The following is a 46,423-nucleotide window of genomic DNA, read 5'->3' as shown; positions in this document are numbered from 1 at the left end:
CGCCGATGCTCCGCATGGACTCCCTCCTCCGCCTTGCGATGCACGGCACCAGACGCCGCTCCCTGATCCGGCCTGATCGACAAGACACCCCCTAGGCTCGGGGCATGTCAGCGATCCGACTCCTCGTCCTCGGCGCGGTCAAGCAGCACGGCCGCGCCCATGGCTACCAGGTACGCAACGACCTGGAGTACTGGGGCGCGCACGAGTGGTCCCACGCCAAGCCCGGCTCGATCTACCACGCGCTCAAGCAGATGGCGAAGCAGGGACTGCTGCGCGCCTTCGAGAGCGCGCCGAGCACGGCCGGCGGGCCGCCGCGCGTCGAGTACGAGATCACGGACGCCGGCCGCGAGGAGTACCTGCGGCTGCTGCGCGTGGCCCTGTCCTCGTACGAGCAGGGTCTGGACGTGCGCGCGGCCGGCATCGGCTTCATGGTCGACCTGCCGCGTGCGGAGGTCGTGGAGCTGCTGCGGGCCCGGGTGCGTGCCCTGGACGAGTGGCAGGCGCGGGTCACCGGGTACTACACCCCGGAGGGCGGGCTCGACCAGCTCGGCCACATCGGCGAGCTCATGCGCCTCTGGGGGTTCTCGGCGGACGCGGGCCGGGCCTGGGCGACCGGGCTGATCTCACGCCTTGAGGCGGGGGCGTACGTGTTCGCGGGGGAGGGCGGCGAGCCGTTCGTCGGCGTCCTCGCGGACGGCCAGGAGAACCCGTACGCCTGACGCGTGCCCTCGTCAGTGGTGGAAGGAGGTCGCGGCCGCCTTGTCGCGGGTGAACGGGTGCGGCTGGCTCCGCAGTTCGGGCAGGAGCTGGGTCAGGTCCTCGACGAGGAGGCTCGCCAGGTCCTCGGAGAAGCCGTTGCGGCAGACCACGCGCAGCACCGACAGGTCCTCCCGGTTCTCCGGGAAGGTGTACGCGGGGACGAGCCAGCCGCGCTCGCGCAGCCGGCGCGAGACGTCGAACACGTCGAAGGCGGTGACGTCGGGGGCGGTGGTGAAGGCGAAGACGGGCAGCTGGTCGCCCCGGGTGAGGAGGCGGAAGTCGCCCATCGCCTCGATCTGTCCGGCCAGGCCGGTGGCGACGTCCCGGCTGGTCTGCTGGACCGTGCGGTAGCCCTCCCGGCCGAGCCGGAGGAACGTGTAGTACTGGGCGACGACCTGGGCGCCGGGGCGGGAGAAGTTGAGGGCGAAGGTGGGCATGTCGCCGCCCAGGTAGTTGACCCGGAAGACCAGCTCCTCGGGCAGTTCCTCGGGCGAGCGCCAGAGCGCCCAGCCGACGCCCGGGTAGACCAGGCCGTACTTGTGGCCGGAGGTGTTGATGGAGGAGACGCGGGGGAGCCGGAAGTCCCACGTCACGTCCTCGTCGAGGAACGGGGCGATCATGCCGCCGGAGGCGCCGTCGACGTGGACGGGGACGTCGAGGCCGGTGCGTTCCTGGAGGTCGTCGAGGGCGGCGCAGATGTCCGCGACGGGTTCGTAGGAGCCGTCGAACGTGGAGCCGAGGACGGCGACGACGCCGATGGTGTTCTCGTCGCAGAGCGCGGCGGCGGAGGCGGCGTCCATGTGGAAGCGGTCGCCGTCCATGGGGACGAGGCGGGGCTCGACCTCCCAGAAGTTGCAGAACTTCTCCCAGCAGACCTGGACGTTGACGCCCGTCACCAGGTTGGGGCGGGCGCCGGGGTAGCGGTCGGCGTTGCGCCTGGCCCAGCGGCGCTTGAGGGCCATGCCGGCGAGCATGCAGGCCTCGCTGGAGCCGGTGGTGGAGCAGCCGACGGCGGTCGCCGGGTCGGGTGCGTTCCACAGGTCGGCGAGCATGGCGACGCAGCGGCGTTCGAGCTCGGCGGTGCGCGGGTACTCGTCCTTGTCGATCATGTTCTTGTCACGGCACTCGGCCATCAGGACCCCGGCCTGCGGCTCCATCCAGGTGGTGACGAAGGTGGCCAGGTTGAGGCGCGAGTTGCCGTCGAGCATCAGCTCGTCGTGGACGATCTGGTAGGCGCTCATCGGCGGCAGCGGGCCGTCCGGCAGGCGGTGGCGCGGTGGGGCCTCGGTCATGCCGCCGACCGGGTTGGCGTCGCCGTAGAAGGGGTTGAAGGCGATACGGCGGCGGCGTTCGGTCTTCGGTTCCTCGGGACCCTTGTGCAGTGCCACGGGGGACTCCTTTCGGGCGGCGAAGGACTCGCCGGTCTCAGTGCAGGGCGTTGCCGTGCTGGTCGAGTTCGAACTCGGGGCGGCCGGTGACGACCAGCCAGGCGGGCAGGGAGGCGAGGACGAGCAGCGCGATCATCGGAGCCGAGGAGGCGAGCACCGAGGCGACGAAGAGGCTCACCCAGCCCTGGCGGGTGTGGGAGAGCAGGAGGCCGAGGACGGCCGAGGTGACGGCGACCGTGGGGTGGATCTCGGGGACGAGCGCCTGGGCGAGGAGTCCGAAGGCGGTTCCGATGAAGACGGCGGGGAAGACCCGGCCGCCGACGAAGCCGCACGAGGCGGCGACGAGCAGGGCCGCCGACTTCACCAGGGCCAGCTTGGCCAGTTCGCCCGAGTCGTAGGAGCCGATCGACTGGATGAGATCCCTGGTCTCCGTCAGCCCCTTGAAGAGGGTCAGCTGTCCGCCGAGCGCGCCGAGCAGGCCGAGCAGGAGACCGCCGAGCGGCAGCATCAGCATGGGGTGCCGCAGGCGCTGGAAGGCCCGGTGGACGTGCGGGAAGACGTAGCCGGACAGCAGCCCGAAGGCGGCGGCGAGGGTGGCGATGACGAGGGCGGCGAGGAGGTCCTCGTAGCCGGGGTCGTCCAGCGGGGGCAGCCCCATGTTGAAACTGGGGTGGTCGGCCAGCTGGGTGGTCATGGAGCCGGCCCCGGCGGCGACCAGCGCGGCGAACAGGCGGTCCCACAGCGCGCCGCCGCCCGGTTGGGGCGGTTGGGGCGGCTGTGCCGGCCGGGCGGCCAGCGCCTCGGAGAGGACGAGCGCCGCGGCCACCGGGGTGCCGAACAGGGCGCCGAAGGTGCCGGCGGTGGCCAGGGAGACCCAGAAGATGCCCGGCACGGCAGGCCGCAGCGTCTTGCCCGCCCAGAAGGTGAGGGCGATGGCGGCGGCGATGGTCGGGTACTCCGGGCCGAGGCTGACGCCGCCGGCGAGGCCGAGAGTGGCGGCGGCCAGCAGGCCGGGGACCACGCCCGGCGGGACCGGCGGCCCGCCGAGCCCGCCCTCGGCCGGGTCGGGGCCCGCGTGCCCGTACACCTTCCAGACGACGAGGCCGACCGCGATGCCGGTCGCGGTGAGCATGACGATGATCCAGAGCGAGGAGTACCGGCCGATGCCGAGCGCGTCCGGAAGGGTGTTCCAGAGCACGTGCTCCAGCTGGTCGGCGATCCCGCTGATCGCGAGGAACAGCAGGGCCGAGGCCACCCCGATCACGAGCGCGGGCAGGATCTGGGGCAACAGGACCTGCATCGGCGACTTGGGGGCGGAGGTCTCGGTGGTCACGAGCCTCACCATAAGTGGGCAAATGCCGCATTACATCCCGAGATTCGAGAGGTCTGAAGGGCCGGGCCCGGGCCGGAGTTGCACCTCACGTCGCGTCAGGACCCAGGCTGGAGCGCGACCGACGAAGGAAGAGGGGGAGCCGGATGGGCTACGCCGTGGGACGGGTCGCCGGGTTCGCCGGGGTCACGGTGCGCACCCTGCACCACTACGACGCGATCGGGCTGCTCTCGCCGAGCGGCCGCAACGCGGCGGGCCACCGCCGCTACGACGACGCCGACCTCGACCGACTCCAGCAGATCCTGTTCTACCGGGAGCTGGGCTTCCCCCTCGAAGAGGTCGCCGTCCTCCTCGACGACCCGGCCGCCGACCCGCAGGAGCACCTGCGGCGCCGGCACCGGCTGCTCACGGCGCGGATCGGGGAACTGCGGCGGATGGCGGCGGCCGTCGAACACGCCATGGAGGCGAGACGCATGGGCATCAACCTCACGCCCGAGGAGAAGTTCGAGGTGTTCGGCGACAAGAACCCCGAGCGGTACGCGGAGGAGTCCGAGCGCCGCTGGGGCGGCACCCACACCCACGCGGCCACCCAGGCCCGCGTCGCCGCCTACACGAAGGAGGACTGGCAGCGGATGAAGGACGAGATCGACGCCTGGGGCGCCGCCTACGGCGCCCTCATGGAGACCGGCGCCGCCCCGGACTCCACGGCCGCCATGGACCTCGCCGAGGCCCACCGCGCCCACATCACCCACTGGTTCTTCGACTGCCACCCGAAGATCCACCAGGGCCTCGCCGAGAGCTACGTCTCCGACGAGAACTACCGCGCCTTCTACGACTCGCTCCACGAGGGCCTGGCCGAGCACCTGCGCGCGGCCATCCACGCGAACGCCCGCCGCCTGTCGGCGACGTCGTAAAGCTGTCAGGCGCGCGGCGCGATGACCACGGCAGTGCCGTACGCGCACACCTCCGTGCCCACGTCGGCGGCCTCCGTGACGTCGAACCTGAACATCAGGACCGCGTTCGCGCCGCGCGCCCGCGCCTGCTCCACCAGCCGCTCCATCGCCTGGTTCCGGGTCTCCACCAGGGTCTTCGTCAGACCCTTCAGCTCCCCGCCCACCAGCGACTTCAGCCCGGCGCCGATCTGGCTGCCGATGTGCCGCGAGCGGACGGTCAGGCCGAAGACCTCGCCGATCACCTGCTTCACCTCGAAACCCGGCACGTCGTTGGTCGTGACCACCAGCACATCCGACTGGCCCGACTGGCCGCCGCCGTAATCCTCGATGCCCATGCGCATCCACCTCCTGATTCCTGATGATCAGCCTGGCGCGGGCGGCGGCGGCGCGCATCCGGGACGGACCCGGACGGGCCCCCGAGAAGTCCGGGCCCCGACCCGTAGGGGCTCCCGGTGGGGGAGCGTGGAACCCGGGGCGTTCACTCCACGTTGATAGCTTGGGGCGGCCGTCCCGTACGACAATCCCCTTGCACGCCCCCCGCCCCCACCGACCGCAGGAGCCCGGAACCCCGTGAACACGCTTGCCCTCGGACCGAGCTGGCTGGATCCGGACTACCTGATCCAGACCTTCGGCCTGATCGGTGTCCTCGTCATCGTCTTCGCCGAGTCCGGCCTGCTCATCGGCTTCTTCCTGCCCGGTGACTCGCTGCTCTTCACCACCGGCCTCCTGGTCACCACCAACAAGCTGGACTACCCGCTGTGGGCGGTGTGCGGGCTCGTGGTCCTGGCGGCCGTGCTCGGCGACCAGGTGGGCTACCTCTTCGGCCGCAAGGTCGGCCCGTCCCTCTTCAAGCGCCCCGACTCCAAGCTCTTCAAGCAGGAGAACGTGGAGAAGGCGCACGCCTTCTTCGAGAAGCACGGCCCCAAGTCGCTGATCCTGGCCCGCTTCGTGCCGATCGTCCGCACCTTCACGCCGATCATCGCCGGCGTCAGCCGGATGAACTACCGCTCCTTCATCACCTTCAACGTCATCGGCGGCCTCCTGTGGGGCGCCGGCGTGACGCTGCTCGGCTCCGCGCTCGGCAAGATCGAGTTCGTCCACAAGCACATCGAGCTGATCCTCGTCGCGATCGTGCTCATCTCCGTGATCCCGGTCGCCATCGAGCTGCTGCGCGCCCGCGCCCAGTCCAAGAAGAACCCGGACCAGAACGCCCACGGCGACCACGACGCCCCCGGCACCCCGGCCCGCGGCCGCCACGCCAAGCGGTAGGACGCCGGGCCCCGCCAGACGCCGTACGCGGTGCCTGCGGCCGGGGGCTCCGCCAGACGCCGTACGCGGTGCCTGCGCCCGGGGGCTCCGCCAGACGCCGCGCGCGGCCCCTGCGCCCCGTGGCTCCGCCAGAAGCCGCGCGCGGCTCCTGTGGCCCGTGGCCCCGCCAGACGCCGCACACGGCCTCTGCGGCCTCTGCGACCCCCACGGCCCCGCTAGAAGCCGCGCGTGCGCTTGGCGGCCCGCCGGGCCGCCGCCGCGCGCGGCGCCTGCATGAAGAGGCGGGCGAGCTCGCCACCGAGGTTCACGCCGATCGCGATCGCCAGCGCCAGCGCCGCCGCCTTCGCCAGCGAGGCGAAGCCCTGGTCCAGGTTGTGCTGGGCGATCGCGAGCACACCGAAGTACGTCGCCGAACCGGGCAGCAGCGGACCGATCGCCGCCGTCACGTACGGCAGCGACGACGTGTGGTGATAGCGCGCCGCCAACTGCCCGAAGAGGCCCACCAGACCGGCCGCCACCGCCGTCGCCATCACCGCCGACCCGCCCGCCGTCACCGCGATCGACGCGTACACCACCCACGCCACGCCGCCGTTCAGCGTCGCGAACAGCACCGTCGCCCGCGACTGCTGCAACAGGACCGCGAAGGTCGCGCACAGCACCATCGACGCGGCGATCTGCACCACCGGCCGCTCCACCGGCCGCAGCGCCCCCTCCGGGTTCAGCTGCGCCCCGAACTGCACCGCCAGGTACAGCACCGACAGCACGCCCACCACGATCGCCACGAAGAAGTAGCCGACCTCGAGCAGCCGGGCCGAGGCCGTGATGTAGAAGCCGGTCAGCCCGTCCTGCACCGCCGCCACCAGCGCCCGCCCCGGAATCAGCGCGAACAGGCCACCGGTGATCACCGCCGACGGCCGCAGCTCGGTGTGCGCGACCGTCAGCGCCACACCCACCGCCGCCGGCGGCATCGCCGCCACCAGGAACTGGTAGAACTCCGGCAGCCCGCGCCCCGCGAACAGCCACGCCAGCCGGTCGCCCAGCATCGCGCCCAGCGCCGCCACGAAGAACACCGTCGGCCCGCCACCGAGCAGCACCGAGGCCGCGCCCGCGAGCACGCCCGCCGCCAGCGTCAGCGCCCAGCCCGGATACGGATGCCGGTTGCGGCGGATCTCCGCGAGCCGCCGGTACGCCTCCTCCGGCGCCACCTCGTGGTCCGGGTCGTTGATGTCCGCGACCAGCTGGTACACCGCGGCCAGCCGCGTGTAGTCGGTGCCCCGCCGCCGCACCGTACGGTTCGCCGTCACCGGGTCGTCCACCAGCGACGGCTGGTACGTGACCGACAACAGCGTGAAGGTCACCGTCGGCTCGCAGCGGTCGAGCCCGTACGACCGGCAGATCGCGAACATCGCCGCCTCGACGTCCTCCGCGCCCTCCCCGCCCGCGAGCAGCAGCTCGCCGATACGCAGCGTCAGGTCGAGCACGCGCGGTACCGGCGGCCCGGAATCGTCCGCCCTGCGCCGCGCCTCCGGCACCGGCCGCTCGGCCAGCGGCAGCCGCAGCATGGTCCGCATCCGGTCCTGCCAGGGCGCGTCGTCCGGCAGCATGACCTGCGGTATCCCGTACGCCGGGGTGAAGGCCGGCGGCGAGCTCTTCGCCGAGTACGTCGACGGCGGCGCGAAGGCGGAACCTTCCTGCTCCGGTGCCGGCTCGGTCGCCAGGCCGTCCGGCAGCGCGAACTCCGAGGTCGGGTGCTCCTCCTCCGGCGGCTCGGGCGGCGCCACCCCGGCCGGCGGGACGAACGCGCTGCGCGCCTCGTCCGACTGCGGCTTCCGGTCCTCCGGGGCCTCCTCGGGCCCGTTCGGCTGCGCCACCACTGTTCTCGCCCCTCGTCCTCGCTCGTCCCGACCCGAACAATCAAGCCAAGTATGAATGCGCGAAGGGCGGTGCACCTCGGTAGGTGCACCGCCCTTCACAGGCTCGTCAGAGCGGGGACTCAGTGAGCGCCCTGCTCCTTGAAGCGCTGGTACGACTTCTCGATCTCGGCCTCGGCCTCGGCGCGGCCGACCCAGTCGGCGCCCTCGACCGACTTGCCCGGCTCCAGGTCCTTGTAGACCTCGAAGAAGTGCTGGATCTCCAGGCGGTCGAACTCGGCCACGTGGTGGATGTCGCGCAGGTGCTCCATGCGCGGGTCCGTCGCCGGGACGCACAGCAGCTTGTCGTCGCCGCCGGCCTCGTCCGTCATGCGGAACATGCCGATGGCGCGGCACTTGATGAGGCAGCCCGGGAAGGTCGGCTCGTCAAGGATGACCAGCGCGTCCAGCGGGTCGCCGTCCTCGCCGAGGGTGTTCTCGACGTAGCCGTAGTCCGTCGGGTAGGCGGTCGACGTGAAGAGACGGCGGTCCAGGCGGATCCGACCGGTCTCGTGGTCGACCTCGTACTTGTTCCGCGACCCCTTGGGGATCTCGATGAGAACGTCGAACTCCACGGGTGGATCTCCTCCTGAATCAACACATGTCAATGCTCGCGACGAGGCGCGGTGGTTAAGTGTCTCTCACGCACGCTCTTGATCGCGAAAGGGGCTGGTCATCACATGCCGGAGCCGAGAACCTGGCAGGTCGTGGCGGGCTCCGCCGTGCTCGGTCTGGCCCTGGCCGCCGGAGCGGTGGCCGTGGCCGGCCCGTGGGACTCCGGTCAGCGTAAGGCCGAGCGGGCCCGCGCGGTCACCGCCGACGCCCGAGGTGGCGCACATCACGCGGGCGCCCCCGGCGACGCCGCCCCGCACCGCCCGGCCCCCGCCCCCAGCGCCCCCGGCGTCCTGCGCGCCCTCAGCCCCGCGGAAGCGGCGAGGACGACCACCCGCACGGGCGACGACCTCGCCGCCGTCCTCGTACCCCTGCTCGCCGACCCCGGCCTCGGCCCGCTGCGCACCGCCTCCGTCGTCGACACCGAGACCGGCCGCCAGCTCTACGGGGAGGGCGCCGGCACCCCCATGACGCCCGCCTCCGTCGTCAAGATCGCCACGACCGCCGCCGCGCTCTCCGCCCTCGGCCCCGACCACCGCATCGCGACCCGCACGGTCGCCGCGCCGGACGGCCGTACCGTCACCCTCGTCGGCGGCGGCGACCCCACCCTCGACGAGGCCCGCCTGAAGGCCCTCGCCGACGCCACCGCCCGCGCCCTCAAGGCCCGCGGCACCGGCACCGCCGGCACACCCGTACGGCTGGTCTACGACACCAGCCTCTACCAGGGCCCCGCCGTGCACCCCATCGGCCCCAACGAGAACATCGCCCCGCTCAGCGCCCTCATGACCGAAGAGGGCCGCCTCGACCACAGCCACAGCGGCCCCGCACCGCGCACCGCCGACCCGGCCGGCGACACCGCGGCCGCCTTCGCCCGCCTCCTGAAGAAGGCCGGCGTCACCCTCCAGGGCGCCCCCGGGCCCGGCAAGGCCCCCGGCGGCCCCCAGGCCGCGCCCCTCGCCCGTACCGACTCCGCGCCCCTCGCCGACCTCGTCGAACGCACCCTCACCCACAGCGACAACGACCTCGCCGAGGCCCTCGCCCACCAGACCGCCCTCGCCCACAAGCAGCCCGCCAGCCTCGCCGGCGGAGACAAGGCCGTCCACGACGAACTCGCCCGGCTCGGCCTCCCGCTGACCGGCACCCGGTTCGCCGACGGCAGCGGCCTCGACCGGCGCGACCGCGTCACCGCCGCCCTGCTCACCGGCATCCTCACCCGCGCGGCCGACCCCGCCCACCCCGAACTGCGGCCCGTCCTCACCGGACTGCCCGTCGGCGGCTTCAGCGGCACCCTCGCAGGCCGCTTCGACGACGGCCCCGCCGCCGTCGGCGCCGGCATCGTCCGCGCCAAGACCGGCACCCTCACCGGCGTCAACACCCTCGCCGGCACCGTCGTCACCACCGACGGCCGCCTCCTCGCCTTCGCCTTCCTCGCCGGCCGTACGAGCTCCCCGGACGCCGCCCAGGCCGCCCTCGACCGGCTCGGCGCCGCCCTGGCCCCGCCCCGCTGAGCCCCTCCCGCCCCCCTCGCCATCCCCACCCGACCCACCCCGAACCCACCCCGAACCCACCCCGAACCCACCCCGAACCCGCCCCGAAACCCGTCCCTGACCCGGGCGAATACTCGCCCGAACCCTCACCGAACGGGCGCCGAGAACGTACGGTTGACGCATGACGAGCATCGGTGGTGCAGGGACATCGGGGATGGTCGACTGGAATCTCGCCGTCGCGACGGCGACCCGGCTGGTCCGCCCGGGCCCGGAGGTGAGCCAGGAGGAGGCACGCGACGTCGTCGCCGAGCTCCGCAGACACGCCAGGGCCGCCGAGGACCACGTACGGGCCTACACCCGGATGATCCCCGAAGGCCACGACGCCGACGACACGCCCGTCCTCGTCGTCGACCGCGCCGGCTGGATCAAGGCCAACGTCGCCGGCTTCCGCGAACTCCTCACCCCGCTCCTCGACAAGATGAAGGAACGCCGCTCCGGCACCACCGGCAGCTCCGTGCTCAACGTCGTCGGCGGCAAGGTCACCGGCGTCGAACTCGGCATCCTGCTGTCCTTCCTGGCCTCCCGCATCCTCGGCCAGTACGAGACCTTCGCCCCCGCCGGCCGCGACCTCCCCGCCGGCACCGCCGGCGGCGGCCGCCTCCTGCTCGTCGCCCCCAACATCGTCCACGTCGAACGCGAACTGGAGGTCGCCCCGCACGACTTCCGGCTCTGGGTCTGCCTCCACGAGGAGACCCACCGCACCCAGTTCACCGGCGTCCCCTGGCTCCGCGACCACCTCCAGGGCGAGATCCAGTCCTTCCTCGCCGCCACCGACATCGACCCCTCCACCGTCGTCGAACGGCTCCGCGAAGCCGCCCAGGCCCTCGCCGGCGGCAACCGCCCCGAAGGCGAACAGGGCGAACCCGGACCGAGCATCGTCGAACTCGTCCAGACCCCCGAACAGCGCGAGATCCTCGGCCGCCTCACCGCCGTCATGTCCCTCCTCGAAGGCCACGCCGACTACGTCATGGACGGCGTCGGACCCGACGTCGTGCCCTCCGTCGCCGAGATCCGCGAGAAGTTCCAGCAGCGCCGCGCCCGCGGCGCCTCCCGCCTCGACCTCGCCCTGCGCCGGCTCCTCGGCCTCGACGCCAAGCTCCGCCAGTACCGCGACGGCGAACGCTTCGTCCGCGCCGTCGTCGACCAGGTCGGCATGGACGGCTTCAACCGCGTCTGGACCTCCCCCAACACCCTCCCCACCAAGGCCGAGATCGCCAAGCCGGCCGACTGGGTGGCGAGGGTGCACCGTAAGGCAGACTCATGAGACGGATGTGTCGGACGACGGAAGAACACCCCACCAATCACCCGTCCGAGGGACCGTAGACGGCGGGTGGGGCGTGCAATGCTCGGGTAACGGCCAGGTTCTGTCACCATCGACGCACTCTGAGTGACCGAACCCCCACTTCCGACCGTTAAGACTCCGACCGAGGCACCCCACTCTCTCCACGAAGGGCACCGGACATGGGTCCCCATCCTGCGGTCGCGGCGATACGCCTGGCGGTCCGCCGCGTACTCCACGACGTCCTCACCGAACACTCCCCCCAGCACCCCGCCGAGAACCCCGACGAGCGCTCCCCCCAGCGCCCCGGCACACCCGCCGCCACCCAGCCCCTGGTGCTCGTCGCCTGCTCCGGCGGCGCCGACTCCATGGCACTCGCCTCCGCGCTCGCCTTCGAAGCCCGCAAGCTCCCCCTGCGCGCCGGCGGCATCACCGTCGACCACGGCCTCCAGCACGGCTCCGACCAGCGCGCCCGCGAAGTCGCCGACCGCATGACCGCCCTCGGCCTCGACCCCGTCGAAGCCGTCGCCGTCACCGTCGGACGCGACGGCGGACCCGAAGCCGCCGCCCGCGACGCCCGCTACGCCGCCCTCGACGCCGCCGTCGAACGCCACGGCGCCACCGCCGTCCTGCTCGGCCACACCCGCGACGACCAGGCCGAAACCGTCCTCCTCGGCCTCGCCCGCGGCTCCGGCATCCGCAGCCTCTCCGGCATGGCCGCCGTCTCCGGCACCGCCGGCCGCTACCGCCGCCCCTTCCTGGAGCTCGACCGCCAGACCGTACGCAAGGCCTGCATCGCCCAGGAACTCGCCGTCTGGGACGACCCCCACAACGCCGACCCCGCCTACACCCGCAGCCGGCTCCGCCACGAGGGCCTCCCCGCCCTGGAGAAAGCCCTCGGCAAGGGCGTCGTCGAAGCCCTCGCCCGAACGGCCCAGCTCTCCCGCGACGACGCCGACGCCCTCGACGCCTGGGCCGCCGACGCCGAGACCGCCGTACGCGACGAAGCCGGCCGCCTCGAATGCGCCAAGCTCTTCGGCCTGCCCCCCGCCGTACGCCGCCGCGTCCTGCGCCGCGCCGTCATCGCCGAGGGCGCCCCGGCCGGCTCCCTCTTCGCCCGGCACATCGAAGAAGTCGACCGGCTCGTCACCGGCTGGCGCGGCCAGGGAGCCATCAACCTGCCCGGACGCGTCGAGGCACTGCGGCAGGGTGGCAGACTGGTCATTCGGCAAGGCTGACCGCAAAGTCGCAAGCTGCAACGAAAGTGACCCGGGTGAACGAGAAGGACATGGGCACCGACCTCCAGTCGGTGCTCATCACCAAGGAAGAGATCGACGCGAAGCTCGCCGAGCTCGCCGCGAAGATCGACGCTGAGTACGCGGGCAAGGACCTGCTCATCGTGGGCGTCCTCAAGGGCGCCGTGATGGTGATGGCGGACCTGGCACGCGCCCTGTCCAACCCCGTCACCATGGACTGGATGGCCGTCTCCTCCTACGGCGCCGGCACCCAGTCCTCCGGCGTGGTCCGCATCCTCAAGGACCTCGACACCGACATCAAGGGCCGCCACGTCCTGATCGTCGAGGACATCATCGACTCGGGCCTGACCCTGTCCTGGCTCCTGTCCAACCTCGGCTCCCGTGAGCCGGCCTCCCTCGAGGTCGTCACCCTCCTGCGCAAGCCGGAGGCCGCCAAGGTCGCCATCGACGTCAAGTGGATCGGCTTCGACATCCCCAACGAGTTCGTCGTGGGATACGGCCTGGACTACGCCGAGAAGTACCGCAATCTCCCCTTCGTCGGCACCCTCGCCCCGCACGTCTACGGCGGCTGAGGACCCCCTTTCCCGCAGGGGAACCCGCGCCGCCCTCCCTCCGTTGAACCAAGCAGAAGCGAGGGAGGACGGCCGCGGGCGCCCATGCTGGGGTACCGTCCGAAGAACAGCTTTTTCACACCGCAGCTACTCACAGCAGCACTCACCTACGGGCAGGAGGGACGGGGCGGCAAGTGCGCCCCGTATGGATGGACGTGAAGCGATACTTCCGTGGGCCGGTCATGTGGATCGTGCTGGCCGTCCTCGCCGTGGTCGTGCTGATGCAGGTCGTCGGCTCGTCCGAGGGCTACAAGACGGTGGACACCGGCAAGGTCGTCCAGGCGATCGACAAGAACCAGGTCAAATCCGCACAGCTCACCACCGGTGACGAGCAGGTCGTCAAGATCACGCTTGTCGACGGCCAGAAGATCGACAAGAGCGGCAAGGTCCAGGCCAGCTACATCGGCACCCAGGGCGCCGACCTGGCCGACAAGCTGCAGGAGAAGTTCGAGGCGGGACAGATCGAGGGCGGCTACACCGTCTCCCCGACCAAGCAGTCCCCGTTCATCTCGGTCCTGCTCTCCCTGCTGCCCTTCGTCCTCATCGTGGTCGTCTTCCTCTTCCTGATGAACCAGATGCAGGGCGGCGGCTCCCGCGTCATGAACTTCGGGAAGTCCAAGGCCAAGCTCATCACCAAGGACACCCCCAAGACGACCTTCGCCGACGTCGCGGGCTCGGACGAGGCCGTCGAGGAACTCCACGAGATCAAGGAGTTCCTCCAGGAGCCGGCCAAGTTCCAGGCCGTCGGCGCCAAGATCCCCAAGGGCGTGCTGCTCTACGGCCCGCCCGGAACCGGCAAGACCCTCCTCGCCCGCGCCGTCGCCGGCGAGGCAGGAGTGCCGTTCTACTCGATCTCCGGCTCCGACTTCGTCGAGATGTTCGTCGGCGTCGGCGCCAGCCGCGTCCGCGACCTCTTCGAGCAGGCCAAGGCCAACGCCCCGGCCATCGTCTTCGTCGACGAGATCGACGCCGTCGGCCGCCACCGCGGCGCCGGCCTCGGCGGTGGACACGACGAGCGCGAGCAGACCCTCAACCAGCTGCTCGTCGAGATGGACGGCTTCGACGTGAAGGGCGGCGTCATCCTGATCGCCGCCACCAACCGGCCCGACATCCTCGACCCGGCCCTCCTGCGCCCCGGCCGCTTCGACCGGCAGATCGCCGTCGACCGCCCGGACATGCAGGGCCGCCTGGAGATCCTCAAGGTCCACCAGAAGGGCAAGCCGGTCGCCCCGGACGTCGACCTCGGCGCCGTCGCCCGCCGCACCCCCGGCTTCACCGGTGCCGACCTCTCCAACGTCCTCAACGAGGCGGCGCTCCTCACCGCCCGCTCGGACAAGAAGCTGATCGACAACAAGGCGCTCGACGAGGCCATCGACCGCGTCGTCGCCGGTCCGCAGAAGCGGACCCGGATCATGTCGGACAAGGAAAAGAAGATCACCGCGTACCACGAGGGCGGCCACGCCCTGGTCGCGGCGGCCTCGCCGAACTCCGACCCGGTCCACAAGATCACCATCCTGTCCCGCGGCCGGGCCCTGGGCTACACCATGGTCCTGCCCGACGAGGACAAGTACTCGACCACCCGCAACGAGATGCTCGACCAGCTCGCCTACATGCTGGGCGGGCGCGCCGCCGAGGAACTGGTCTTCCACGACCCGACCACCGGCGCCGCCAACGACATCGAGAAGGCCACCGCCACGGCCCGCGCGATGGTCACCCAGTACGGCATGACCGAGCGGCTCGGCGCCATCAAGTTCGGCGGCGACAACACCGAGCCCTTCCTCGGCCGTGAGATGGCGCACCAGCGCGACTACTCGGAAGAGGTCGCCGCGCTGGTCGACGAAGAGGTCAAGAAGCTCATCGAGACCGCGCACAACGAGGCGTGGGAGATCCTCGTCGAGAACCGCGACGTCCTCGACAACCTCGTCCTGGCGCTCCTGGAGAAGGAGACCCTGGGCAAGGAGGAGATCGCCGAGATCTTCGCCCCCATCGTCAAGCGCCCGGCCCGCCCGGCCTGGACCGGCTCGGCCCGCCGCACCCCGTCCACCCGCCCGCCGGTCCTCTCCCCGAAGGAGCTGGCCCTGACCAACAGCGCCAACGGCTCCTCGGCGGCCACGACCCCGGTCGACACCACCAAGTCGCTGGAGATCGCCCCGGAGGACACCCCGGAGCCGTAAGCTCCGCCCGGCCCGGACGGTCCCGGACGGATCCCGGAATGGAAGCCGCGCCCCCGCAGGTTCTAGCCTGTGGGGGCGCGGCTCTTTTCGCGCCAAGTCAGACAGACGGAACGAGGCACAGATGACCGACCCGGTGACGCTGGACGGCGAGGGCACGATCGGCGTTTTCGACGAGAAGCGCGCCGAGAACGCCGTACGGGAGCTCCTCATCGCGGTCGGTGAGGACCCGGACCGCGAGGGGCTGAGGGAGACGCCGGCGCGGGTGGCGCGGGCGTACAAGGAGCTTTTCGCGGGGCTGTGGCAGAAGCCGGAGGACGTGCTGACGACGACGTTCGACCTGGGTCACGACGAGATGGTCCTGGTGAAGGACATCGAACTAGTGTCGCAATGCGAACATCATTTGCTCCCGTTCCATGGCGTAGCTCACATTGGCTACATTCCGGCCGAATCGGGCAAGATTACCGGCCTGTCGAAGCTGGCCCGCCTTGTCGATGTCTTCGCCCGCCGCCCGCAGGTGCAGGAGCGCCTGACGACGCAGATCGCCGACTCGCTGATGAGGATCCTCGACGCGCGTGGCGCGATCGTCGTGATCGAGGCCGAGCACATGTGCATGGCGCTGCGCGGTGTCCGCAAGCCGGGCGCGAGGACGACGACCTCGGCGGTGCGCGGTCAGCTCCGTGACGCCACCACGCGCGCCGAGGCGATGTCTCTGATACTGGCCCGCTAGCGGCGAGCCCCCGCCCCGCTCTCCTTACGACGACGGCCCCCCGATCCGGTGATCGGGGGGCCGTCGGCATACGCGACTCCGGAAGCGGCCTAGGAGACCGGGGCGTGGCCCGTGCCGTTGTGGTGGTCGGTGTCTTCGGGGAGTTTGCAGACGCGCTCGAGGAAGAGGGCTGCGGCGATGACGGCGATGCCCGCGAGGACCGCGAAGCCGGCGTAGATGGCCTGGTCGCGGCGGGCGGGGATGTCGAGGGAGCCGAGGAGGAAGACGCCGGTGCCGCCGTACATGCCGGCGACGAGGGCGGCGACGAGGGCGCTGGCCTGGCCGAAGACGACGGCGCGGGCGGCCATGAGGGGTTCGACGCCCTTGGCGCCGGGGCGGCGCTCGCGCTGGGCCTTGAGCCGGGCGCGCAGCGAGAGGGCCGTGGCGGCGAGGACGGCGGCGATGACCGCGAGCACGATGGGGGCGGCGAGCGGCACGCTGGGGAGCGTGCCGAGCGCGTCCCAGAGGCGGGCGGCGCCCCAGGAGAGGACGCCCGCGGCGAGGAACAGTCCGGCGAGCACCTTGAGCCGCAGTTGTTTCACCGGGTGTCCTTCGTCGTGTGTGGGTGGGCGGTCTCCGACGAGACTAACGACTACTCGGGCAGCCGGAGTTCCAGGTCGGCGCGTGCCGTGAGGCCGTCGTGGCCGAGGGCGGCGAGCAGGTCGGTGACGGCGCCGTGGCCGGGGAGGGCGGCTTCGGGGTCGATGTCGTGCCAGGGGGCGAGGACGAAGGCGCGCTGGTGGGCGCGGGGGTGGGGGAGGGTGAGGACGGGGTCGTCGGAGACGACGTCGGCGTACGTGATGATGTCGACGTCGATGGTGCGGGCGCCCCAGCGCTCCTCGCGGACGCGGAGGAAGGCCTCTTCGACGGCGTGGGCCCGCTCCAGGAGGGAGGAGGGCGGCAGCGTGGTCTTCACGAGGACGACGGCGTTGAGGTACGAGGGCTGGCTGCCGGGGTCGACGCCCCAGGGCTCGGTCTCGTAGACGGGCGAGACGGCCTTGACGCGGAGGCCGGGGGTGTCGCCGAGGGCGTCGACGGCGCCCTGGAGGTTCTCCAGGCGGTTGCCGAGGTTGGCGCCGAGGGCGAGGACGGCCCATTTGGGGTTGGAGAGGGTGACGTCGGCGGCGTCGACGGCCGCGGTGACCGCGGCGGGGACGGGCTGCACGGTGGGATCGCTGTGCTGGGGCTTCATGCGCGGCTCCGGGTGATGGTGATGGTCACGTCGTCGAAGGGGACGGTGATGGGCGCGTCCGGCTTGTGGACGACGACTTCGACCTCCTGGACGCCGGCGTGCTTGAGGCACTGCTGGGCGATGCGCTCGGCGAGCGTTTCGATGAGGTCGACGGGCTCGCCCTGGACGACGTCGACGACCTCTTCGGCGACGACGCCGTAGTGGACGGTCTTCGTCAGGTCGTCGGAGGCGGCGGCGGCGCGGGTGTCGAGGCCGAGGGTGAGGTCGACGATGAAGGTCTGGCCTTCCTCGCGTTCCTTGGGGAAGACGCCGTGGTGCCCTCGGGCCTTGAGGCCGCGCAGCGCGACACGATCCACGCGAATCACTCCTGCTGTCGTAGTTCGGGTGGCCACGCAGCCGGATGCGGACGGCCGGGTGTCCGTCATCGAATCTACCTGCGGGGTCCGACAGCCGGGTCGGCGCCCGGGGGTGTGCCGGGGGCGGGTGGCTCAGTCGGTGCTGTCGGTGTCGTCGCCGCCGTCGTTCTCGGGGATGACGGGGGAGCCGTGGTGGGACCACACCTTCCACCCCTCCGACGTGCGGCGGAACACGTTGGTGGCGACGACGAGCTGGCCGACGAGGGGGCCGAGCTCGGCGCCGTCCTCGGCGGGTCCGCCGCTGAGGATGTTCTCGGTGCACGTGACGACCGCCACGTCGTCGGCGAGCGAGATCTCGACGTCGGTGAGGAAGAACTGGATGTAGTCGGTGTTCGCCATGATCAGGGCGTACGAGCGGAGGACGTCGCCGCGGCCGCTGAGGACGGGCCAGCCGGGGTGGACGCAGGAGACGGGGGTGGCGCCGTCGTCGAGCCATAGTTCGGTGATGGTGTCGAAGTCGCCCTGTTCCATCGCTTCGTAGAAGGCGGTGTTGGCGGCTTCGACGGCGGCCCGGTCGGTGTCGCGGGAGTGGGGGCCGGGGCGGGAGGGGGTCACCTGGCTCCTTCGACGGCTCTGGCGACTCGTACGGCGTCGGCGGTGGCGCGGACCTCGTGGACGCGGACGGCCCAGGCGCCTTCGTGGGCGGCGAGGGCGGAGACGGCGGCGGTGGCGGCGTCGCGTTCGCGGGCGGGGGGCGGGGTGGCGCCGGGTTCGCGGGTGAGGACGTGGCCGAGGAAGCGTTTGCGGGAGGCGGCGACGAGGAGTGGCCGGCCGAGGGCGCGGAGCTCGGGGAGGTGGGCGACGAGCGCGAGGTCGTGGGGGGCGAGTTTGGCGAAGCCCAGGCCGGGGTCGACGACGAGGCGTTCGGGGGCGATGCCGCCGTCGATGACGGCTTCCATGCGGGTGCGGAGTTCGCGGACGACTTCGCCGACGACGTCGTCGTACACGGCGAGGCTGTTCATGTTGTCGCTGAAGCCGCGCCAGTGCATGACGACGAAGGGGACTTCGGCGGCGGCGACGGCGGGGACCATCTGGGGGTCGGCGAGGCCGCCGCTGACGTCGTTGACGAGGTGGGCGCCGGCGGCGACGGCCTGGGCGGCGACGGTGGCGCGCATGGTGTCGACGGAGACGGTGACGCCTTCGGCGGCGAGGCCGCGGACGACGGGGATGACGCGGCGGAGTTCCTCGTCCTCGTCGACGCGGCTGGCGCCGGGGCGGGTGGACTCGCCGCCGACGTCGACGAGGTCGGCGCCCTGGGCGACGAGGTCGAGGCCGTGTTTGACGGCGGCCGTGGTGTCGAACCAGCGGCCGCCGTCGGAGAAGGAGTCGGGGGTCACGTTGACCACGCCCATGACCGCGCAGCGGTCCCACTCCGGCAGGCCGAGCGCCGTGCCCCGGTCGATCGTCGTACTCATGTCTCCAGCGTAGGGCCCGGCCGCCCCGCCGGGCCCTGCGGGCTCGGCGGGGGTCAGGCGGCGTGGGCCTCGTGCTCCGCCTGGGCGGGGACGATGTGGCCGCAGGGGTGGGGTTCGGCGGTGCGCCGGCGGCGGCTGAAGGGCCGGGGCAGGGAGAGGTTGACGAAGCCCTCGGCCTGCATGGCGGCGAAGCCGATGCGGGGCAGGTCGCCGCTCTTGCGGTAGACGACGAAGCGGGGTTCCCAGCGGGGCTGGAACTTGGCGTTGAACTTGTAGAGCGACTCGATCTGGAACCAGCGGGAGAGGAAGACGAGCAGTCCGCGCCACATCCGCAGGACGGGTCCTGCGCCGATCTTCTCGCCGCGGGCGAGGGCGGCGCGGAACATGGCGAAGTTGAGGGAGATCCGTTCGATGCCGAGGCGGGGGGCGTTCTGCAGGGCGGCGACGATGAGGAGCTCGTTCATGCCGGGGTCGGCGCTGCGGTCGCGGCGCATGAGCTCCAGGGACATGCCGTCCTTGCCCCACGGGACGAAGTGGATGATCGCCTTCAGGTCGCCGTAGGGGGAGTGGGTGCCGGTGGGATCGCCGGGATCCTCTTTGTGGGCGGTCGCTATCACCGCTTCGCCGTCGCCGGGGCCGCCGATGCGGCCGAGGGCCATGGAGAAGCCGCGCTCGGTGTCGGTGCCGCGCCAGTCCGCGGCGGCGCGGCGGACCCGCTCCAGTTCGCCGTCGCTGAGGTCGCTGACGCGGCGGACCTTGGTGGTGTAGCCGTTGCGTTCGATGCGCTTGACCATCTGGCGGACGTTGCGCATGGCGCGGCCGGAGAGGGAGAAGTCGGCGACGTCGACGATGGCCTCGTCGCCGAGTTCGAGGGCGTCGAGTCCGGTCTCGCGGGTCCAGACCTGGCCGCCGGTCTCGGAGCAGCCCATGACGGCGGGGGTCCAGGAGTGGGCCTTGGCCTCGTCCATGAAGCGTTCGATGGCGCCGGGCCAGGCCTCGACGTCGCCGATGGGGTCGCCGCTGGCGAGCATGACGCCGGAGACGACGCGGTAGCAGACGGCGGCCTTGCCGCTGGGGGAGAAGACGACGCCCTTGTCGCGGCGGAGCGCGAAGTGGCCGAGGGAGTCGCGGGCGCCGTGCTTGGCGAGCAGGTCGCGCAGTCGGGCTTCGTCGTCCTCGGTGAGCCGGGCGGCCGGGTGTTCGGGCCGGAAGGCGAGGTAGATGGTGGTGAGGGCGGTCAGCATGCCGAGGGCGCCGAGCTGGTAGCCGACGGTCCAGCCGGTGTTGCCCGCGTAGTCGACGGGGCCTTCGGCGCCGAACAGGCCGTAGAGGACGTGTTCGAGGCGGTCGGTGAGGCTGGGGCTGCCGATGACGCGGCGCGGGTGGGCGCTGACGATGACGAGGCCGAGGGCGATGGAGCCGGCGCCCATGAGGACGAAGTTGGCGAGGGCGCGCCAGCGGCTGCGCGGGTCGGGCAGGGCGGCGAACTGGTCGCGGTGCACGCCGAGCAGGGTGAGCAGCACGAGGGAGAGCACGGCGCCGGTGACGGAGTGGCGCCAGGTGAGCTGGGCGGCGGCGCCGAGCGGCAGCAGGACGACGGCGGCGCGCCAGGCGCGGCGCTTGTTGCGCTTGAGGCCGTGGGCGAGCAGCAGCAGGAGGACGCCGGCGCTGAGGGAGAGGGCCGCGGAGAGCGGTCCGAGGGTGCCGGGGAGGACCTCGGCGGCGGCGTGCATCTTGCTGGCGCGGAACCGCGGGAGGACTCCTGCGGCGACGTCGACCAGGCCGATCACCGTGCAGGCCGTGCCGACGAGGGCCGGGACCCTCTCGGGTCGGGGTCCGCGCAGAATCCGGCGTACACGATCCGGAACCGATCCGGACTTGTCCCCATCTACCGTGACAGACATCGCTTCCCGTGCTTCCCGTGGTTCCGCGAGAGATCGTTGATCCGGAGGGCCGCGCGGCTGGTATCGGGCCGTTCCGGGGGTTTGCGCCTTCTAGGACGGAGCAGCGATGGGGCGGGTTCACTGCCCGCAGGAGAAATCTCAGGGAAATATCAGGGAAGAAAGCTCGGGCGTCTCATGGGTCTCACCAGCAACTCTGTTCTCGCGGTGGCGGTCGTCGCGGCCGTGGCGCTGTTCGGCGCCACGGTCTGGCTGTGGCCGCGGCTGGCGCGCGGCGGCTGGCGTTCCGTCCTGGGGCGGATCGGTGCGCTGCTCGCCACCCAGTTGGCCCTGTTCGCCTCGGTCGGCCTGCTGGTGAACAGCACCTTCCAGTTCTACGGCTCGTGGGCCGACCTGTTCGGCCAGGAGCAGGACATGGGTGTGGTGCTCGACCACTCGGGCGGCGGCTCCAAGGACCTGAAGGTGGTCGGAACCCAGGCGGTCGACGGTGTGCCGGGCGGCGGTCGGCCCGCGATCGGCGGGCAGATACAGAAGGTGGTCATAGCCGGCGCGAAGTCGAAGATCGACTCGCCGGCGTACGTCTACCTGCCGCCCGAGTACTTCCAGCCCGGGTACGCCAAGACGACCTTCCCGGCGGCCGTGGTGCTCACCGGCTACCCGGGTACGGCGGAGAACCTGCTGAAGGGCCTGCGCTACCCGAAGACGGCGTACCAGCAGGCGAAGGCGGGCAAGATGCAGCCGATGATCCTGGTGCTGCTGCGTCCGACGGTGGCGCCGCCGCGGGACACCGAGTGCGTGGACATCCCGGGCGGCCCGCAGACCGAGACGTTCTTCGCCGAGGACCTGCCGAAGGCGATCTCGTCCGCCTACCGGGTGGGCACGAAGGCCCGGAACTGGGGCTTCATGGGCAACTCGACGGGCGGCTACTGCGCGCTGAAGATCGTGATGCACCACCCGGACCGCTTCTCGGCGGCCGCGGGCTTCTCCGCCTACTACAAGGCGGCGGACGACGTGACGACCGGCGACCTGTTCCAGGGCGACCAGGCGGCGAGGAACCGGGCGAACCTGCTGTGGAGCCTGGACCACCTGCCGCAGGGCGACGCGTCGTTCCTGGTGACGACGTCGAAGCACGGCGAGGGGAACCTGAAGGGGACGATGGCCTTCATCAAGAAGGTGAAGAACCGGGACCTGGTCTCTTCGATCATCCTGGACAGCGGCGGCCACAACTTCAACACCTGGAACCGGGAGATCCCGCCGGGCCTGGTGTGGATGAGCGGGAAGCTCAGCGCGAACTGAGGTCCGCTGCACCGGGTTCCGCCGGGCCGGGTTCCGCCGCACCGGGTTCCGCCGGGCCGAGTTCCCTCGACGCCCGGCGCAGGGCCCGGTGGACGCCGTCGACGGTGAGCGAGCCGAGCAGCCGGGCCGGGTCACCGGGTGCGTGCACCGCGATCCGGCCGGCGTCGTCCTGGAGGAGGGCGGCGAGCGCTTCCTGGAGGGACGAGTCCAGAGGGAGCGCCATCGGCGGTACGGGCTCCGGTACGGGGTCGAGGTCGGCCTCGGCGGGCGCGGTGACCGCGAGGCGGCGCAGCGCGCGGTCCGCGCCGACGAAGTCGGCCACGTACGGGGTGGCGGGGGCGCCGAGCACGCGGGCGGGGGTGTCGAACTGCTCGATGCGGCCCTGCCCGTAGACGGCGATGCGGTCGCCGAGCCGGACCGCCTCGGCCAGGTCGTGGGTGACGAGCAGCACCGTCTTGCGGACGGTGGCCTGGAGGTTCAGGAACTCGCTCTGGAGCCGTTCGCGCACCACGGGGTCGACGGCGCCGAAGGGCTCGTCCATCAGGAGGACGGGCGGGTCGGCGGCGAGCGCGCGGGCCACGCCCACGCGCTGGCGCTGGCCGCCGGAGAGCTGCTCGGGGTAGCGGTGCCCGTGGACTGCGGGGTCGAGGCCGACCAGGTCGAGGAGTTCGGCGGCGCGCTCGCGGGCCTTCGCCTTCTTCCAGCCGAGCAGGGCGGGCACGGTGGCCGTGTTGTCGAGGACGGTGCGGTGCGGGAAGAGGCCGACCTGCTGGATGACGTAGCCGATGGTGCGGCGCAGCCGGACCGGGTCGACGGCGGCGACGTCCTCGCCGCCGAGCAGGACGCGGCCCGAGGTGGGCTCGACGAGCCGGTTGACCATCTTCATCGTGGTGGTCTTGCCGCAGCCGGACGGTCCGACCAGGGTGACCAGTTCTCCCTCGGCGACCTCGAAGGAGAGGTCGTCGACCGCCGTGGTGCCGTCCGCGTACCGCTTGGTCACGTGCTCGAACCGGATCATGGTTCCCCATTCTTACCGTTTGCGGCCCGCAATGTGTGAAGGAAGTATTTCCACACGGTGGCACTTCCGCCGGGAAGCCCGGCGATTGTCAGTGGCGGAGGTTAGGGTCGCAGACGGATGTTCGACGAGCGCGCGGCGACGGGGGGTGCATGCGCATGGCCGGGGCGAACTGCCTGGTGACGAACGACTGGATCTGCGGGGAGTATCTGCGCACCCGCTCCCAGGAGTTGACCGACGCCACGATCCAGCATGTGGGAATCACCGTCGTGTCGGTGCTCCTCGGGATCGTCGTCGCCTTCCCGCTCGCGCTGCTCGTGCGGGCCCGGCCGCGGCTCGCCGGTCCCGTCCTCGGGCTCACCACCCTGCTCTACACGATCCCTTCGCTCGCGATGTTCTCGCTGCTCCTGCCCTTCCTCGGACTGTCGTCGGCGCTGGTCGTCACCGGACTGGTGCTGTACTCGCTGACGATCCTGGTGCGCGGCGTCCTGGCCGGACTCGCGGCCGTGCCCGCCGAGACCCGGGAGGCGGCCCGGGGCATGGGGTACGGGCCGGGGCGGCTGCTGTGGGAGGTCGAACTGCCGCTGGCGCTCCCCGCGTTGATGGCCGGCATACGGACGGCGACGGTCTCCACGATCGCGCTCACCACCGTCGGCTCGCTCGTCGGCCGCGGCGGCCTCGGCAACCTCATCGAGGACGCGCTGCCCTCGTTCTTCAAGGCGCAGGTGCTCACCGCCGCGGTGCTGTGCGTGCTGCTCGCGGTCACCGCCGACCTGCTGCTCCTCGGTCTCCAGCGGCTCCTCACGCCGTGGACCCGGATACGGGCGGCGGGCGGCCGGGCGCCGGCGGGCGGGGGTGCGTGAGATGGGCGTCTTCGCGGACACCTGGACGTGGCTGACCACCGGCGCCCACTGGTCGGGCGAGAGCGGTGTGTGGCACCGGCTCGCCGAGCACCTGTACGTGAGCGGGGCGGCGCTGCTGCTCGCCTGCGCCGTCGCGCTGCCGCTCGGCCTGTGGCTCGGGCACCTCGGCAGGGGCGGCGCGCTCGCGGTCAACGTCTCCAACGCCGGCCGGGCCGTGCCCGTCTTCGCGGTGCTCGCCCTGTTCATGGTGTCGCCGTTGCGCAACGCCGGTGACATACCGACGGTGATCGCGCTCGTCCTGTTCGCGATACCGCCGCTGCTCACCCACGCCTATGTGGGCGTACGCGAGGTGGACCGCGCGGTCGTCGAGGCCGCCCGCGGCATGGGCATGAGCGGCGGCCAGCTCTTCCGCGGGGTCGAACTGCCCCTCGCGCGGCCGATGCTGATGACCGGTCTGCGCTCGGCCGCCGTGCAGGTGGTCGCCACCGCGACCATCGCCGCGATGGCCGGCCAGGGCGGCCTCGGCCGGATCATCACGGCCGGCTTCAGCACGTACGACACACCGCAGGTGGTCGCCGGAGCCCTGCTCGTGGCCCTGCTCGCGCTCCTCGTGGAGGCGCTGCTGGTGGCCGCCGACCGGTTCCTGGGCCACCGGGCACCGCGGTGACCCCCGGACGCCGAACGACGTCGAACAACGAAATGGGTGATCTTGTGAGCAGGAACTCGCGCATCGCGGGTGCGGTACTGGGCCTCGCGGCCCTGACGGTGTCCCTGACCGCCTGCGGCGGCGACAGCCTGGAGAAGTCGAAGGACGGCGGCTCGGCGGCGACCGGCGGCAGCGGCGGCGGCAAGGACTCGATCGTCGTCGGCGCCGCGTCCTTCACCGAGTCGAAGGTCCTCGCCGCGCTGTACGCGCAGCTCCTCGACGACGCCGGATACGACGCGAGCGTCACCACGGTGCAGAATCGCGAGCTCTACGAACCGTCCCTGGAGAAGGGCGAGATCGACGTCGTACCGGAATACGCGGCGACGCTCGCGGAATTCCTCAACGCGAAGGTGAACGGGCCGAAGGCGCCCGAGGAGAAGCCGGTCGCCTCCGGAGACCCGGCCGCCACCACCGAGGCCCTGAAGAAGCTCGCCGAGCCGCGCGGACTGAAGGTGCTCGCGGTCGGCGGGGCCGTCGACCAGAACGCCTTCGCCGTGAGCCGGGAATTCGCGGAGAAGAACAAGCTGAGCACGCTTTCCGATCTCGGCCGCGCCAAGCTGAAGGTGAAGATCGCGGCCGGTGACGAATGCGCGGTACGGCCTTTCTGCGCGCCGGGCCTGAAGAAGACCTACGGCATCGACGTCGCCGGCGTCGACCCCAAGGGAGTCGGCACCCCGCAGGCCAAGCAGGCCGTCAAGGACGGGGTCGACCAGCTCGTCCTCACCACCACCACGGACGCCACCGTCGACTCGTTCGGACTCGTCTTCCTGACCGACGACAAGAAGCTCCAGAACGCCGACAACGTGCTGCCCGTCGTCAATGCCAAGGACGCCGGATCGCCGCAGATAGCCGCCGCCCTCGACAAGATCACCAAGGTCCTCACGACGGCGGATCTCGCCGAACTGAACCGCAAGGTGGACGCCGAGCGGGCGAAGCCCGAGGACGTCGCCAGGAGCTATCTGGAGTCGAAGGGGCTGCTCAAGAAGTAGGCGCCGGACAAGGCGAGTCGGCCGGGCCCGGCGGGGAATGGGGACGGCCCGGGCCGGCGACGGCGAGAACTCGCCAAGAGATTGCCGGGGTGGCCCCGCATACGGCGCCTACGCACGGTAAATTTCAGGCCATGCCACGTGGACGTCACCGCCATTCCCCACCCCTGCACAAGCTCCTGCCGCCCTCCGCGGTCGCCGGGGCTTCGGTCGTCTGTGCCGCGGGCGCCTGGCTGATCGGTGACGCCGTGGTGCTGCGGCTGCTCGTCGCCGCCACGGCGGCCGCCGCCGTCACGGGCGCCGTCCTCATGCGCAGTTGGGACCAGAGCGCCGGCCGCCAGGTCGCCGAGCTGACCCGGGCCCGCACCGCCGACCAGTGGAAGCACGACGAGCGGATCGCCGAGCTCGAGGCCGACCTGGAGGAGTCGCGGGAGCTGCGCACCCGCCTCGACGCCAAGCTCCGCGCCAAGCGCGTGGAGCTGGCCGGCCTGCGCAGCGAGCACGCCGACCTGCTGCGCCGCTACGCCACCGCCGAGACCGAGCGCGCCAGCGCCCTGGAAGGCCGCCGCGTCCTCGCCCTGGAGAGCAGCTCGGCCACCGCCTCCCAGGCCAAGGCGCTGCCCCCGGCCGGCTCCACGCCGACCCCGGAGGCGTACCGCAGGGCCGCGGAGGCGCTGCGCAACCTGGAGGCCCGCGCGGAGCGGCAGCACGCGGAGGCGGAGGCTGAGACGGAGCCCGAGGCGGCCGAGCCCGAGGTCGGGACCGAGGCAGGGCCCGGAGCCGAGGCCGGGGCCGGGTCCGTCGAGCCGAAGGCCGCGCTGACCCCGGCCGAGCAGCACGCCCGGACCGCGGGCCTGCGCACCGTGCCCGCCGCCGCCGCGATCGTCCCGTACGCCGCCCGCCGCCCCGTCCCGCGCCCCGCCGGAGGTTTCGACTACTTCGGTACGCACGCGGGCGCCGGCGCGAAGAAGGCGGCGGCCGCGATCGAGGCCGTGCAGAACACCGACCTCGCCGACGTCGTCGGCGAGGAGGTCCTCGCGGAGGCCGCCGAGGCCGCCGAGCCGCGCCCGGCCGGGCAGCGGGCGATCGGCCAGGTCATCGACCTGACGGCGCACGACGAGACCGAGCAGCTGGACGTGACGGAGCTGCGCGGCGCGGTCAACTCGTAACCGCACCACGTACGGCGAAGGCGCCGGCGGACCACGGTCCGTCGGCGCCTTCCGCTTGGGTGCTGCCTACTTCCGGTGCCTGCTTCCGGTGCCTGGTTCCGGCGCCTACTTGTCGATGTCGCCGACGACGAAGAACATCGACCCCAGGATCGCCACCATGTCCGCGACCAGCGTCCCCGGCAGCAGCTCGACCAGCGCCTGGATGTTGTTGTACGACGCCGAGCGCAGCTTGAGCCGGTACGGGGTCTTCTCGCCCTTGGAGACGAGGTAGTAGCCGTTGATGCCGAGGGGGTTCTCGGTCCAGGCGTAGGTGTGGCCCTCCGGCGCCTTGAGGACCTTCGGCAGGCGCTGGTTGATCGGCCCCTGCGGCAGCTGGTCGAGCCGGTCCAGGCAGGCGTCGGCCAGGTCCAGGGAGTTGTGCGTCTGGTCGAGCAGGCACTCGAAGCGGGCCAGGCAGTCGCCCTCCGACCGCGTCACCACCCGCAGCACGTCCGCCAGCTCCCCGTACGCGAGGTACGGCTCGTCCCGGCGCAGGTCGAAGTCGACGCCGGAGGCGCGGGCGATCGGCCCCGACACCCCGTACGCGTGCACGGTCTCCTGACGCAGCACCCCGACCCCGCGGGTCCGGCCGCGGAAGATCTCGTTGCCGAGCACCAGCCGGTCGTACACGTCCATCCGCGACCGCACGTCCGCGACGGCCTGCCGCGCCCGTCCCAGCCAGCCCGCCGGCAGGTCCTCCTTGAGGCCGCCGACCCGGTTGAACATGTAGTGCATGCGGCCGCCGGAGACCTCCTCCATCGCGGCCTGGAGCTCCTCGCGCTCGCGGAAGGCATGGAAGACCGGGGTGATACCGCCCAGTTCGAGCGGGTACGAGCCGAGGAACATCAGGTGGTTGAGGACCCGGTTCAGCTCGGCGAGCAGCGTCCGCGTCCACACGGCCCGCTCCGGCACCTCCATGCCCAGCATCCGCTCGACGGCCATGACCACGCCGAGCTCGTTGGAGAACGCGGACAGCCAGTCGTGCCGGTTGGCCAGCATGATGATCTGCCGGTAGTCCCGCGCCTCGAACAGCTTCTCGGCCCCGCGGTGCATGTATCCGATGACCGGCTCGGCCTCGCGCACCACCTCGCCGTCGAGCACCAGCTTCAGCCGGAGCACTCCGTGCGTGGAGGGATGCTGCGGCCCGATGTTCAGCACCATGTCGGTGCTCTCCGCCGCGCCGCCGATGCCGACCGTCGTCTCCGTCATGCCGCTCAGTATCCCCCGTGCCCGGAATCGCCCGGGACCCCCTGGGCCCCCTGCACCTCGCGGGCCCCCTGCACCTCGCGGGCCCCCTGTGCTTCGTGAGCCCCGCGCACCTCGCGGGCCCCCGGCACCCGCTGGACGAGCCAGAGGAAGTCGCCGAGCCCGCCCGCCGCGGTCAGCTCCGCGGCCTCGCCCGCCGCGGCGAGGGCGCGGACGTAGCCGGCCGGGTCCGTCGAGGCGAGCGAGAGCGGCGGGCGGGTGCCGGCCACGCCGAGCCCGTGCAGCGCCTCGCGCTGGGTGCGCAGCTCGGTGTCGACGGACGGCACGGCGGCCGCGCAGGCGTCCAGGGCCACGTGGGCGGTCAGGTCGCGGCTGCCGTCGGGGACAGGGGGGAGCTCGCGGCCGGCGCGGAAGGCGGTGAGGGTGCCGAAGGGAGGACGGGCGGCGCGCAGATGACCGTAGTCGACGGCGATCGCGGTGCCCGCCGCGAGGGAGCCGACGGCCGCGGCCCAGGCGGCGTCCCGGGGACGGCCGATCTCGGCGCGCTCGCCCGGCTCGCGCAGCGGCCACCAGCGGTCCAGCCACGCGGCGTCGGCGCCGGTGACGGGCGCGCCCGGCCGTTCCGTACCGTCGGCGCGTACCGACACGTACCGGACGGCCCCGTCCTCGTCGACCGTCGCGATGTCGACCGGCACGTTGTCGAGCCACTCGTTGGCGAAGAGCAGCCCGCGCACCCCGCCCTCCGGAATCCGGTCGGTCCAGGTGATCCGCGGGTCCAGGCCGTCCGGCCGGGCGGCGCGCTCGACCCCGCACGCCCGGATCCGCAGCCCCGGCGGCGCGGCGGCGAGCACGCCGGTGATCAGCTCGCCGCGTCCGGCGCCGACGTCCACGAAGTCGACCTCGTCCGTGTCCAGCTCCTCGGCGGTCGTGGCGAGCAGCCGGGCGACGGCGCCGGCGAAGAGCGGGGAGGCGTGCACCGACGTACGGAAGTGGCCGGCGGGGCCCTCGGGGCGCAGGAAGAAGCCGTCGGGGCCGTACAGGGCGCGCTCCATGGCGGCCCGCCACCCCTGCCACTCACCCGCCCCGTCCGGCGTCTCGTCCGGCGTCTCGTCCGGCGTCCTGCCCGGCGTCCCGTCCGCTGCCTCGTCCGTCTCGTCGTCCGTCACGTGCCCCAGTCTCCACCTTGGGGAGTAGGTGCCGCGGCGGAAGGATGGGACCCACGGTTGACCCCTGCACCTATCTCTCTTCCCTACGCTTTGCTGTGTGCAGCGTCTCTACGACTTCCTCCGCAGACACCCGACGGGCGTCGACACCTTCTGGGCCGTCGTCCTCTTCGGGATGTCAGTGCTGTGGGTGGACACGTCCTCCCCGAGGATCGGCCAGCCCCTCGCGTACGGGGCCGTGGCCGCGCTGTTCTCGCTGGTCGTCGCGTTGCGCCGGCGGATGCCGGAGAAGATGCTGCTGCTCGCGGTCGTGCTCGGGCTCGGCCAGCTGGCGCTGGGGATCGTCCCGTTCATGCCCGACTTCGCCATGCTCGTGATCATCTACACGGTCGCGGCGCACGACGGGCCGCGCTGGGCCTCCCGGCTCGCGCTCGCCGGCGGGCTGAGCGCGGCCCTGCTGTCCCAGCTGCGCTGGCCGGTGGAGGCGTCGCGCTCCTCCGCCGGCACCGTCTTCTTCGTCGTCATCATGACCGTGCCGTTCGCGCTCGCCTGGGTCCTCGGCGACTCCCTGCGCACCCGCCGCGCCTACTTCGCGCAGCTGGAGGAGCGAGCCTCGCGGCTGGAGAAGGAGCGCGAGGCGCAGGCCAAGGTCGCGGTCGCCGCCGAGCGCGCCCGGATCGCCCGCGAGCTGCACGACGTCGTCGCCCACAACGTGTCCGTGATGGTGGTGCAGGCGGACGGCGCCGCGTACGTCATGGACTCCTCGCCGGAGACCGCCAAGCAGGCCCTGGAGACCATCTCCTCCACCGGCCGGCAGGCGCTCGCCGAGATGCGGCGGCTGCTCGGCATCCTGCGCACCGGCGAGCACCAGGAGGCGGGGGAGTACGTGCCCCAGCCGGACGTCAAGCAGATCGAGGACCTGGTCGAGCAGGTCCGCGGCACCGGTCTCGCGATCGACTTCAAGATCGAGGGCAATCCGCGCCCGCTGCCCAGCGGCGTCGAGCTCACGGCGTACCGGATCGTGCAGGAAGCCCTCACCAACACGCGCAAGCACGGCGGCCCCGACGCGGGTGCGAGCGTGCGGCTCGTCTACTTCGACGACGGCCTCGGGCTGCTCGTCGAGGACGACGGACGCGGGGCGCCGCAGGAGATGTACGAGGACGGCGGCGCCGACGGCCGCGGTCACGGCCTGATCGGCATGCGGGAGCGGGTCGGCATGGTCGGCGGCACTCTGGACGCCGGTCCGCGCCCCGGCGGCGGCTTCCGCATCAGCGCCCTGCTCCCCCTCAAGACCGCTCACTGACGACCTTTAAGGATCTCCATGTCCATCCGCGTGATGCTCGTCGACGACCAGGCGCTGCTGCGCACCGGTTTCCGCATGGTGCTCGCCGCCCAGCCGGACATGGAGGTCGTGGCGGAGGCCGGTGACGGCGTGGAGGCGCTGCAGGTCCTGCGGTCCGCGGAGGTCGACGTGGTCCTGATGGACGTGCGCATGCCCAAGCTGGACGGGGTGGAGACGACGCGCCGGATCTGCGCCGAGCCGGACGCGCCGAAGGTGCTGATCCTGACCACCTTCGACCTCGACGAGTACGCGTTCTCGGGGCTGAAGGCGGGCGCCAGCGGCTTCATGCTGAAGGACGTGCCGCCGGGCGAGCTGCTCGGCGCGATCCGCTCGGTGCACAGCGGCGACGCGGTGGTGGCCCCGTCCACCACCCGCCGCCTGCTCGACCGCTTCTCGCCGATGCTGCCGTCGACGGGCCGTGAGCGTTCCGCCGACAGCGCGGTCGACAAGCTGACCGAGCGCGAGCGCGAGGTCATGCTCCTGGTCGCGCAGGGCCTGTCGAACGGCGAGATCGCGGCCCGGCTCGTGCTGTCCGAGGCGACCGTGAAGACGCACGTGGGCCGCATCCTCACCAAGCTGGACCTGCGCGACCGGGTGCAGGTCGTGGTCCTCGCGTACGAGACCGGGCTGGTGCGGGCGGGCGGCGGGCGCTGACGTGCTGCTCTGGATCAACGGGCCCTTCGGCGGCGGCAAGACCCAGACCGCGTACGAGCTGCGGCGCCGTCTGCCGGGCAGTGTCGTCTGCGATCCGGAACACATCGGCTTCGGCCTGCACCGCACCCTGCCGCCCGCGCTGCGGGGTGACTTCCAGGACCTCGCGGCGTGGCGGCAGGGCGTGTACGAGGTCCTGGACCTGGCGCTGCGGCGGCACGAGGGCCCGGTGCTCGTGCCGATGACCCTCGTCGAGCCGGCGTACTTCGCCGAGATCGTCGGCCGGCTGCGGGACGCGCACGGCGAGGCCCGGGTGCGGCACTTCGCGCTGCTCGCGGAGCGGGAGACGGTGCTGCGGCGGCTCACCGAGCGGGGGCTCGGGCGCGGCCTCAAGCGGGAGAGCTTCGCCGTGCGGAAGCTGGACGGCTGTCTGGCGGCCCTGGCGGGAGAGGACTTCGCCGATCACATCCGTACGGACGAGCTGACCGTCCCGGAGGTCGCCGACCGGGTCGCCGCGCTGGCCGGCCTCCGGATCGCGCCGAACACGGACGGCCCCCTGCGCCACCGCCTGCGCCGCATCCGGATCGGCCTCTCCCACATCCGCTTCGACTGAGACCGGTGACGCCGGCTACCGCAGCACGGACTCCAGGAAGTCGCTGCCCAGCCGGGCGACCACGGAGAAGTCCAGCTGGTGCAGCACATAGCGGCCCCGGCGCTGGGTGGTGAGCAGCCCGGCCTTCTTCAGGACGGTGAGGTGGCGGGAGACCTCGGGGGCGGTGATGCCGTACGCGTCGGCCAGCTCGCTCGTCGTGTACGGGCCGCGCGCCAGGTGGCGGCACAGGCTCATCCGCATGGGGTGGGCGAGCGCCTCCAGGCGCGCCTGCACCCTCTCGACGGGTTCGGTGCCGCCGATCTCGCGGTTGGCCGCCGGGTACTGGATGACGGGTTGCCAGCCGGGCGCGTAGACGGCGAACAGGTGCGGCCAGCCGAACACCGTCGGGATGAGCGTGACGGCCCGGCCCTGTGCCTCGGCCCGGCCCTGCACCAGCTTGTCGATGACGATCCGGGTGCCGTGGGCGTCCTCCTCCAGGCTCATCGCCGGGGAGGCGTCGGCCAGCGCCTCGGCCAGGCCCTTGCGGCGGAGCAGCTCGCCCTTGTGGCGGGCGTCGGCCGCGAGCTGGATGCGGACCCGGCGCCAGGTGTCGCCGAAGAAGGCGTCCTCGCAGTCCTCAAGGAGCCGGCGGACCCAGGCGCGGGTGCCGGCCGGGTCGGCCAGCATCCGCTCGACGAACGCGGCCTGGCGCGGGCCGCGCGCCGCCGCCAGGTCGAGCGCGCGGCGCCGGGACCGGGCGTCGACCAGCGGCGAGGGCAGGCCGCGGCCGTAGTGGCTGTTGCTGCACGAGATCTCCAGGGCGGAGCCGACGAACTTCTCGTCGTCCATCCGGTCGAGGTCGTCGAGCTCCTCCGCGAGCGTCTCGCGCGGCTGCGCGGGCAGCAGGAAGTCGGACCGGGTGGACCGCCACATGAAGTCCGCTTCGTGCAGCCGGTCCGCCAGCTCCGGCTTCAGCGCGGCGGCGGTCGCCGCCGTCCACGCGTGCTGCCGGGGGTGGTGTCCCGGCTCGGCCAGCGCGTGCAGGGCGTTGCCGAGCTCGGCGAGGGGCGACGGGCAGAAGGCGATCCGCTCGTGCGGCAGTCCGGTGATGTCGATGCTCACGCTCACCGGTCCATGGTGGGCTCGGGTGGGCGGGGTGTCGCCCCGATTGACGAGGCCCGTCAATCGACGGGCGGCGGCGGGCGCGCCGGGCGCACGGTGAGTCCATGAACGCACTTCACCAGTACCTCTTCGACGCCTACCGGGCCGCTCAGCAGGGCGAGGCGGCTCCGCCCGCGCCCGGCACCCACGACCTCGCCGCGCTGCGGGCGGCCCGTGACCACCGTCGCTTCGAAGCGGTCCTGGCGGGCCGCCCGGCCCGGGGCCGCATCCGCCTCGCGCTGCGCGCGGCCCTCCACCGGAGCCCCCGGCCGACGGCCGGCTAGCGACGGCAGTCCTAGCCGGCCACTCGCGCCAGGAAGTCCCGCGTCGCCTCCTTCACGTCCTCCTTCGTCCACTTCAGGCCCGGCGCGCCCACCGTCACCTCCGTCATCGCCGTGCCGGGCGGGCCGCCCACCGGGCCGGGGAACCAGCGGCGGAACAGGGTGGTTCCGGTGTCCTCGGCGAGGGAGAGGGCGGCTGCGGTGAGGGCGTCGGGGTCATGGGGGAGCCAGACCTGGAACTGGTGGGTGTGGGGTATCCCGGGGTGGACCCGGAACCAGCCGACGCCCGCCTCCGAGAAGGCCTCGCGCAGCGCGTCCGCGACGACGCGCGCGTGCGCCACGTACGAGGGCAGCGCGGGCAGCTCCGTGTCCAGGCCGCGCAGGGCGGAGAGGGCCGCCGGGTACTGCGAGAAGATCTGGCCGCCGTACCGGTGGCGCCACAGCTTGGCCTCCGCCACCAGCTCCTCGGGGCCGGCCAGGGCCGCGCCGGACATGCCGCCCAGCGACTTGTAGAACGACACGTAGACGCTGTCCGCGAGGCCCGCGATCTCCGGGAGGCTCCGGCCGAAGTGGGTCGTGCACTCCCACAGCCTGGCCCCGTCGAAGTGGACCACCGCGTCCCGCTCCCGGGCCGCCTCGACGACGTCGACGAGCTCGTCCCAGGTGGGCAGGACGAAGCCCGCCTCGCGCAGCGGCAGCTCCACCATCAGCGCCCCGAACGGCTCCGGGAGGTCGCGCACCTCGTCGGCCGTGGGCAGCCGGGGCTCGCTCGTGGGGTGGATCGTGCGCAGCCCGCTCACGGTGCCGAAGGCGTCGTTCTCGTGGCCCTCCGGATGGGCGAGCGGGTGCAGCGCGACGACCGGGTTGCCGGTGCGGCCGGCCCAGCCGCGCAGCGCGATCTGCTGGGCCATGGTGCCGGTGGGGAAGAAGGCCGCGGCCGGGAAGCCGAGCTCCGCCGCGACCCGCCGCTCCAGCTCCTCGACGAGCAGGTCGCCGTACGTGTCGACCGGCTGGTCCGCGAACGGCGTGGTCGCGGCCCAGTCGGCCAGCTCGCGCAGCCGCTCGGCCACGGTGCCGTCCGGCGGGGCGTCCTGCAGCTTGCGCGCCGCCCCGCCCCACACCCGGGCCCGGTGGACCCGGGCGGGCAGCTCCCGCTCCTGCTCCTGCTCCCGCTCCTGTTCCTGCCTCAGACCCGCCCCCTGATCGTCCCGCTGCTCCCGCACGTGCTCCTCGGCGCCCTGCTGTTCCATGTCCATGGCCCGATCATGGGCCATGGACGACTCCCCCTCCACGGAGTTGTCCCCACCCCCGGTCCGATCGTCATACCGCCACCCACACCCTGTGGACAGCCCGCGAGATGGCGTCGAAACGCTGGCGTAGCATGACCAGAAATCGTCCGGTACCCCCCGCGGACTGGAACGGAAGGCCGATCCGAACAGTGAACGCACCACCACCCGAGCCCGCCGAGCCCACGGCGCACCCCCGGCACGCGGACCGCGCCGAGGACCGCCCCGCCCGGCTCACCGTCGGAGTCGTCGGCGCCGGCCGCGTGGGGCCCGCCCTCGCCGCCGCCCTCCAGCTCGCCGGACACCGCCCGGTCGCCGTCTCGGCCGTCTCCGACGCCTCCCGCCGCCGCGCCGCTGCCCTGCTCCCCGACGTACCCGTCGTCGAGCCGGCCCAGGTGCTCGCGCTGGCGGACCTGGTCCTGCTCACCGTCCCCGACGACGCCCTGCCCGGCCTCGTCGAGGGCCTCGCCGAGACCGGTGCCGTGCGGCCCGGCCAGCTCGTGGTGCACACCTCCGGGCGGTACGGGGTGCGGGTCCTCGACCCGGCCCGGCGCGCCGGCGCGCTGCCGCTCGCGCTGCACCCGGCCATGACCTTCACCGGCACCTCCGTGGACGTCCAGCGGCTCGCCGGCTGCTCCTTCGGCGTCACCGCGCCCGAGGAGCTGCGACTGGCCGCCGAGGCCCTGGTGATCGAGATGGGCGGCGAGCCCGAGTGGATCGCCGAGGAGAACCGGCCGCTCTACCACGCGGCGCTCGCCCTCGGCGCGAACCACCTGGTCACCCTGGTGGCCCAGGCCATGGAGCTGCTGCGATCGGCCGGGGTCGCCGCCCCGGACCGGATGCTCGGCCCGCTGCTCGGCGCGGCCCTGGACAACGCGCTGCGCTCCGGCGACGCGGCCCTCACCGGGCCGGTCGCCCGCGGCGACGCGGGCACCGTCGCCGCGCACGTCGCCGAGCTGCACAAGCACGCGCCCGGCACCGTCGCCGGCTATCTCGCGATGGCCCGCGCCACCGCCGACCGGGCGCTCGCGCACGGCCTGCTCAAGCCCGAGCTGGCCGAGGACCTGTTGGGCGTGCTCGCCGAGAAGGACGACCACCGATGACTCTCACCCCGGTCCGTACGGCCGCCGAGCTCCGCGCCCTGAAGGGGGGCGAGGGCCGCCGCGCCGTGGTCATGACCATGGGCGCCCTCCACGACGGCCACGCCACCCTGGTCCGGGCCGCCCGCGAGCGGGTCGGCGCCGACGGCACCGTCGTCGTCACCGTCTTCGTCAACCCGCTGCAGTTCGGCGCGGGCGAGGACCTCGACCGCTATCCGCGCACCCTGGACGCCGACCTGGCGGTCGCCGAGGAGGCCGGCGCCGACGCCGTCTTCGCCCCGGCCGTCGACGAGGTCTACCCGGGCGGGGAGCCGCAGGTGCGGATCACCGCCGGTCCCATGGGCGAGCGCCTGGAGGGTGCCTCCCGGCCCGGCCACTTCGACGGCATGCTCACCGTCGTCGCCAAGCTCCTCCACCTCACCGCGCCCGACCTGGCCTTCTTCGGCCAGAAGGACGCCCAGCAGCTGGCCCTGATCCGCCGGATGGTCCGCGACCTGAACTTCCCGGTCGAGATCGTCGGCGTGCCGACGGTCCGCGAGGCCGACGGCCTCGCCCTGTCCAGCCGCAACCGCTACCTGTCGGCCGGGGAGCGCCGTACGGCCCTCGCGCTGTCCCGCGCGCTGTTCGCGGCCCGCGACCGGCTCGCCGCCCAGGAGGCGCTGCGCGCCCGCGCCGAGTCCCTGCCCGGCGCCCAGGGGCGGGGCGAGACCCGCGCCGAGGCGCTGTCCCGGCTCGGCGAGGCCCGCGCCGCCGCCGACGCCCACGCGGTCGCCCAGGCCGCCGAGTCCGGGGGCGCCGACGCCGTACTGGCCGCGGCCCGTGCCGTGCTCGACGACGCGGGGAAGGCCGAGCCGCCGCTCACCCTGGACTACGTGGCCCTGGTCGACCCGGCCGACTTCACGGACGTCGCCGACGGACACGAGGGCGACGCGATCCTCGCCGTCGCCGCGCGGGTGGGGACCACGCGGCTCATCGACAACATCCCCCTGACCTTCGGAGCCACGAAGTGATCGGAGCAGCGAAGTGATCGGAGTTGCCAAGTGACCGGAATACGGCTGCACGCGCCCGCCCCCGGCTGGTCGATCGACGCCGACGTCGTCGTGGTCGGCTCCGGCATCGCCGGTCTGACCGCCGCCCTGCGGTGCACGGCCGCCGGGCTGAGCACCGTCGTCGTCACCAAGGCACTGCTCGACGCCGGCTCCACCCGCTGGGCGCAGGGCGGCGTCGCCGCCGCGCTCGGTGAGGGCGACACCCCCGAGCAGCACCTCGACGACACCCTGGTGGCCGGCGCCGGGCTCTGCGACGTGCAGGCCGTGCGCGCGCTGGTCACCGAGGGCCCGGACGCCGTGCGCCGGCTCATCGAGACGGGCGCCGCCTTCGACCTGACCGCCGACGGCGCGATCGCGCTGACCCGCGAGGGCGGCCACCACCGCCGCCGGATCGTGCACGCCGGCGGCGACGCCACCGGCGCCGAGATCTCCCGCGCGCTGGTCGAGGCGATACGGGCGCGGGGCGTGCGCACCATCGAGCACGCCCTCGTGCTCGACCTGCTCAAGGACGACGCCGGCCGCACGGCAGGCGTCACCCTGCACGTGATGGGCGAGGGCCAGCACGACGGCGTCGGCGCCGTCCACGCCCCCGCCGTGGTCCTCGCCACCGGCGGCATGGGCCAGGTCTTCTCCGCGACCACCAACCCCTCCGTCTCCACCGGCGACGGCGTCGCCCTCGCGCTGCGCGCCGGGGCCGAGATCTCCGACCTGGAGTTCGTCCAGTTCCACCCGACGGTGCTGTTCCTCGGCGCCGGTGCCGAGGGCCAGCAGCCGCTGGTCTCCGAGGCGGTACGCGGCGAGGGCGCCCATCTCGTCGACGCCGACGGGGTCCGCTTCATGCTCGGGCAGCACGAGCTGGCCGAGCTGGCGCCGCGCGACATCGTCGCCAAGGCGATCACGCGCCGGATGCAGGAGCAGGACGCCGAGCACATGTACCTCGACGCCCGGCACTTCGGCGCCGAGATGTGGGAGCAGCGCTTCCCGACGATCCTGGCCGCGTGCCGGGCGCACGGCATCGACCCGGTCACCGAGCCGATCCCGATCGCCCCGGCCGCCCACCACGCCTCCGGCGGAGTCCGCACCGACCTGCACGGCCGCACCACGGTGCCCGGCCTGTACGCGTGCGGCGAGGTCGCCTGTACCGGGGTGCACGGCGCCAACCGGCTGGCCTCGAACTCGCTCCTGGAGGGCCTGGTCTTCGCCGAGCGGATCGTCGCCGACATCGCGGCGCACGGCCCGCACCGCGAGGGCACCCCGGTCGTCGACGACACGACCACCGTCCTGACCCTGCTCGCCCCCGAGGCCCGTCGCGAGCTCCAGCGGACCATGACCCGGGGCGCGGGCGTGCTGCGCTCCGCCGCGGGCCTGGCCGAGGCGGCCGGCGCCCTCGAAGCGCTGCGGCAGGGCGCGGAGGACGGACACAAGGCCGCCGAGCCGGGCGTCGAGTCCTGGGAGACCACCAACCTGCTGTGCGTGGCCCGGGTCCTGGTCGCCGCCGCGCGCGAGCGCGCCGAGACCCGCGGCTGCCACTGGCGCGAGGACCACCCCGACCGCGACGACGCGACGTGGCGGCGGCACCTCGTCGTACGCCTGACGCCCGACCGGAGCCTGGCGGTCACCCGTACCGCCACCGCAGACTTCCCGCCCGTCACCCCCGAGGCGGGCGCCCCCGTAACCCCCGACGCACCCAGGGAGCAGCTGTCGTGAGCACGCCCGAGGAAGCACGTCCGACGCCCGTGGACGTCCCCCTGATCCAGATCAACGCCCCGGCCGAGCCGGCCGGTGGCTGCGGCGACGGCTGTGGCTGCGGCGAGGCGGACGAGTTCGAGTGCGGGCTCGACCCGGCGCTCGCCCAGCTGCTCGCCGACGCCGGGCTCGACCCGGTCCAGGTCGAGGACATCGCGCACCTGGCGATCGCCGAGGACCTGGACGGCGGCGTGGACGTGACGACCGTGGCCACCGTCCCCGAGGACGCCGTCGCGACCGCCGACTTCACCGCCCGCGAGGCCGGCACGGTGGCCGGCCTGCGGGTCGCCGAGGCGGTGCTCTCCATCGTCTGCACCGACGAGTTCGAGGTCGAGCGGCACGTCGAGGACGGCGCCCGGGTCGAGGCCGGCCAGAAGCTGCTCAGCGTCACCGCCCGCACCCGCGACCTGCTCACCGGTGAGCGCAGCGCCCTGAACATCCTGTGCCGCCTGTCCGGCATCGCCACGGCCACCCGCAGGTGGGCCGACGCGCTGGAGGGCACCGGCGCGAAGGTCCGCGACACCCGCAAGACCACCCCGGGCCTGCGTGCCCTGGAGAAGTACGCGGTGCGCTGCGGCGGCGGTGTCAACCACCGCATGTCGCTGTCGGACGCGGCCCTGGTCAAGGACAACCACGTGGTGGCGGCCGGCGGTGTGGCGCAGGCGTTCAAGGCCGTGCGCGAGCAGTTCCCGGACCTGGCGATCGAGGTCGAGGTCGACACGATGCACCAGGTCCGCGAGGTCCTCGACGCGGGCGCCGACCTGATCCTGCTCGACAACTTCACGCCGGTCGAGACCGAGGAGGCGGTGGCCCTGGTCGCCGGCCGGGCGGCCCTGGAGTCCTCCGGCCGGCTCACCCTGGAGAACGCGGCGGCCTACGCGGCCACCGGTGTCGACTACCTCGCGGTGGGCGGTCTCACCCACTCCTCCCCGATCCTCGACATCGGCCTCGACCTGCGCGAGGTCGACGCCTGATGCTGCTCACCATCGACGTCGGCAACACGCAGACGGTGCTCGGGCTCTTCGACGGCGACGAGATCGTCGAGCACTGGCGGATCTCGACCGACCCGAGCCGCACCGCCGACGAGTGGGCGGTCCTGTTGCAGGGCCTCATGGGCATGCATCCCCTGCTCGGCGCCGAGCTGAGCGACGGCATCGGGGGGATCGCGATCTGCGCGACGGTCCCCTCGGTGCTGCACGAACTGCGCGAGGTGACCCGCCGCTACTACGGCGACGTCCAGGCCGTCCTCGTCGAGCCGGGCGTCAAGACGGGCGTCCCGGTCCTCACGGACAACCCCAAGGAGGTCGGCGCCGACCGCATCATCAACTCGGTCGCGGCCGTCGAGCTGTACGGCGGCCCCGCGATCGTCGTCGACTTCGGCACGGCGACGACGTACGACGCGGTCACCCGGCGCGGCGAGTACGCGGGCGGCGCGATCGCCCCGGGCATCGAGATCTCCGTCGAGGCGCTGGGCGTGAAGGGCGCCATGCTCCGCAAGATCGAGCTGGCCCGGCCGCGCAGCGTCATCGGCAAGAACACGGTCGAGGCCATGCAGTCCGGCATCGTCTTCGGGTACGCGGGCCAGGTGGACGGCGTCGTCGCGCGGATGAAGCGCGAGCTGGCCGGCCCGGACGGGGACCCGTCGGACGTGACCGTGATCGCCACGGGCGGCCTGGCGCCGATGGTGCTCGCCGACTCGAAGGAGATCGACGCGCACGAGCCGTGGCTGACCCTGATCGGCCTGCGGATGGTCTACGAGCGGAACACGGCGCGGCAGTAGGACCCGGCCCGGGCGTCCGGGGCGGGCACCGACCCGCCCGAGAAGATCGAAAAGCGGCGGATTTGTCCGATTAGCGCGTATCTTCGGCCCATGCCCACGCCCTACGGACCCCGCGGCGGCATGGCGTTCAGCGCGGACGAGCTGCGCGTGCTCCGCCGCGCCCTCGCCACCGCACTCAACCCTGCCCCCCTGCCGGACGACGACGTCCAGGACTGCCTGCGCCTGGCCGATTCCGTGGACGAGGCGGTGCGCGAGGCCGGCCGACTGCGCGCCTTCCTCCTCGCCGACCTGGTCCGCTACCGCCAGGCGCTGCCCGGCTCGCTGGCCGGCTATCTGGAGCTGCTCCAGGACGCGCTGGCCACCGGGTACGACCCCCAGGCGGACGACCTGGCCGCGCTGCGGGCGCTGCGCGGCAACCCGGCCGCGGCGGCGCTGCTCGCCCGCTGCCAGATCCTGGCGGAACGATCCGTCAGGGCCCGCCTCGCCCGCGTCGCCCAGGCCCAGGCCCGTACGCCGCTGGTCCCCGCGCCCGCCCCGCGCGTCCGGCTGCTCGCGCTGCCCGGCGGCCGGGCGGCCGCCGACGACGAGGGGCAGGGCCCCAGGCCGCCCGCGCCCGCCAAGCCGGCCGCCCCCGGCCCCAAGGCGCCCGCGCCCGGCGGACGCCCGGCGCCCAAGCCCTCCGAGGTGTTCCCGCCGCGCCGCCCCGTACCCCCGCCCCCGCCCGAGGAACGCGCGGCCGGATAGCTACTCTGGACGCCATGGACTACGTATCCGCGCTCCTGCCCCCCATCGTGATGGCCGCGTTCTTCATCGGCCTCGTCGTCACGATCGTCAAGAGCCAGGGCGGCCCGAACAAGGCCAAGGAGGACGCGGCCGTGGACGCCGCCCTCGCCCGCGCCGAGGCCGCGCAGCAGCAGGGCGGCGCCGCCGCCTCGTAGCGGGGTCCGCGCCCCCGAGGACGTACGGCCGCCGCCAGGCCGTGCGTCCTTTTTGCCGTCTTCCGGGGCGTTTTCTCCACTAAAAGACATGTATGCGGTGATCTCGCACTAAGGTGGCATTGTGCCCCGTCCATTGGGAGAGCTGGAAGACGCCGTCATGACCCGCGTCTGGCAATGGAACCGCCCGGTGACCGTCCGGGAAGTCCTGGAGGATCTCCAGCAGGAACGGTCCATCGCCTACACCACCGTCATGACCGTATTGGACAATCTCCATCAGAAGGGCTGGGTGCGCAGGGAAGTCGAAGGCCGCGCCTATCGATATACGGCGGTCTCCACGCGGGCCGCCTACTCGGCCGCACTGATGAACGAGGCATGGGCGCAGAGCGACAACCCGGCCGCGGCCCTCGTCGCGTTCTTCGGGATGATGTCGCCCGAACAGCGCGAGGCGCTGAACGACGCCGTCCGTATCGCCCAGCGGGACACCCCCGATCCGGCGGCCGCCCCCGCGCCCGCCGAAACCGCCGAGGGGGGCGGGGGGACCGCGGAGTCCGGGCGATAACGTCCCCCCATGTCATCCGCTTCCACCAATGCCGTGACCGTGCGCCGGGCCCGCACCTCCGACGTCCCCGCCCTGCGCCGGCTCGTCGATCCCTACATCCGGCGCGGCATCCTCCTCGACAAGGCCAACGTGACCCTTTACGAGGACATCCAGGAGTTCTGGGTCGCCGAACGCGACGAGGACGCCACGGTCGTCGGCTGCGGCGCCCTGCACGTGATGTGGGAAGACCTCGCCGAAGTGCGCACGCTCGCGGTCGATCCCGACTTCAAGGGCGCCGGAGTGGGGCATCAGCTGCTCGACAAGTTGCTGCACACCGCGCGGTGGCTCGGTGTACGCCGGGTTTTCTGCCTCACCTTCGAAGTCGACTTCTTCGCGAAGCACGGCTTCACCGAGATCGGGGAGACTCCGATCGACGGAGATCTCTACAGCGAGCTCCTGCGTTCCTATGACGAGGGAGTCGCGGAGTTCCTCGGACTCGAACGAGTGAAGCCGAACACCTTGGGCAACAGCCGGATGCTTCTGCACCTGTGAGCCGCGCGTGGATCGGAGCGTCTATGTCCGAATCGCGCACGTTTCCCGCGTTCCCAGGGTTCTGAACCTCTCCCAGGGGTTTGTGTTTTTCCGGGAAAAGCGGTTTCCTTTCCGCGTACTGCATTTTCGATGAAGGGAAATCCGGTGGCACAGAAGGTTCAGGTCCTTCTTGTCGACGACCTCGACGGCGGCGAGGCGGACGAGACCGTGACGTTCGCTCTGGACGGCAAGTCCTACGAGATCGACCTCACCACCGCCAACGCGGACAAGCTCCGCAGCCTGCTCGAGCCGTACGCCAAGAGTGGTCGTCGCACCGGCGGCCGCAGCGCCGGCACCCGTGGCAAGGGCCGCGTCGTGGCCTCCGCCGGCAGCCCGGACACCGCGAAGATCCGCGCGTGGGCCAAGGAGAACGGCTACAACGTGAACGACCGCGGCCGCGTGCCCGCCGACATCAAGGCGGCCTACGAGGACGCCAACCGCTGAGCCGTCGGCTGAGGCGCCGACCGAGGCGTCAGCCCGCGGCTCGCTGAGCGGCCGTCCCCGCCCCCGGCTCCGGCCGGTGGGCCCGGGCAGCACCCAGCAGCCGCGTCCGGTGGCATTCCGCTGCGGCGGCGGCCACCAGCCGCACCAGGCAGGGGACGCCGTCCGCACCGCCCGAGGGCGAGGGCCACAGGGCCGGCAGCGAGGCCTCGACCTCGCGCCCCGGCTCGGGGGCCCTCAGCCACACCGCGGCGCCGCCCGCCTGGCTCGGGCCGGAGCCCGTACGACCGGTGGGCCGCCATCCCGGGGGGACGGGGGCGGTCATCCGGCCGTCGGTGCCGAGCGTCGCCAGATCCAGTGAGATCCCGCCCCACTCCAGCCAGTCGAGCAGCCCCGGCAGCTCCTCGGCGCTCCCGGCCGCCACGAGCAGCCGCATCCGGCGCCCCATGAGCGCCACGGGGCCGGTGGCCACGCCCGCCCGGCGCAGCACGCCCCGACCGGCCTCGGCGGGCAGCTCCAGGACGTCGAACCGCAGCCCCGTCACAAGCTGCAGCGGAGGCCCCGCCACCGACGCCCAGCCGAGCTCCCGCTCGTACCAGCGCGCCGCGGCGGCCGCCGCCGCGGTCGCGGCCGGCGCCGTGCCGCCGTCGAGCGGCGCGCGGGGCGAGGGCACGGTGAAGGGCATACCGGGGGAACGCCGCCGGGCCGGCTTTGGTCACGCACGGTCCTTGATCGGCAGCGCCGAGTGTCCATGATGGGGGCGTACGGACGCATTCGAGCGCGCAAGGTTGTTCGCCCGTAGCGGAGGGAACCGGGGTGCGCCGCATGGAGTGTCCGTGCTTACGGGTAAGACATTCCATGTGAGGAGGGGCGTCTCGCGGGCAAGAAGCGTCTCACGTTCGCCATCGGCGTACTGAAGGCACGGGTAACAGCTTGGCCTGCGGGAACATCGTCTCGCACCATCGAGTTGGAGCATTTGTCGGCTGTTCGGCAGGCGGTCTCCCCAAGAACTGAGGGGGTGATCCGGACGGATGTCGGCAGTTGGAATGAGCGGTCCCCGCTTGCGGGACTAAGCTGCGGAAGGACAGGGAGGGGATCGACCCCTAACTGACTGACCGCTCTGAGGAGCGATTAACGATGTTCGAGAGGTTCACCGACCGCGCGCGGCGGGTTGTCGTCCTGGCTCAGGAAGAAGCCCGGATGCTCAACCACAACTACATCGGCACCGAGCACATCCTCCTGGGCCTTATCCACGAGGGTGAGGGTGTCGCCGCTAAGGCCCTGGAGAGCCTCGGGATTTCGCTCGAGGCGGTCCGCCAGCAGGTGGAGGAGATCATCGGCCAGGGCCAGCAGGCCCCGTCCGGGCACATCCCCTTCACTCCTCGTGCCAAGAAGGTCCTGGAGCTGTCGCTCCGCGAGGCCCTCCAGCTCGGCCACAACTACATCGGCACCGAGCACATCCTGCTCGGCCTGATCCGCGAGGGCGAGGGCGTTGCCGCCCAGGTGCTCGTGAAGCTGGGCGCCGATCTCAACCGGGTCCGGCAGCAGGTCATCCAGCTGCTCTCCGGCTACCAGGGCAAGGAAGCCGCCACCGCGGGCGGCCCTGCCGAGGGCACGCCCTCGACGTCCCTGGTCCTCGACCAGTTCGGCCGCAACCTCACCCAGGCGGCCCGCGAGTCCAAGCTCGACCCGGTCATCGGGCGCGAGAAGGAGATCGAGCGGGTCATGCAGGTGCTGTCTCGCCGGACCAAGAACAACCCGGTCCTCATCGGCGAGCCCGGCGTCGGCAAGACGGCGGTCGTCGAGGGCCTGGCCCAGGCCATCGTCAAGGGCGAGGTGCCCGAGACCCTCAAGGACAAGCACCTCTACACCCTGGACCTCGGCGCGCTGGTCGCCGGCTCCCGCTACCGCGGTGACTTCGAGGAGCGCCTGAAGAAGGTCCTCAAGGAGATCCGCACCCGCGGCGACATCATCCTGTTCATCGACGAGCTCCACACCCTGGTGGGTGCGGGCGCCGCCGAGGGCGCGATCGACGCCGCCAGCATCCTCAAGCCGATGCTGGCCCGCGGTGAGCTCCAGACCATCGGTGCCACCACCCTCGACGAGTACCGCAAGTACCTGGAGAAGGACGCCGCCCTCGAGCGCCGCTTCCAGCCCATCCAGGTCGCCGAGCCGTCGCTGCCGCACACGATCGAGATCCTCAAGGGTCTGCGCGACCGCTACGAGGCCCACCACCGGGTCTCCATCACGGACGAGGCCCTCGTCCAGGCCGCGACCCTGGCCGACCGCTACATCTCCGACCGCTTCCTGCCGGACAAGGCGATCGACCTGATCGACGAGGCCGGTTCCCGGATGCGCATCCGCCGGATGACCGCGCCGCCGGACCTCCGCGAGTTCGACGAGAAGATCGCCGCCGTCCGCCGGGACAAGGAGTCCGCGATCGACTCGCAGGACTTCGAGAAGGCCGCGTCCCTGCGCGACAAGGAGAAGCAGCTCCTCGCCGCGAAGGCCAAGCGGGAGAAGGAGTGGAAGGCCGGCGACATGGACGTCGTCGCCGAGGTCGACGGCGAGCTGATCGCCGAGGTCCTCGCGACCGCCACCGGCATCCCGGTCTTCAAGCTGACCGAGGAGGAGTCCTCGCGTCTGCTCCGCATGGAGGAAGAGCTCCACAAGCGCGTCATCGGTCAGAACGACGCGGTCATCGGCCTCTCGCGCGCCATCCGGCGTACGCGGGCCGGCCTGAAGGACCCGAAGCGCCCCGGTGGCTCGTTCATCTTCGCCGGCCCGTCCGGTGTCGGTAAGACCGAGCTGTCCAAGGCGCTCGCCGAATTCCTCTTCGGCGACGAGGACGCGATGATCTCCCTCGACATGTCGGAGTTCAGCGAGAAGCACACGGTTTCCCGTCTCTTCGGTTCCCCGCCCGGATACGTGGGCTACGAAGAGGGCGGCCAGCTCACCGAGAAGGTGCGCCGCAAGCCGTTCTCCGTGGTCCTCTTCGACGAGGTCGAGAAGGCCCACCCCGATATCTTCAATTCCCTTCTCCAGATCCTGGAGGACGGTCGCCTGACCGACTCCCAGGGCCGGGTCGTGGACTTCAAGAACACGGTCATCATCATGACGACCAACCTCGGGACCCGGGACATCTCGAAGGGCTTCAACCTCGGCTTCGCGGCCCAGGGCGACACGAAGTCGAACTACGAGCGGATGAAGGCGAAGGTCAGCGACGAGCTGAAGCAGCACTTCCGCCCGGAGTTCCTCAACCGTGTCGACGACATCATCGTCTTCCCGCAGCTGACGCAGGAGGACATCCTCAAGATCGTCGACCTGATGATCAGCCGCGTCGACGAGCGCCTGAAGGACCGGGACATGGGCATCGAGCTCTCCCAGTCCGCGAAGGAGCTCCTCGCGAAGAAGGGTTACGACCCGGTCATGGGCGCCCGGCCGCTGCGCCGGACGATCCAGCGCGAGGTCGAGGACACCCTCTCGGAGAAGATCCTCTTCGGCGAGCTGCGCCCCGGCCACATCGTGGTCGTGGACACGGAGGGCGAGGGCGAGGAGCGCAAGTTCACCTTCCGCGGCGAGGAGAAGTCGGCCCTGCCGGACGTCCCTCCGGTGGAGGCGGCGGGCGGCGGCCCGAACCTCTCGAAGGACGCGTAACGCGTCAGTGAACGAAGGGGCGGCCCCGGAACCTGATGGTTCCGGGGCC

The 46,423-nt window shown here is 72.3% G+C and carries 46 protein-coding genes; 29 read left to right on the top strand and 17 right to left on the bottom strand.

All coding sequences use genetic code 11. From position 1 onward, the window contains the following. The first annotated feature begins 104 nt into the window (after positions 1-104). Positions 105-719 carry a PadR family transcriptional regulator gene (locus ACWEJX_RS24870; RefSeq protein WP_451609610.1) on the top strand — a complete coding sequence of 205 codons (615 nt, stop codon included), beginning with the start codon at positions 105-107 and terminating at the stop codon, positions 717-719. A 12-nt stretch (positions 720-731) separates the two neighbouring features. Here the strand turns inward: ACWEJX_RS24870 and ACWEJX_RS24865 are convergent, their stop codons facing one another. Both ACWEJX_RS24865 and ACWEJX_RS24860 read right to left on the bottom strand, forming a co-directional pair. Next, positions 732-2,147: a glutamate decarboxylase gene (locus ACWEJX_RS24865; RefSeq protein ID WP_451609609.1), complete on the bottom strand. Its 1,416-nt coding sequence runs from the start codon at positions 2,145-2,147 to the stop codon at positions 732-734. 37 nt (positions 2,148-2,184) lie between these two features. Beyond that, positions 2,185-3,492 carry an ion channel protein gene (locus ACWEJX_RS24860; protein WP_451609608.1) on the bottom strand — a complete coding sequence of 436 codons (1,308 nt, stop codon included), beginning with the start codon at positions 3,490-3,492 and terminating at the stop codon, positions 2,185-2,187. 131 nt (positions 3,493-3,623) lie between these two features. On the opposite strand from ACWEJX_RS24860, the gene ACWEJX_RS24855 reads away from it, so the two are divergent. Continuing rightward, entirely contained in the window at positions 3,624-4,391 is a 768-nt protein-coding gene (locus ACWEJX_RS24855) for a MerR family transcriptional regulator (RefSeq protein WP_451609607.1), read from the top strand. A 5-nt stretch (positions 4,392-4,396) separates the two neighbouring features. Here ACWEJX_RS24855 and ACWEJX_RS24850 read toward each other — a convergent pair whose 3' ends face one another. Next, entirely contained in the window at positions 4,397-4,765 is a 369-nt protein-coding gene (locus ACWEJX_RS24850; protein WP_451609615.1) for a YbjQ family protein, read from the bottom strand. 235 nt (positions 4,766-5,000) lie between these two features. Between ACWEJX_RS24850 and ACWEJX_RS24845 the strand changes: the two genes are divergently transcribed. After that, positions 5,001-5,699: a DedA family protein gene (locus ACWEJX_RS24845; RefSeq protein ID WP_451609606.1), complete on the top strand. Its 699-nt coding sequence runs from the start codon at positions 5,001-5,003 to the stop codon at positions 5,697-5,699. Positions 5,700-5,914: 215 nt separating this feature from the next. Here ACWEJX_RS24845 and ACWEJX_RS24840 read toward each other — a convergent pair whose 3' ends face one another. Then, positions 5,915-7,573 carry a threonine/serine ThrE exporter family protein gene (locus tag ACWEJX_RS24840; RefSeq protein WP_451609605.1) on the bottom strand — a complete coding sequence of 553 codons (1,659 nt, stop codon included), beginning with the start codon at positions 7,571-7,573 and terminating at the stop codon, positions 5,915-5,917. A 119-nt stretch (positions 7,574-7,692) separates the two neighbouring features. Next, the gene (locus ACWEJX_RS24835) at positions 7,693-8,184 is read right to left on the bottom strand and encodes an inorganic diphosphatase (protein ID WP_403793759.1); all 492 of its coding nucleotides are present in this window, start codon (positions 8,182-8,184) and stop codon (positions 7,693-7,695) included. A 105-nt stretch (positions 8,185-8,289) separates the two neighbouring features. On the opposite strand from ACWEJX_RS24835, the gene dacB reads away from it, so the two are divergent. The 6 genes from dacB to folE all read left to right on the top strand — a co-directional run bounded on the left by dacB (position 8,290) and on the right by folE (position 15,815). Next, positions 8,290-9,729 (top strand): D-alanyl-D-alanine carboxypeptidase/D-alanyl-D-alanine endopeptidase, encoded by a 1,440-nt coding sequence (dacB, locus tag ACWEJX_RS24830; protein WP_451609604.1) that lies wholly within the window; start codon positions 8,290-8,292, stop codon positions 9,727-9,729. A gap of 160 nt (positions 9,730-9,889) precedes the next feature. Continuing rightward, on the top strand, positions 9,890-11,032 hold the full coding sequence (locus ACWEJX_RS24825; protein ID WP_451609603.1) for a zinc-dependent metalloprotease: 1,143 nt from the start codon (positions 9,890-9,892) through the stop codon (positions 11,030-11,032). Between the two features lie 197 nt (positions 11,033-11,229). Beyond that, positions 11,230-12,285, top strand: a complete 1,056-nt coding sequence (gene tilS, locus ACWEJX_RS24820) for a tRNA lysidine(34) synthetase TilS (protein ID WP_451609602.1) — start codon at positions 11,230-11,232, stop codon at positions 12,283-12,285. Positions 12,286-12,335: 50 nt separating this feature from the next. Continuing rightward, positions 12,336-12,875 (top strand): hypoxanthine phosphoribosyltransferase, encoded by a 540-nt coding sequence (hpt, locus tag ACWEJX_RS24815; protein WP_403794870.1) that lies wholly within the window; start codon positions 12,336-12,338, stop codon positions 12,873-12,875. Between the two features lie 188 nt (positions 12,876-13,063). Then, complete coding sequence (ftsH, locus tag ACWEJX_RS24810; protein ID WP_403793751.1) at positions 13,064-15,088, top strand: ATP-dependent zinc metalloprotease FtsH; 2,025 nt, start codon at positions 13,064-13,066, stop codon at positions 15,086-15,088. Positions 15,089-15,209: 121 nt separating this feature from the next. Beyond that, positions 15,210-15,815, top strand: a complete 606-nt coding sequence (gene folE / locus ACWEJX_RS24805; protein WP_451609601.1) for a GTP cyclohydrolase I FolE — start codon at positions 15,210-15,212, stop codon at positions 15,813-15,815. 89 nt (positions 15,816-15,904) lie between these two features. Here folE and ACWEJX_RS24800 read toward each other — a convergent pair whose 3' ends face one another. The 6 genes from ACWEJX_RS24800 to ACWEJX_RS24775 all read right to left on the bottom strand — a co-directional run bounded on the left by ACWEJX_RS24800 (position 15,905) and on the right by ACWEJX_RS24775 (position 20,781). Next, positions 15,905-16,396, bottom strand: a complete 492-nt coding sequence (locus ACWEJX_RS24800) for a DUF3180 domain-containing protein (RefSeq protein ID WP_451609600.1) — start codon at positions 16,394-16,396, stop codon at positions 15,905-15,907. A 50-nt stretch (positions 16,397-16,446) separates the two neighbouring features. Further along, positions 16,447-17,046, bottom strand: coding sequence for a 2-amino-4-hydroxy-6-hydroxymethyldihydropteridine diphosphokinase (gene folK, locus ACWEJX_RS24795; protein ID WP_451609599.1), 600 nt, complete (start codon positions 17,044-17,046; stop codon positions 16,447-16,449). Continuing rightward, entirely contained in the window at positions 17,043-17,402 is a 360-nt protein-coding gene (gene folB, locus ACWEJX_RS24790) for a dihydroneopterin aldolase (RefSeq protein ID WP_403793742.1), read from the bottom strand. Before folB ends, folK begins: the two co-directional genes overlap by 4 nt. 132 nt (positions 17,403-17,534) lie before the next feature. Further along, the gene (locus ACWEJX_RS24785; protein WP_451609614.1) at positions 17,535-17,933 is read right to left on the bottom strand and encodes a nuclear transport factor 2 family protein; all 399 of its coding nucleotides are present in this window, start codon (positions 17,931-17,933) and stop codon (positions 17,535-17,537) included. An 80-nt stretch (positions 17,934-18,013) separates the two neighbouring features. After that, positions 18,014-18,877: a dihydropteroate synthase gene (gene folP, locus ACWEJX_RS24780; protein WP_451609598.1), complete on the bottom strand. Its 864-nt coding sequence runs from the start codon at positions 18,875-18,877 to the stop codon at positions 18,014-18,016. A 53-nt stretch (positions 18,878-18,930) separates the two neighbouring features. Continuing rightward, a complete protein-coding gene (locus ACWEJX_RS24775) occupies positions 18,931-20,781 on the bottom strand; it encodes a phosphatidylglycerol lysyltransferase domain-containing protein (protein WP_451609597.1) in 1,851 nt (616 codons plus the stop codon). Positions 20,782-20,955: 174 nt separating this feature from the next. On the opposite strand from ACWEJX_RS24775, the gene ACWEJX_RS24770 reads away from it, so the two are divergent. Further along, complete coding sequence (locus ACWEJX_RS24770; protein ID WP_451609596.1) at positions 20,956-22,074, top strand: alpha/beta hydrolase; 1,119 nt, start codon at positions 20,956-20,958, stop codon at positions 22,072-22,074. Here the strand turns inward: ACWEJX_RS24770 and ACWEJX_RS24765 are convergent. After that, positions 22,061-23,092, bottom strand: a complete 1,032-nt coding sequence (locus ACWEJX_RS24765) for an ABC transporter ATP-binding protein (protein WP_451609595.1) — start codon at positions 23,090-23,092, stop codon at positions 22,061-22,063. The genes ACWEJX_RS24770 and ACWEJX_RS24765 overlap by 14 nt on opposite strands. A gap of 155 nt (positions 23,093-23,247) precedes the next feature. On the opposite strand from ACWEJX_RS24765, the gene ACWEJX_RS24760 reads away from it, so the two are divergent. The 4 genes from ACWEJX_RS24760 (at position 23,248) to ACWEJX_RS24745 (ending at position 26,813) form a co-directional block, all read left to right on the top strand. Beyond that, positions 23,248-23,952 carry an ABC transporter permease gene (locus tag ACWEJX_RS24760; protein WP_451609594.1) on the top strand — a complete coding sequence of 235 codons (705 nt, stop codon included), beginning with the start codon at positions 23,248-23,250 and terminating at the stop codon, positions 23,950-23,952. Between the two features lies 1 nt (position 23,953). Then, complete coding sequence (locus ACWEJX_RS24755) at positions 23,954-24,619, top strand: ABC transporter permease (RefSeq protein WP_451609593.1); 666 nt, start codon at positions 23,954-23,956, stop codon at positions 24,617-24,619. Positions 24,620-24,651: 32 nt separating this feature from the next. Further along, positions 24,652-25,647, top strand: coding sequence for an ABC transporter substrate-binding protein (locus ACWEJX_RS24750; protein WP_451609592.1), 996 nt, complete (start codon positions 24,652-24,654; stop codon positions 25,645-25,647). Between the two features lie 131 nt (positions 25,648-25,778). Beyond that, on the top strand, positions 25,779-26,813 hold the full coding sequence (locus tag ACWEJX_RS24745) for a hypothetical protein (protein WP_451609591.1): 1,035 nt from the start codon (positions 25,779-25,781) through the stop codon (positions 26,811-26,813). 105 nt (positions 26,814-26,918) lie between these two features. Here the strand turns inward: ACWEJX_RS24745 and ACWEJX_RS24740 are convergent, their stop codons facing one another. Both ACWEJX_RS24740 and ACWEJX_RS24735 read right to left on the bottom strand, forming a co-directional pair. Further along, positions 26,919-28,061, bottom strand: coding sequence for an NADH-quinone oxidoreductase subunit D (locus ACWEJX_RS24740; protein WP_451609590.1), 1,143 nt, complete (start codon positions 28,059-28,061; stop codon positions 26,919-26,921). A gap of 5 nt (positions 28,062-28,066) precedes the next feature. Beyond that, positions 28,067-29,110, bottom strand: coding sequence for an SAM-dependent methyltransferase (locus ACWEJX_RS24735; protein ID WP_451609613.1), 1,044 nt, complete (start codon positions 29,108-29,110; stop codon positions 28,067-28,069). Positions 29,111-29,321: 211 nt separating this feature from the next. On the opposite strand from ACWEJX_RS24735, the gene ACWEJX_RS24730 reads away from it, so the two are divergent. From ACWEJX_RS24730 to ACWEJX_RS24720, 3 genes are read left to right on the top strand one after another with little or no spacing between them, the layout of a single operon-like run. After that, on the top strand, positions 29,322-30,524 hold the full coding sequence (locus ACWEJX_RS24730; RefSeq protein ID WP_451609589.1) for a sensor histidine kinase: 1,203 nt from the start codon (positions 29,322-29,324) through the stop codon (positions 30,522-30,524). 18 nt (positions 30,525-30,542) lie between these two features. Further along, positions 30,543-31,217 (top strand): response regulator, encoded by a 675-nt coding sequence (locus ACWEJX_RS24725; protein WP_451609588.1) that lies wholly within the window; start codon positions 30,543-30,545, stop codon positions 31,215-31,217. Between the two features lies 1 nt (position 31,218). Next, complete coding sequence (locus ACWEJX_RS24720; RefSeq protein WP_451609587.1) at positions 31,219-31,827, top strand: AAA family ATPase; 609 nt, start codon at positions 31,219-31,221, stop codon at positions 31,825-31,827. A gap of 15 nt (positions 31,828-31,842) precedes the next feature. On the opposite strand, the gene ACWEJX_RS24715 is transcribed toward ACWEJX_RS24720, so the two are convergent. Beyond that, positions 31,843-32,934, bottom strand: a complete 1,092-nt coding sequence (locus ACWEJX_RS24715) for a DUF5937 family protein (protein ID WP_451609586.1) — start codon at positions 32,932-32,934, stop codon at positions 31,843-31,845. 98 nt (positions 32,935-33,032) lie between these two features. Here ACWEJX_RS24715 and ACWEJX_RS24710 point away from each other — a divergent pair, with 98 nt between their 5' ends. Beyond that, complete coding sequence (locus tag ACWEJX_RS24710) at positions 33,033-33,251, top strand: hypothetical protein (RefSeq protein WP_451609585.1); 219 nt, start codon at positions 33,033-33,035, stop codon at positions 33,249-33,251. Between the two features lie 11 nt (positions 33,252-33,262). Here ACWEJX_RS24710 and ACWEJX_RS24705 read toward each other — a convergent pair whose 3' ends face one another. Continuing rightward, on the bottom strand, positions 33,263-34,498 hold the full coding sequence (locus tag ACWEJX_RS24705) for a threonine aldolase family protein (protein ID WP_451609612.1): 1,236 nt from the start codon (positions 34,496-34,498) through the stop codon (positions 33,263-33,265). A 188-nt stretch (positions 34,499-34,686) separates the two neighbouring features. Here ACWEJX_RS24705 and ACWEJX_RS24700 point away from each other — a divergent pair, with 188 nt between their 5' ends. From ACWEJX_RS24700 to ACWEJX_RS24655, 10 genes are all read left to right on the top strand, one after another. Further along, entirely contained in the window at positions 34,687-35,637 is a 951-nt protein-coding gene (locus ACWEJX_RS24700) for a Rossmann-like and DUF2520 domain-containing protein (protein WP_451609584.1), read from the top strand. Further along, entirely contained in the window at positions 35,634-36,644 is a 1,011-nt protein-coding gene (panC, locus tag ACWEJX_RS24695; protein WP_451609583.1) for a pantoate--beta-alanine ligase, read from the top strand. Before ACWEJX_RS24700 ends, panC begins: the two co-directional genes overlap by 4 nt. A gap of 30 nt (positions 36,645-36,674) precedes the next feature. Next, the gene (locus tag ACWEJX_RS24690) at positions 36,675-38,390 is read left to right on the top strand and encodes an L-aspartate oxidase (protein WP_451609582.1); all 1,716 of its coding nucleotides are present in this window, start codon (positions 36,675-36,677) and stop codon (positions 38,388-38,390) included. After that, the gene (gene nadC / locus ACWEJX_RS24685; RefSeq protein ID WP_451609581.1) at positions 38,387-39,403 is read left to right on the top strand and encodes a carboxylating nicotinate-nucleotide diphosphorylase; all 1,017 of its coding nucleotides are present in this window, start codon (positions 38,387-38,389) and stop codon (positions 39,401-39,403) included. The genes ACWEJX_RS24690 and nadC overlap by 4 nt, the downstream gene beginning before the upstream one ends. Beyond that, positions 39,403-40,209, top strand: a complete 807-nt coding sequence (locus ACWEJX_RS24680; RefSeq protein ID WP_451609580.1) for a type III pantothenate kinase — start codon at positions 39,403-39,405, stop codon at positions 40,207-40,209. The genes nadC and ACWEJX_RS24680 overlap by 1 nt, the downstream gene beginning before the upstream one ends. A 120-nt stretch (positions 40,210-40,329) precedes the next feature. Next, positions 40,330-40,953, top strand: a complete 624-nt coding sequence (locus tag ACWEJX_RS24675) for a hypothetical protein (protein ID WP_451609611.1) — start codon at positions 40,330-40,332, stop codon at positions 40,951-40,953. A gap of 14 nt (positions 40,954-40,967) precedes the next feature. Further along, entirely contained in the window at positions 40,968-41,147 is a 180-nt protein-coding gene (locus tag ACWEJX_RS24670; RefSeq protein WP_451609579.1) for a hypothetical protein, read from the top strand. A 121-nt stretch (positions 41,148-41,268) separates the two neighbouring features. Continuing rightward, complete coding sequence (locus tag ACWEJX_RS24665; RefSeq protein ID WP_451609578.1) at positions 41,269-41,706, top strand: BlaI/MecI/CopY family transcriptional regulator; 438 nt, start codon at positions 41,269-41,271, stop codon at positions 41,704-41,706. Positions 41,707-41,715: 9 nt separating this feature from the next. Next, the gene (locus ACWEJX_RS24660; protein WP_451609577.1) at positions 41,716-42,237 is read left to right on the top strand and encodes an amino-acid N-acetyltransferase; all 522 of its coding nucleotides are present in this window, start codon (positions 41,716-41,718) and stop codon (positions 42,235-42,237) included. 144 nt (positions 42,238-42,381) lie between these two features. Then, a complete protein-coding gene (locus ACWEJX_RS24655) occupies positions 42,382-42,720 on the top strand; it encodes a histone-like nucleoid-structuring protein Lsr2 (protein ID WP_403793704.1) in 339 nt (112 codons plus the stop codon). 28 nt (positions 42,721-42,748) lie between these two features. Here the strand turns inward: ACWEJX_RS24655 and ACWEJX_RS24650 are convergent, their stop codons facing one another. Beyond that, positions 42,749-43,402, bottom strand: a complete 654-nt coding sequence (locus tag ACWEJX_RS24650) for an SCO3374 family protein (RefSeq protein WP_451609576.1) — start codon at positions 43,400-43,402, stop codon at positions 42,749-42,751. 452 nt (positions 43,403-43,854) lie between these two features. Here ACWEJX_RS24650 and ACWEJX_RS24645 point away from each other — a divergent pair, with 452 nt between their 5' ends. Further along, complete coding sequence (locus ACWEJX_RS24645; RefSeq protein ID WP_451609575.1) at positions 43,855-46,374, top strand: ATP-dependent Clp protease ATP-binding subunit; 2,520 nt, start codon at positions 43,855-43,857, stop codon at positions 46,372-46,374. Positions 46,375-46,423: the final 49 nt, after the last annotated feature.

The organism is Streptomyces sp. NPDC004788 (genome assembly GCF_053601115.1).
Note: the sequence above shows the minus strand (reverse complement) of the source record. Positions and strands in the feature narration are given on the sequence as shown.

Bases quoted from the DNA above. Each gene is read 5' to 3' on its own strand.
- ftsH (WP_403793751.1), top strand. From the start codon at position 13,064: ATGGACGTGAAGCGATACTTCCGTGGGCCGGTCATGTGGATCGTGCTG.
- tilS (WP_451609602.1), top strand. From the start codon at position 11,230: ATGGGTCCCCATCCTGCGGTCGCGGCGATACGCCTGGCGGTCCGCCGC.
- ACWEJX_RS24770 (WP_451609596.1), top strand. From the start codon at position 20,956: ATGGGTCTCACCAGCAACTCTGTTCTCGCGGTGGCGGTCGTCGCGGCC.
- ACWEJX_RS24765 (WP_451609595.1), bottom strand. From the start codon at position 23,092: ATGATCCGGTTCGAGCACGTGACCAAGCGGTACGCGGACGGCACCACG.
- ACWEJX_RS24735 (WP_451609613.1), bottom strand. From the start codon at position 29,110: ATGGAGCGCGCCCTGTACGGCCCCGACGGCTTCTTCCTGCGCCCCGAG.
- ACWEJX_RS24745 (WP_451609591.1), top strand. From the start codon at position 25,779: ATGCCACGTGGACGTCACCGCCATTCCCCACCCCTGCACAAGCTCCTG.
- folK (WP_451609599.1), bottom strand. From the start codon at position 17,046: ATGAAGCCCCAGCACAGCGATCCCACCGTGCAGCCCGTCCCCGCCGCG.
- folE (WP_451609601.1), top strand. From the start codon at position 15,210: ATGACCGACCCGGTGACGCTGGACGGCGAGGGCACGATCGGCGTTTTC.
- ACWEJX_RS24680 (WP_451609580.1), top strand. From the start codon at position 39,403: ATGCTGCTCACCATCGACGTCGGCAACACGCAGACGGTGCTCGGGCTC.
- ACWEJX_RS24670 (WP_451609579.1), top strand. From the start codon at position 40,968: ATGGACTACGTATCCGCGCTCCTGCCCCCCATCGTGATGGCCGCGTTC.
- ACWEJX_RS24785 (WP_451609614.1), bottom strand. From the start codon at position 17,933: ATGGAACAGGGCGACTTCGACACCATCACCGAACTATGGCTCGACGAC.
- ACWEJX_RS24755 (WP_451609593.1), top strand. From the start codon at position 23,954: ATGGGCGTCTTCGCGGACACCTGGACGTGGCTGACCACCGGCGCCCAC.
- ACWEJX_RS24825 (WP_451609603.1), top strand. From the start codon at position 9,890: ATGACGAGCATCGGTGGTGCAGGGACATCGGGGATGGTCGACTGGAAT.
- ACWEJX_RS24705 (WP_451609612.1), bottom strand. From the start codon at position 34,498: ATGGAACAGCAGGGCGCCGAGGAGCACGTGCGGGAGCAGCGGGACGAT.
- ACWEJX_RS24740 (WP_451609590.1), bottom strand. From the start codon at position 28,061: ATGACGGAGACGACGGTCGGCATCGGCGGCGCGGCGGAGAGCACCGAC.
- ACWEJX_RS24660 (WP_451609577.1), top strand. From the start codon at position 41,716: ATGTCATCCGCTTCCACCAATGCCGTGACCGTGCGCCGGGCCCGCACC.
- ACWEJX_RS24760 (WP_451609594.1), top strand. From the start codon at position 23,248: ATGGCCGGGGCGAACTGCCTGGTGACGAACGACTGGATCTGCGGGGAG.
- panC (WP_451609583.1), top strand. From the start codon at position 35,634: ATGACTCTCACCCCGGTCCGTACGGCCGCCGAGCTCCGCGCCCTGAAG.
- folP (WP_451609598.1), bottom strand. From the start codon at position 18,877: ATGAGTACGACGATCGACCGGGGCACGGCGCTCGGCCTGCCGGAGTGG.
- ACWEJX_RS24650 (WP_451609576.1), bottom strand. From the start codon at position 43,402: ATGCCCTTCACCGTGCCCTCGCCCCGCGCGCCGCTCGACGGCGGCACG.
- ACWEJX_RS24870 (WP_451609610.1), top strand. From the start codon at position 105: ATGTCAGCGATCCGACTCCTCGTCCTCGGCGCGGTCAAGCAGCACGGC.
- ACWEJX_RS24850 (WP_451609615.1), bottom strand. From the start codon at position 4,765: ATGGGCATCGAGGATTACGGCGGCGGCCAGTCGGGCCAGTCGGATGTG.
- ACWEJX_RS24675 (WP_451609611.1), top strand. From the start codon at position 40,330: ATGGCGTTCAGCGCGGACGAGCTGCGCGTGCTCCGCCGCGCCCTCGCC.
- dacB (WP_451609604.1), top strand. From the start codon at position 8,290: ATGCCGGAGCCGAGAACCTGGCAGGTCGTGGCGGGCTCCGCCGTGCTC.
- ACWEJX_RS24710 (WP_451609585.1), top strand. From the start codon at position 33,033: ATGAACGCACTTCACCAGTACCTCTTCGACGCCTACCGGGCCGCTCAG.
- ACWEJX_RS24725 (WP_451609588.1), top strand. From the start codon at position 30,543: ATGTCCATCCGCGTGATGCTCGTCGACGACCAGGCGCTGCTGCGCACC.
- hpt (WP_403794870.1), top strand. From the start codon at position 12,336: ATGGGCACCGACCTCCAGTCGGTGCTCATCACCAAGGAAGAGATCGAC.
- ACWEJX_RS24775 (WP_451609597.1), bottom strand. From the start codon at position 20,781: ATGTCTGTCACGGTAGATGGGGACAAGTCCGGATCGGTTCCGGATCGT.
- ACWEJX_RS24860 (WP_451609608.1), bottom strand. From the start codon at position 3,492: ATGGTGAGGCTCGTGACCACCGAGACCTCCGCCCCCAAGTCGCCGATG.
- ACWEJX_RS24645 (WP_451609575.1), top strand. From the start codon at position 43,855: ATGTTCGAGAGGTTCACCGACCGCGCGCGGCGGGTTGTCGTCCTGGCT.
- ACWEJX_RS24855 (WP_451609607.1), top strand. From the start codon at position 3,624: ATGGGCTACGCCGTGGGACGGGTCGCCGGGTTCGCCGGGGTCACGGTG.
- ACWEJX_RS24750 (WP_451609592.1), top strand. From the start codon at position 24,652: ATGGGTGATCTTGTGAGCAGGAACTCGCGCATCGCGGGTGCGGTACTG.